At 72.2% G+C, this 51,798-nt stretch carries 23 protein-coding genes and 3 pseudogenes (1 of these 26 cut by a window edge); 18 read left to right on the top strand and 8 right to left on the bottom strand.

Annotated elements, in window-relative coordinates; genetic code table 11:
• Positions 1-2,314: WD40 repeat domain-containing protein (locus GXP76_RS00895; RefSeq protein WP_242569435.1), on the top strand; the 2,314-nt coding region annotated here is incomplete at its 5' end.
• A 145-nt stretch (positions 2,315-2,459) separates the two neighbouring features.
• The gene (locus GXP76_RS00890; RefSeq protein ID WP_242569434.1) at positions 2,460-3,383 is read left to right on the top strand and encodes an endo-beta-N-acetylglucosaminidase H; all 924 of its coding nucleotides are present in this window, start codon (positions 2,460-2,462) and stop codon (positions 3,381-3,383) included.
• Positions 3,384-3,450: 67 nt separating this feature from the next.
• On the opposite strand, the gene GXP76_RS00885 is transcribed toward GXP76_RS00890, so the two are convergent.
• Positions 3,451-4,962, bottom strand: a complete 1,512-nt coding sequence (locus GXP76_RS00885) for a triacylglycerol lipase (protein ID WP_242569433.1) — start codon at positions 4,960-4,962, stop codon at positions 3,451-3,453.
• A 324-nt stretch (positions 4,963-5,286) separates the two neighbouring features.
• Complete coding sequence (locus tag GXP76_RS00880) at positions 5,287-5,709, bottom strand: VOC family protein (protein WP_242569432.1); 423 nt, start codon at positions 5,707-5,709, stop codon at positions 5,287-5,289.
• Positions 5,710-5,864: 155 nt separating this feature from the next.
• On the opposite strand from GXP76_RS00880, the gene GXP76_RS00875 reads away from it, so the two are divergent.
• From GXP76_RS00875 to GXP76_RS00835, 9 genes are all read left to right on the top strand, one after another.
• Positions 5,865-6,863, top strand: a complete 999-nt coding sequence (locus GXP76_RS00875; protein WP_242569431.1) for a YafY family protein — start codon at positions 5,865-5,867, stop codon at positions 6,861-6,863.
• Positions 6,864-7,249: 386 nt separating this feature from the next.
• Complete coding sequence (locus tag GXP76_RS00870) at positions 7,250-7,738, top strand: PhzA/PhzB family protein (RefSeq protein ID WP_242569430.1); 489 nt, start codon at positions 7,250-7,252, stop codon at positions 7,736-7,738.
• A gap of 29 nt (positions 7,739-7,767) precedes the next feature.
• Entirely contained in the window at positions 7,768-8,991 is a 1,224-nt protein-coding gene (locus tag GXP76_RS00865) for a 3-deoxy-7-phosphoheptulonate synthase (RefSeq protein WP_242569429.1), read from the top strand.
• Positions 8,988-9,611, top strand: coding sequence for an isochorismatase family protein (locus tag GXP76_RS00860; RefSeq protein WP_242569428.1), 624 nt, complete (start codon positions 8,988-8,990; stop codon positions 9,609-9,611). The genes GXP76_RS00865 and GXP76_RS00860 overlap by 4 nt, the downstream gene beginning before the upstream one ends.
• Positions 9,612-9,696: 85 nt before the next feature.
• Positions 9,697-10,854 (top strand): PhzF family phenazine biosynthesis protein, encoded by a 1,158-nt coding sequence (locus GXP76_RS00855; RefSeq protein ID WP_277992844.1) that lies wholly within the window; start codon positions 9,697-9,699, stop codon positions 10,852-10,854.
• Positions 10,855-11,025: 171 nt separating this feature from the next.
• Positions 11,026-12,654, top strand: a complete 1,629-nt coding sequence (locus GXP76_RS00850) for an NAD(P)/FAD-dependent oxidoreductase (RefSeq protein WP_242569427.1) — start codon at positions 11,026-11,028, stop codon at positions 12,652-12,654.
• Positions 12,655-12,818: 164 nt separating this feature from the next.
• On the top strand, positions 12,819-14,009 hold the full coding sequence (locus GXP76_RS00845) for an FAD-dependent monooxygenase (protein ID WP_242569426.1): 1,191 nt from the start codon (positions 12,819-12,821) through the stop codon (positions 14,007-14,009).
• Between the two features lie 76 nt (positions 14,010-14,085).
• Positions 14,086-15,090: a UbiA family prenyltransferase gene (locus tag GXP76_RS00840; RefSeq protein ID WP_242569425.1), complete on the top strand. Its 1,005-nt coding sequence runs from the start codon at positions 14,086-14,088 to the stop codon at positions 15,088-15,090.
• Between the two features lie 7 nt (positions 15,091-15,097).
• A complete protein-coding gene (locus tag GXP76_RS00835) occupies positions 15,098-16,186 on the top strand; it encodes a polyprenyl synthetase family protein (RefSeq protein WP_242569424.1) in 1,089 nt (362 codons plus the stop codon).
• Between the two features lie 39 nt (positions 16,187-16,225).
• Here the strand turns inward: GXP76_RS00835 and GXP76_RS00830 are convergent, their stop codons facing one another.
• From GXP76_RS00830 to GXP76_RS00815, 4 genes and pseudogenes are all read right to left on the bottom strand, one after another.
• Complete coding sequence (locus GXP76_RS00830) at positions 16,226-17,530, bottom strand: hypothetical protein (protein WP_242569423.1); 1,305 nt, start codon at positions 17,528-17,530, stop codon at positions 16,226-16,228.
• Between the two features lie 186 nt (positions 17,531-17,716).
• Positions 17,717-18,262, bottom strand: coding sequence for a DUF488 family protein (locus tag GXP76_RS00825; protein WP_242569422.1), 546 nt, complete (start codon positions 18,260-18,262; stop codon positions 17,717-17,719).
• A 479-nt stretch (positions 18,263-18,741) separates the two neighbouring features.
• Positions 18,742-19,629, bottom strand: a complete 888-nt coding sequence (locus tag GXP76_RS00820) for an SDR family oxidoreductase (RefSeq protein WP_242569421.1) — start codon at positions 19,627-19,629, stop codon at positions 18,742-18,744.
• Positions 19,630-19,796: 167 nt separating this feature from the next.
• A pseudogene (locus GXP76_RS00815) lies at positions 19,797-19,994 on the bottom strand (ornithine decarboxylase); the annotation flags it as partial.
• 169 nt (positions 19,995-20,163) lie between these two features.
• Between GXP76_RS00815 and GXP76_RS00810 the strand changes: the two are divergent.
• The gene (locus GXP76_RS00810) at positions 20,164-21,705 is read left to right on the top strand and encodes an FAD-dependent oxidoreductase (protein ID WP_242569420.1); all 1,542 of its coding nucleotides are present in this window, start codon (positions 20,164-20,166) and stop codon (positions 21,703-21,705) included.
• A gap of 127 nt (positions 21,706-21,832) precedes the next feature.
• Here the strand turns inward: GXP76_RS00810 and GXP76_RS00805 are convergent.
• Positions 21,833-21,907, bottom strand: a pseudogene (locus GXP76_RS00805) (GNAT family N-acetyltransferase); the annotation flags it as partial.
• A gap of 305 nt (positions 21,908-22,212) precedes the next feature.
• Positions 22,213-22,377 (bottom strand): annotated as a pseudogene (locus GXP76_RS35960) (helix-turn-helix domain-containing protein); the annotation flags it as partial.
• Positions 22,378-22,684: 307 nt separating this feature from the next.
• On the opposite strand from GXP76_RS35960, the gene GXP76_RS00800 reads away from it, so the two are divergent.
• From GXP76_RS00800 to GXP76_RS00775, 6 genes are all read left to right on the top strand, one after another.
• Positions 22,685-23,197 (top strand): hypothetical protein, encoded by a 513-nt coding sequence (locus tag GXP76_RS00800; RefSeq protein ID WP_242569419.1) that lies wholly within the window; start codon positions 22,685-22,687, stop codon positions 23,195-23,197.
• Between the two features lie 162 nt (positions 23,198-23,359).
• Positions 23,360-25,162, top strand: coding sequence for a fatty acyl-AMP ligase (locus GXP76_RS00795; protein ID WP_242569418.1), 1,803 nt, complete (start codon positions 23,360-23,362; stop codon positions 25,160-25,162).
• Between the two features lie 58 nt (positions 25,163-25,220).
• Entirely contained in the window at positions 25,221-25,478 is a 258-nt protein-coding gene (locus tag GXP76_RS00790; RefSeq protein ID WP_242569417.1) for an acyl carrier protein, read from the top strand.
• A 129-nt stretch (positions 25,479-25,607) separates the two neighbouring features.
• Positions 25,608-44,474, top strand: a complete 18,867-nt coding sequence (locus GXP76_RS00785; RefSeq protein WP_242569416.1) for a non-ribosomal peptide synthetase — start codon at positions 25,608-25,610, stop codon at positions 44,472-44,474.
• Positions 44,471-50,857 (top strand): non-ribosomal peptide synthetase, encoded by a 6,387-nt coding sequence (locus GXP76_RS00780; protein ID WP_242569415.1) that lies wholly within the window; start codon positions 44,471-44,473, stop codon positions 50,855-50,857. Before GXP76_RS00785 ends, GXP76_RS00780 begins: the two co-directional genes overlap by 4 nt.
• Positions 50,857-51,798, top strand: the 5' portion of a protein-coding gene (locus GXP76_RS00775) for a non-ribosomal peptide synthetase (protein ID WP_242569414.1). It continues 14,892 nt past the right edge of the window; the window shows 942 of its 15,834 coding nt (coding positions 1-942); its start codon is at positions 50,857-50,859; the stop codon falls past the right edge of the window. Before GXP76_RS00780 ends, GXP76_RS00775 begins: the two co-directional genes overlap by 1 nt.

The raw sequence follows: 51,798 nt of genomic DNA, 5'->3' as shown, positions 1-51,798 counted from the left end.
GACGGTGCTCGCGTTGGTCGCCTCCGGGCTCTTCTTGTGGCGTAACGCGGAGCTGGACGGGCAACTGCGGCGGGCGGCGTCCGAGCAACTGGCGGTGCGGGCCGAGCAACTCGACGATGTGTCGATGGTGACGTCGGCGCTGCTCTCGGGGGCGGCGTACCGCACGGCCCGGGAACCGGAGGCCCGCACCGCGCTGATCAGGCAGTATCTGCGGCTGCGTCACGTGGAACGGGTGGTGTGGGACAACCACGCCCCGGTCCGTGATGTCGCGATGAGCGAGGACGGCGAGCGGATCAATGTGGGCATGACCTCCGGCGACGCTGTCGGTCTGACGCTCGGCGACGGCGACGGCGACGGCGACGGCGAGGGCGAGGGCGGCGGCAAGGGCGAGGTGCACGAGCGCGGCCTGCCGACGGGATCGAGGATCGTCGCGCTCTCGCCCGACGGGCGCATGTCCGCGCGGGCGTCGGTCAACGGCAAGGTGTCCCTGGGCATCGCCACGGAAGCCGGGGGCGACTGGCGCACGGTGGTCCTGCGGGACGGTGACGCCGTACGGGAGAACGCTCGCGCCGCCGTCGACCTCCGCTTCGACGGCACCGGGCGCCGGGTGCTCGCGTCACTGCCCGGCGAAGGGGTCCTGGCCTGGCAGTCCGGCAGCGGCCGCCGCGTGGGCAGGACGCTGGCCGCGCCGGAGGGCTGGGAGACGGCCGAGGCGTGGTTCGGCCCGGAGGCGACGGTGATCGGCCGGATCACCCAGGAGGGCGCGGCCGCAGGGGCCGAGGGCCGCCTGGTCCGCTGGAGCCTCGACAGCGGCCGACGCGACTCGGCGGCCTGGGGAACGGACCGGACCGGCGCCGTCACGGTGAGCGGCGACGGCCGGACGCTGGTGCGGTGCACTCCGGAAGGGCTCCTGCAGTCCTGGGACCTGACCGGCACGCCGACAATGCGCAAGGAGTACAGCACACGGCAACTGGGCCTGGTCTGCCCGCTGTACGTGCCACGGCTGGACCGGACCGGCCGCTATCTCATCAACCCGGTGCAGCGCTTCGGCAGCTCATTCGGCAGATTCCGGTTCCTGGTCCTGGACCTGGCCGAGGGGCGCCCCGGCACCTTCGATCTGCCCGCGCCCACACAGCAGGACGAGTCGTTCACCGGCAGCTCGCAGATGCCCGCCGTCGCACTCACCGGACCGCCCGGGAAGCTGCGGGCCGCGGTCGGCGTCGGGGCGACGGTGATGGTGGCGCGTGTCCCGGAGCCGTCCGCGTTCGACAGCGCGATGCTCACCGCCCGGATCAGGACGGTGGACGCCGACCGCGGGCGCGTCATCAGCGTCGACGCCGACGGCAACGGGCTGCGCCTGTGGGACCTGCGTACGCACGAAATGCTGGCGGCGGTACGGCCGTCCCGGCCGCTGGCCGGGCTGTACAGCACGTACAGCCCGGACGGCGGACGGGTCCTCACACCGGCGGCCGACGGGCGCACCGTCCTGGTCTGGGAGACGGACGGGAGCACGCTGAGGGAACTTGACCGGATCGATCTGCCACGACCGCCGGACATCGACCCCACAGGCCCCGATGCGCGATCCGGGCGCACACCGGCGTGGGTCAACATCACCTTCGACAGCCCCGACCACGTGGTGATCTCGGCACTGTCGTACGTCGTGCGATGGGACCTGACGCGGGGCCGGGAAGCGGGCACGGCCTACCGGCCCAGGGCCCAGGAGTCGGTCGAGGTCTCGTTCGCGGCGGCGGGCACCTGGGCGGCGGCGCGCCCGGGTCACGGGCAGGCGGCGGTGCGCACACCCGCCGGGAAGTACGACATCGTGATCTGGGACTTCGAAGAGGGCCAGGAGGTCGATTCGATCGACCTCAAGGGGTTCGGCGTGGTCAAGCAGTTGGGCTTCGACCCGACGGGACGACTCCTCGCGGTGCTGACCTACGACGGCGGCGTACGGGTGTGGGACATGGACAAGGAGAAGTGGCTCAAGCCGCTGGCGTACCGGGGTGTCCAATGGCTCGCCGCCTTCGCCTCGAAGTCCACCCTCAGCACCCAGAGCACGCTCAACGAGTACACCGCCTGGGACGTCCGTACCGGCACCGAGCGCTATCACTTCACACCGGGGTACGCCGCGACCGCCGATCTCACCGAGGACGGCAGATCCATGGGCCTGGTCGACGGGTCGGACGGCCACGTCCTCTCACTCGATCCGGAGAAATGGCTGGACGCACTGTGCTCGGTGGCGGGGCGCGACCTCTCGTCGGGGGAGAAGTCCCTGGCCCCGCCGGGCAGCAGGACGGACCAGGTCTGCGACTGAGCCGCCGTCGCGGTGGGACGTACGGGGAAGTCGTGAGAGTCCGTGCGAAGTTCTCGGGATCCGGTGACGGGAGCGGAACACTGGGAGGGCTCACTCGGCGCTTCGAACAGGTCGGGCGCCGACCCATGAGATGGGAGACCGATCCATGTTCACTCCGTTGATGAACAGAGTGCGGACGGCCGCGCTGGCGCTGGCCGCCGTCGCGGCCGTCACCTTGGGCACGACCGCGACGACCGGAGCGGCAGCGGCCCCCGCTCCCGCCCCCCTGAAACAGGGGCCGACCTCGGTGGCGTACGTCGAGGTGAACAACCACAGCATGCTCAACGTCGGCAAGTACACCCTCGCCGGCGGTGGCGGCAACGTCTTCGACGTCGCCATCATCTTCGCGGCGAACATCAACTACGACACGGGCACGAAGACGGCGTACCTGCACTTCAACGAGAACGTGCGGCGCGTCCTCGACAACGCCGCCACGGAGATACGGCCGTTGCAGCAGAAGGGCATCAAGGTCGTCCTCTCGGTGCTCGGCAACCACCAGGGCGCGGGCTTCGCCAACTTCCCGTCCCAGCAGGCGGCTTCGGCGTTCGCCGGACAACTCTCGGACGCCGTGGCCGAGTACGGCCTCGACGGCATCGACTTCGACGACGAGTACGCCGCGTACGGCACCAACGGCACCGGCCAGCCCAACGACAGCTCGTTCGTGCACCTGGTGACGGCCCTGCGCGCGAACATGCCGGACAAGATCATCAGCCTCTACAACATCGGCCCGGCCGCGTCGCGGCTCTCCTACGGCGGCGTCGACCTCTCGTCCAAGTTCGACTACGCCTGGAACCCGTACTACGGCAGCTGGCAGGTCCCGCGCATCGCACTGCCCAAGTCGAAGCTGTCCCCGGCCGCCGTCGAGATCGGCCGGACCTCACAGAACACGGCGGCCGACCTCGCCCGCCGCACCGTCAGCGAGGGGTACGGCGTCTATCTGACGTACAACCTCGACGGCGCCGATCGCAGCGCCGACGTCTCCGCGTTCACCAGGCAGCTCTACGGCAGCGACGCCATCTACACACGGTAGGACCGCGCCTCGCGCGGGCCGCGCCCTCGACAACGATGTCGAGGGCGCGGAGCGCCCGGCGGGCCCATCAGGCCCAGGGTGTGACGGTGAGCCGGATTCTCGACCGGTCACCGAGAATCGGCACGGCGGTGGAGGGCAGCGGGATGTGCGCGACCCACGTGTCGCTCTGTGGGTCCTCGTCGTTGAGGGGCACGCCGCCGGGTTCGTGGTGACTGATGGCGCCGGGGATGAGCGAGTTCCAGGTGGCCCAGATCCCGGGACCGCTGTCCGCAGTACCGATGTCGACGACCAGGATGTCGTCGAAGTCGGCGGTCCGCTCAAGATGGTCACCGAAGCTCAGGAACCCATTGTGTTCCCGTAGCGAGAGGACGCGCACGTGCAGCGCGTAGCGCATGGTCTCGGTGCCCGGCGGACGGGACAGGTCCCCGCACAGGAATGTCGTGGCCAGCGGGACGGACCCGTCAGGCGGGTCGTCGGCCTGCTGAGCCGAGAGCTGGATGGGGCACCAGTGGGAGGCCAGTTGCTCGTGCATCACGATCGGCAGGCCGCGCACCGACAGTTGCACCTCGGCCTGCCATGTGACGCCGTCTCCCGAAGCGAGCTGATGGTTGACCAGCGCGGCTTCGACCTTCCGGTCGCCGAAGAGGAAACGCCGTAGGTTCTGGTACCCCTCCTCGGAGTTGACCAGGCCGTACCGTCCGCTGTGGCTGCGGTGCACATAGGCGCGGTAGGCGCCTGGAACATAGGCGTTCTCGATCTGGACCAGCCCGTCGCTCCGGGCGCCGACGGCGGCCGAGGACAGGCCGAGCGCGACTTCGTAGTCCTTCGGATCGGTTCCCACCAGGCAGAAGACCCGGTTGCGAGGGAAGGCCCCGCCGCCCTCCGGCATGTCGCGAGGGCTCCAGGAGTCAGGACGGCCCTGAGGATCCACCTCGCTCTCAGGGGTCAGATACTCGTACATGCGCTGCGGCCCGAAGACATCTGCTCCGCTGATGCCGATGGCATCCCGTACTTTTTCCAGCAGTCCGAAGCCGATGTCGAAGGTGATACCTCCGTGCGGGGTCCCGTAAGTGAAGAGCTTCTCCACATAATCCGTCGGCTCGCGATTCAGATCGGGGAGGATCTTCTGCAGGAGGCATCGGCAGACGAGCCCGCCCATGGAGTGTGCGACGAGAATCACGCGCGGTGCCCCGGTCTTGGCCCGGAGCTTCTCAATCAGACGCAGCAGGTCGGCTGCGGCGTCCTCCAGCCGGAACTCCTGAGGGTTCCCGCCCCATGTGCTCGCGGACACGTCGTAGAAGCGGTGCACCCAGATGCTGTTGGGCGGAATGTCGTCGTGACCGTCGAGGTAGGCCTCCTGGTCGCCCTCGACGAGAATCCGGTAGCCGACGTCGAGATGTAGTCGCAGCAGAGGGCTTTCGAACTGGTAGTAGCTGGGGTGGTTGTCCGGGCCGACTCGTACATGGGTGGAACCCTCGTTGAATCCGTAGAAGGGATCCATGACAGCGGCGTTGATGCCCGACGTATCACCGGCGAAGCCTCTGACATAGACGATCGGGAACCTGACCACATCCGTCATGAGTTCTCCCTGGCGATTCGCTGAGAACCGGGTGGGCGGGAAAGAGAGCCCACAGTCCACCCGTACAGTGCCCCTCGGCTCTACGCACGCCCAGGACTTTCAGCGTCACCCGCATGGCCTAACGGCTGTCCCGTAATGAGGCGGTCGGGCTCCCCGAGTTCCGGCCCCTGTCCCGGGCGGGAGTGCCGGGCGCGCGTTCCCGGTGCCCGCGAGTGGCCGCGACTTCTCGGTCCGGCCTTCGCGCCCGTCGGGCCGGGCCCGACCTGCCCCGTGCGGCTGCGGCTGCCCGCACGGGGCCAGGTCGGGCAGGTCGAGTCGGTCTGCTCAGCCGTTGTACGGAGCGGTGACGTCCAGGACCCAGGTGACGCCGAAGCGGTCGGTGAGCATCCCGTACAGCGGTGCCCACTGCGCGGGCTCCAGCGGACGCACGATGGTCGAGCCCTCGGCGAGCCTGCCCCACAGGGCGCTGAGTTCCCCGGCGTCGTCGCCGCGTACGGAGACGAAGAACGGGTTCTCGCCCTGCTGCCAGGGCAGTTGCGAGGGCACGTCGTAGGCCATGACGTGGAAGCCGTTGTCGCCGACGACCTCTCCCCACATCACCCAGTCCGCCTCGCTCTCGTCCTGGACGGTGCCGGCGTCCTTGTAGGTGACCGCGACCGTACGTCCGCCGAAGACGGACCGGTAGAAGTCCAGCGCCTCGCGTGCGGCGCCCCGGAAGTTCAGATGGGTGGTGGTGGTGACGGACATGACCTGCTCCTTGCCTCGATGTGAATGGACCGCCGGCCGTCCAAGCTCCGCGGCGGCCGCCGTGACCAGGAGCGATGCGTCCCGGACGGCTCGTGGCCAACCCTGGCGGAGGTAGAGGACAGGGTGTGTCCTGTACCGCGAGGAGGATGGGTGTCATGCAGAAAACGTCCTCGCGGCTGCTCTCGTTGCTCTCGCTGCTACAAACGCGCCGTGACTGGTCCGGCGAGGATCTCGCCGGACGTCTCGACATCACCTCGCGCACCGTGCGCCGTGACATCGACCGCCTGCGCGGACTCGGCTACCCGATCACCACCGTCAAAGGACCGGCGGGCGGCTACCGGCTGGAGGCCGGCACTCATATGCCGCCCCTGCTGTTCGACGACGACCAGGTTGTCGCCCTGACCGTCGCCCTCCGGACCGCGGCCGCCGGCACCGCGGTCGCCGAGGACGCTTCCCGCGCCCTGGCCACCCTCCGCCAGGTCATGCCGCCCCGCCTGCGCCACCGCATCGACCTGCTGCGCGTCACCGCCGTCCCGCCGCCCGCGGCCGGTGACACCCTCCAGGTCGAGGCCCACGTACTGATGGAGCTGAGCCGCGCCGTCCACGCCCGCGAGGAACTGCGCTTCGACTACGCCCCGGGCCGGGGCGCCCCGGCCGGCAACCCCCGCCGAGTTCAGCCCCACCACCTGGTGACGTGGCGTCAGCGCTGGTACCTCGTCGCCTGGGACCTCCACCGGGAGGACTGGCGTACCTTCCGCGCCGAGCGCATCCGGCCCCGCATCCCCACCGGCCCCCGCTTCGCCCCTCGTGAACTGCCCGGCGGCAACATCTCCACCTTCATCACCAGCCGGTTCCGCGGCAACGACGGCACCACCACCGGCTGGCCCTGCCAGGGCGAGGTCATCCTCCACCTCCCGGCCGCCGACGTCGCGCCCTTCGCCCAGGACGGAGTCGTCGAGGAACTCGGCCCCCACCACTGCCGACTCGTCCTCGGCTCCTGGTCATGGACCGGACTCGCCACCGCGATCGGCCGCTTCGACACCGCCATCGATGTCATCGGCCCACCCCAACTGGCCACCGCCTTCGGGGATCTCGCCACCCGCTACACCCACGCCGCCCGCGCCACGAGACCCGGGACCGGCCCGACGCGGTGAGGACTACGGCCGGTCGCACCCGGCCCGATCCTCCGCACCCACGGGGAGAAACCGGACCGAAGAAGGGCGACATTCACAAAATCGTGTCACGCGCTCTGAAGAACTAGAGCCGTACTCGTAATTGAGTGGAGCGACGGAGTTGTTCGGCGACCGTCGGGAGTTCGGCTCAAACACCCTTTCACCTCGGTCGACGTGGGATGCCGCCCACGGCGGGGGCGTGAATAGGCGCCGGAATTCTGGATTCAACTTGAAAAAGTTTCGCCAGTCGCCGGGCGCGCGCATTTTCGTGAGGCAACCGATAATTGCAGCCGCTGAGTACGCATTGATATGGTCCCGGCGACGTCGAACAGGCGTTCATGCCGGATCAGCGTAGTAAGGCGGGGGAAATGCCGAATACAAGCACTGCCACGCAGGCCGAGGAAATCGTTCGGAATCGTGAACACAATCGACGGATCGTCGACCAGTACATGCACACGCTCGGACAGGACCGGCTGCGGCGCCATGAATTGTTCACCGAGGACGGCCAGGGCGGGCTCTGGACCACGGAGACGGGTGAGCCGATCGTCATCCGCGGCCGGGACCGGCTGGCCGAGCACGCGGTCTGGTCGCTCCAGTGCTTCCCCGACTGGGAGTGGACCGACATCGAGATTTTCGACACCCAGGACCCCGACCGGTTCTGGGTGGAGTGCAACGGTGCCGGCAGGATTCGCTTTCCGGGTTATCCGGAAGGGCGCTACGAGAATCACTTCATCCATAACTTCCTTTTCGAGAACGGGAAAATAAAGTTGCAGCGGGAATTCATGAACCCGTGCCAGCAGTTCCGTTCGCTCGGTATCGAGGTGCCGCATGTCGTGCGGGCCGGAATACCGACTTGAGCGATAGGCCGGGGGAGGGTTCGCACGTGATGCACACAGGCTTACAGGGGCAGTTGCCCGCCGCTCAGCAACCGAACTGGGACGACCCGCGTCAGCTCGCCCAGGTCCGCGCCGTCCTGTCGGCGGCCCAACCCCTCGTCAGCGCCGGCCAGATCGCCACGCTGCGGCGGTCGCTGGAACTGGTGGCCGGCGGGAAGGCGCTGATCCTCCAGGCCGGTGACTGCGCCGAAAACCCGGACGAATGCGCCGCGCCGCACATCGCGGCCAAGTCCCGTCTCGTACACGGCCTCGCCGACCTGCTGAGCGCCCGGTCCGGTCTGCCGGTCATTCGGGTCGGCCGGATCGCCGGGCAGTTCGCGAAACCGCGTTCGACGCCCTTCGAGGAGATCGACGGGACACCCTCCCTCCCCGCCTACCGGGGGCACATGGTCAACGCCCCCGAACCCGACATGCGCAGCCGCACGGCCGATCCGTCGCGCATGGCCATGTGCTTCATGACCGCCCGCGAGACGATGGGGCACCTCGGCTGGCGGACGGACGACAGCGCGGCCGGGCGCGACATCGAGGCCCCGATCTGGACGAGCCACGAGGCACTGCTGATGGACTACGAGCAGCCGCAGCTGCGCCGGCTCGACGACCTGCGGTGGATGCTCGGCTCGACCCACTGGCCGTGGATCGGCGAACGCACCCGGCAACTCGACGGCGCCCATGTGGCTCTGCTGTCCGAGGTCGTCAACCCGGTGAGCTGCAAGGTGGGTCCGAGTACGACCCCCGACGAGCTGCTCGACCTGTGCAAGCGGCTCGATCCGGGCCACGAGCCCGGCAGGCTGACGCTCATCGTGCGGATGGGCGCGGACGTCATCGCCGACCGGCTGCCCGCTCTCGTCCGCGCGGTCCGCGACGACGGCCGTCCGGTGCTCTGGCTCAGTGATCCCCTGCACGGCAACACGGTCAGGCGCGCGGACGGCACCAAGACCCGCGTCGTCTCCACGGTCGTCGACGAGGTGCGCGGATTCCTCTCCGTCCTCGACGAGGCGGGCGTACCGGCGCACGGGCTGCATCTGGAAGCCAGTCCGTACGCGGTCGCCGAATGCGTCGGGGGCGCCCGGAGCGCGCTGCCGACGGCCGTGGGCGCGCCGAGTCTGTGCGACCCGCGGCTCGATCCCGAGCAGGCCGCTGAGGTCGTGTCCGTCTGGCCGCGCGCCGGAACCCCACGGGCGGAGTCCGTACTCACGAGACAGAGGTCGTCATGAGCATGGGATTGCGGATCGATCCGTACGACGCGCCGACCCGGGAGGAGCTGCCGGCCAACATCGTCGACTGGCGGCTCCAACCGCACCGGGCGGTTCTCCTCGTCCACGACATGCAGAACTACTTCCTGTCCGCGTTCGACGAGGACATGCGCCTGCGGCTGGTCGAGAAGGTGTCGGCGCTGCGCGAACGCTTCGCCGGTCGGGGCGCTCGTATCGCCTACACCGCCCAGCCGGGCCGGATGACCCCCGAGGACCGCGGACTCCTGCGCGACTTCTGGGGGCCCGGGATGACCAGCTCCGCGTCGGACCGCGAGATCACCGCCGAACTGACGCCGGGGGACGACGACTGGACGTTCGTGAAGTGGCGCTACAGCGCGTTGTTCCGTACCGACCTGCTGGCGCGTATGCGCGCCGAGGGCCGCGACCAGCTCGTGGTGTGCGGTGTGTACGGCCACGTCGGCATCCTCACCACCGCGCTCGACGCCTACAGCAACGACCTGGAGGTCTTCCTGCCCGGCGACGCCATCGGCGACTTCTCCGCCGCGGACCACCGGCGGACGCTGGAGTACACCGCGCGTTGCTGCGCGCGGATCACGACCGCCGACGAGCTCCTGTCATGAACAGGGATCCGCTGGACCGTCGGCTCGCCGTTGACGGACCGCACATTCTCACCGATACGACCGAATGGGTGCTGGGGCAGTGAAGATGGAGATCGCCTGGTGGGACCTCGACGGCTCACCCGCCACTACGGAGGACCTGGCGCGGCAGCTGTGCGAGGACGGAGCCGTCGACGACTGGCGGGCCGTCATCGGCCTGCGCGAGAAGTTCTGGATCGCGGACCGGGACGGCAACCGGTGGGGCGCCGTCATGGTCTGGAACGACGAGCGGCCCTCCGAACTCCCGGAGAACCGGGCCGCCGAGCTGATAGGCCGCCCGGTGACGCACCGCGACCGGTTCGAGGTCCTGGCCGCTGTCCGGGGGACCGGCTCCGCCGGCGGCCCGAACGGATCCCATCCCTATGTCGTCATCGACGCCTTCGCCGACGAGCCCCTGCGCGGCAACCCGGTCGCCGTGTTCTTCGACGCTGACGACCTGACGGGTACTCAGATGCAGCGCATCGCACAGGAGATGAACCTGTCCGAGGTGACGTTCCTCCTCGCGCCCACCGGCGACGCGGACGTGCGGGTCAGGATCTTCACCCCGGTGAACGAACTCCCCTTCGCCGGACACCCGCTCCTCGGCACGGCTGTCGCGGTCGCGCTGGACCGCCGCGCCGACCGGCTGCGCTTCGAGACCGCGATGGGGGTCGTGCCGTTCGCCGTCGACCGCGCACCGGGCGACGGCCCCGGCGCGGGCAGGGCACACGCCTCCATGGAGCAGCCGATTCCCGTCTGGGGGCCGTACGAGCACACCGACGCCCTGCTGGCGGCGCTCGGCATCACCTCGTCCACCCTGCCCGTGGAGATCTACCGCAACGGCCCCCGGCACGTCTTCGTGGGACTCCCGGACACCGAGGCGCTGTCCGCCCTGCGGCCCGACCACCGGGCGCTCGCCGCCTTCCCCGACATGGCGGCCAACTGCTTCGCCCCGGACGGCGAGCGGTGGCGGGCACGGATGTTCTCGCCCGCCTACGGCGTCGTCGAGGACGCCGCCACCGGATCGGCCGCCGGTCCGCTGGCGATCCACCTCGCCCGGCACGGCGTCGTCGAGTACGGGAAGACCGTCGAGATCCACCAGGGCGTCGAACTCGGCAGGCACTCGGTCATGTTCGCCGAGGCGACCCTGGGCGAGACCGGCGAGATCGCGCGCGTCCAGGTGAGCGGCCACGGAGCCGTCGTCGCCGAAGGCACCATCCATGTCTGACGCGAGACACATGAGCAGCCGGTACGAGAGCCCGGCCGGCGCCGCCGGTTCGGCCCGCCCGACGACAACGGCGAGTGGACGGACGGCAGCCGGGCGCCGCCCGTAACCCGTGCCGCCCTCCCTCCCCGCCACTTCCTCCCCTTTTCCCTGCCGCTTGTTCGAAAGGCCGTCATGACCCAGAAGACAACGCACCTCGACGCACTCGTCATAGGCGCCGGATTCGCCGGCATCTACATGCTGCACAAGCTCCGCAATGAACTCGGCCTCACCGTAAGGGTCTTCGACAAGGCCGACGGTGTCGGAGGGACCTGGTACTGGAACCGCTATCCGGGGGCGGCCGCGGATGTCGACAGCATCGTCTACCGCTACTCCTTCGACGAGGAACTGCTCCGCGAGTGGAACTGGAAGACCCGCTACGCGCCCCAGCCGGAGATCCTCGCCTACCTGGAGCACGTCGTCGACCGCCACGACCTGCGCGAGGACATCCAACTGGGTTCGGCCGTCGAGTCGTTGGCGTTCGACGAGGAGAGCGGCCGGTGGACCGCGCGGACCGACGGCGGCGAGGAGTTCACCGCACGCTACGTGGTCGGCGCCCTCGGCCCCCTGTCGTCCGCGAACCTCCCCGACATCGAGGGCAGGGACACGTTCGCCGGCCCGCTGGTGCACACCGGATCCTGGCCCGAGGACCTCGACATCACGGGCAAGCGCGTCGGTGTCGTCGGCACGGGGTCGACCGGCAGCCAGTTCATCTGCGCCGCCGCACCGGCCGCCACGCACCTCACCGTGTTCCAGCGCTCCGCGCAGTACGTCGTTCCCTCCGGCGACGGCCCGCTCAGCGACGCGTACCTCGACGAGTACCGCGAGACCTGCGGCGAGGTATGGGACCAGGTCTTCAACTCGCGTGTGGGGTGCGGCTTCAAGGAGAGCGAGACACCCGCGACGAGTGTCTCCCCGGCGGAACGCGAGCGCGTCTTCCAGGAGAGCTGGGAGGCGGGCAACGGATTCCGCTTCATGTTCGGCACCTTCAGCGACATCGTCTTCAACCCGGTCGCGAACGACGCCGCCGCCTCGTTCATCAAGTCGAAGATCACGCAGATCGTGCGCGACCCGGAGACCGCACGCAAGCTCGTGCCCACCGACTACTACGCCAAGCGGCCGATCTGCAACAGCGGTTACTACGAGACGTTCAACCGCGACAACGTCTCACTGGTGTCGACCAAGGAGAACCCGATCGTCCGGATCACCCCGGCCGGCGTGATCACCGAGGACGGCACCGAGCACGAACTGGACGTGCTGGTCTTCGCGACCGGCTACGACGCCATGGAGGGCAGCTACAACCGGATCGCCGTACAGGGGCGTGAGGGGAAGACTCTTCGGGAGAGCTGGGGCGACACCCCCAGCAGCTTCCTCGGGCTCGCCACCCACGGATTCCCGAACCTGTTCATGGTGTTCGGCCCCAACAGCGTGTTCTGCAACCTGCCTCCCGGCATCGAGACCCAGGTCGAATGGATCTCGGAGATGATCGGCTCGGCCCAGCGGCGCGGCGTCACCCGTATCGAGGCCACCGCCGCCGCCGAGGACGAGTGGACCGGTATGTGCAGGGAGATGGCGGAGCAGAGCCTGTTCGCGCAGACCGACTCGTGGATCTTCGGAACGAACATCCCCGGCCGTAAACGGCGCACGCTGTTCTATTTCGGCGGGATCGGCAACTACCGGCAGAAGCTGCGCGAGGTCGCGGCCGCGGACTACGAGGGATTCACCCTGGACGGACAGCCCTCGCCCGCGCCCGCCCCGAGGTGAGGTCCGGCCGCCGGCGTCCTTCGCCACGGTCCTCCGACACCGTCCCTGCCGCGTCGCCGTGAACACCCGTGCCCGGCAGGGACGTTCGTCGAGGTACTCACCGCCCCCTGCCCCAACTCAGCGCTCACCCGTACAGAAACCCGTACAGAAAGGCGACGGTCTCCATGACCAGGACAGCCCCCGCGGACATCGTGATCGCCGGAGCCGGCATCGGGGGACTCACGACCGCGCTGGCCCTGCACGCGCGCGGACTGGACGCCACCGTGCTGGAGAGCGCGCCCGCCATCCGCCCGCTCGGCGTCGGGATCAACATCCAGCCCGTGGCGGTCGCCGAACTCATCGCCCTCGGTCTCGGAGACGCGATGGCCGCCACGGCCATCGCCACCCATGAGCACCGCTACCTCAACAGCAGGGGCGTCACGCTGTGGACCGAGGAGCGGGGCGTCGCCGCCGGGCACGGGGCTCCGCAGTACTCCATCCACCGGGGCGAGTTGCAGATGATGCTCCTCGAAGCGGTGCACGAGAGGCTCGGGGCGGACGCCGTCCGCACGGGTGTCGACGTACGGGCGTACGAGCACTCCGACGACGGGGTGCGGGTACTCGCGGGGCGCGGGGCCGAGACGGCGGCAGAGGCCGGCGTACTGATCGGCGCCGACGGCCTGCACTCCGCCGTACGGGCACAACTGCACCCGCACGAGCCGCCACTGCGCACCACACCCATACGGATGTGGCGTGGCCTGACGGAGCTGCCCGAGTTCATCGACGGGCGCACGATGATCATCGCGTCCGACGACCGCGGCAACCGGATCGTCGCCTACCCGTGTTCGCGGCGGCACGCCGAGCGCGGCACCGTACTGCTCAACTGGGTGGCCCTGGCCGCCGACGCGACCGGACGCGGCACGGCACCGGCCGGCCCGGGCCGTCTCGACGACCTGCTGCCCCACTTCGCGGACTGGGACTACGACTGGCTCGACATCCGCTCCACCCTGTCGACCAGCACCGGGATCCTGCACTACCCGATGGTCGACCGCGACCCGCTGCCCTCCTGGGGCGAGCACCGGGTCACCCTCCTCGGCGACGCGGCGCACCCGATGTATCCGATCGGTGCGCACGGCGCGTCCCAGGCCGTACTCGACGGTGTCGCGCTGGCGACCGAACTCGCCTCGGGCGGCGACCCGGTGGACGCGCTCCGCCGGTACGAGGAGGACCGTCGGCCGGCCACGGCCGCGATCGTGCACGCCAACCGGACCATGGACCGCTCCGAACGGTCCCTCGCCGGGCGCCTGGACGGCGACGTGTCCACCGAACTGAGGGCCATCACCCGCGACTACCGCGAGACCGTCGAGCGGCGATAGCCGACCGCGGCCTCAGGGGCGGCCGTTCGCCGCCCGCCCCGACATCCCGATCTCCGAAAGAGAAAGGCACAGACCCATGCCGAGCGCTGACACCGGAACACTCACCGAGAAACTCACCGCGCTGGTGACCGATCCCCAGGGCGCGCCCGGTGAACGTCCCTCGCTGGCCACCCGCGTGCGGTACGTGTGTGTGATCCGGCGATTCGAGTTCATGCCGGTCATCCTCACCGTCGCCCTCGCACCGGCCCTGCTCGGCGCCCACTCCTGGGGGGACTTCCTCTCGCTCAACATGGCTCTCGCCGTGCTCTACGCCGTGTCCGGCATGCAGATCGGGAACATGACGAACGCCCTGGCCGACCGGGAGCAGGACGCTCTGTACAAGTCCCGGCAGTCGGAGGCCATTTACGGGCTCGGGGTCTCACGCGTCGTCGTCCACATCGTCGTGTCGACGGTCGTCTGCTCCGCTCTGGCCACGTTCCTCGCCGTCCGGACCGGACACTGGGACCTTCTCCTGATCGCGCTCGTCGTGGGAATTCTCGGCTTCCAGTACTCGGTTCCGCCGCTGAAGCTGAAGAGCGCCGGGGCCTGGCAGCTGCCGACGCTGCAGCTCAGCCTCGTCTTCCTGCCGGGACTCTTCGTTCTCCGTTCCTACGAGGAGGAACTGGAATGGGGCAGCGTGGTGACCCTGGCGGGCTTCGCGATGGCCCTGGTGTCGTTGTTCGTCACCAGCCACGCCGAGGACTACCTGGAGGACGAGCAGTTCGGGATCCGCACCTACACGGTGGCCTGGGGACTCACCAAGACGATGTACATCCAGTCCACGATGCTGTTCGTGGGCGCGCTCCTGATGATCTCCTCGGTGTACGCCACCTTCGGCTTCACCTGGGCGCTCGTCCCCCTCGTCGTCGCCTGGCTGCTGAGCCAGCGGCTGCTGCTCACGGTGATACGGGACGTGCGCGGCGCCACGATGGAATCGGCGATCGCGGCCCTGCACAAGAAGTCGCTCATCGGCCCCTACCACGCCGCGCTGGTCGGCTGGACGACCGTGGTCCTGGCGGTCTTCGTCATGATCGGCCGGTGACCCGATCATGACCGTCACCTCCTCCGAGACCGCCGCGAGTGCGGTCGCCGTCGACACCGCTCTTAAGGGGTTCTTCGCCGAACGCCGGGCCGACGCCCTCGCGATCGGCCCCGGCTTCGCGGCCGCGGTCGCCGAACTGGAGGGCTATGTCCTGCGCGGCGGCAAGCGCGTGCGGCCGGCCTTCGCCCGGGCGGGCTGGATCGGCGCCGGCGGCGACGCGTCGGGCCCGGCCGCCGAAGCGGTACTGCACTGCTGTACGGCACTTGAGCTGCTGCACGCGTCGGCCCTGATCCACGACGACATCATCGACGCGTCCCTGACCCGCCGCGGCTTTCCCGCCGCGCATGTGACGTTCGCCGACCGGCACCGGGCACGGGGCTGGGCCGGTGATCCGGAGACCTTCGGCGCGGGCGCCGCCATCCTGGTCGGGGATCTGGCCCAGGCATGGGCCGACGACATGGTCCATATGTCCGGTCTCCCGGCGGACGCGAAGACGCGGGTCGCGCCGGTGTGGTCCGCGATACGCACAGAAGTCCTCGCCGGGCAGCTGCTCGACCTGACCGCCGAGGCCAGTGGCGACGAGGACATCGATTCGGCGCTGCGTGTCAACCGGTACAAGACGGCCTCGTACACGGTGGAACGCCCGCTGCACCTCGGCGCCGCGATCGCCGGCGCGGACCTCGGTCTCGTCGCCGCCTACCGGACGTTCGGCGTCAACATCGGCATCGCCTTCCAGCTGCGCGACGAGCTGCTGGGGGTCTTCGGCGACCCCGCCGTGACCGGCAAACCGTCGGGCGACGACCTGCGCGAAGGCAAGCGGACGGTGCTGTTCGCCACGGCGCTGCAACGCGCCGCCGCGAGCGATCCGGCAGGCGCCGAATTCCTCAGGGCGAAGATCGGGACCGACATCTCCGACGGTGAACTCGCCACGATGCGCGCCGTCATCGAGGCGACCGGCGCTGTCGACCACATCGAACGGGACATCGCCCGTCGCACCGACCGGGCGCTCACCGTGCTGCGGACGAGCAGCGCGACCGCACAGGCGAAGGACCAGCTCGCCGCGATGGCGATCAGCGCGACACAGCGCGTCTCGTGAGGCCATGAGCGGCGCCGGGGCCGTGGCGTTGTGCGGATCTCACGATGCCGAGTCGGTTCGCGCGGTACGCGGACGGTGCGGGAGATCCCGGACCAACTGCCCCGGCGCCGCCTTGTCCGCCGCCATCAGATGCAGCCGCCTGGTCATCGCCTCGATCCGCCGGTGCAGCTCCGCCGGATTGGTGCAGGCGTGGATGTCGGCGAGGATCGTCTTGTCCTCGGTGGTCACACCGCTGTGGCGTGAGGTGCGGTGGTAGGGCGTGGCCGTGTCGTACTCCTTGCGGCGCCGCTCCGCCTGCTCGCCGGCCGGCACGGAGTGCTGCTGCGGACAGAAGTAGTTGGAGAGTCCGGACAGCGCCGCCCAGATCTTGTTGAGGAGAACCAGTTCCGCGGTGGTGTCGTAGCGGCGCTCGTCCGCCACGGCGTGCAGCATGCTCCAGTTCTTCTGGCCGACGTGATGGCTGCCGTTGCGGGCGGGGCGCGCGTGGGTGAATGTCACCCTGCGCTGTCCGCACCAGCGCTGCAATACGTCGTCGGCCCCCGTGTCGTGGTTTCCGGAGTCGAGCCCGAGGATCGGGAACGGCAGCATCCGGGCGATCTCGTCGAGCGCGACGGTCATGCCGTCGATCATCCGCACCGTGCGGTTCTCGGTCCAACCGGTGGCGATGTCGGTGGCCGACACCGTGTGCAGGTGGTCGCCGCCCGGCGCACCGCCGTCGTGGCCGACCACCGTGATCTCCATGAACCCCGGCCTCGTGTTGTCCCACTCCGACCAGGTGACGAGCGGGACTTCGTTGCGCGTCAACGAACCGGCCCGTATGCGCGTCGCCCTGCGGGCGGGCCGCCGGTGGGGCGCCAGACGGCGGTCGATCGTCGCCGCGGACATCTCCATCAGCAGCTTCGCGGTCGCGTCGTCGATGTCCAGCTCCTTGTGGCGGCGGAGCACCGGCACCAGTTCCGGCAGCGCCGGTGCCAGCCGCTTGCCCGCGGGCTTGTCCAGCACCGTCCAGCAGAGCCGCAACGCGGCGACGACATCGGTGTCGTACTTCGCTTGCCCGCGCGGGGGGTCGGCCGGCCTCGGACGTGACGCCGTCAGGAGCGCTTTGCGGGCATGGCTGCGATGCCAGCCCGTCGCCGCGCACAGCCAGTCGAGGGTCTGCGTCTTCTCCCGCTTGCCGGCCTCGGCGTAACGGGCGGCGACCGCGACGACCAGCATCCGCCGCTCGGCGGGGGACGCGGGGGACGCATGGCCAGGAATCCCGGTGTCCGGGTCCGGCGGGGGAGGGGAGCCGTGCGCCGGCTCACCCGTCGTGACCCGAACTGCGGTGCCGACGGAACTGGTCAACGTTCCCCCCCATGTGACTCGGCGCCCGCGCGAGGCTGCTTGCCTCTACGCCGGACGAACGCCGGCCCGGACCGGCCAAGTTGGTTCTCGGCCATGCCTACGTCGCCGCCCTGGAGCGGCGCTGGACGCCGTGGACGGGCGTGCTGGAGGGGTGGTCCGGCAGCCTGGTACCGCGTGGTCCGTTGATCAGCCCTGCGCCGGATACGTCACTTGCCCGTCCGAGTCGACCGACACCGCAGCGCCCCACCTGCCGAGTTCGTGAACGCGGGGCTCCCCTTCACCAACGATGTGCCGTACGGTCCACCCGCGTGCGGTGAGTGTGTTTGCGATCAGGAGCCGGTGACAGCGCCATGGCATCGGCTCACCGCACATCACCGCGACACGGCTCCTCGTGGCGAGGTCGGCCAGACGGGTGATGGCGTGCTCGTAGGCCGGAAGCAGTGTGTAGTCCGCGTAGTTCTTGAAACTCGCGTTCTGCCACCCGGCGTTGACGGCCGGGTCGACGCGCTGCTTACGCCGTCGGCCGCCGAGTTCACCGCCCATGAACACGTAGTCGATTTCTGCCCGTTCGAGCCACTCACGCATGGCCTCCTGGGAGAACTGCGGGCTACTGCGCGAACCGGGATGGGCCCGGACGTCGACCAGCGCATCGATGCTCTGTGCATGGAGCATATCGGTGAACGTCCTTTCCGGATATGTCCAGTGTCCAATGGTCCAAAGTTCGCGCACCACGCCATTTTCCTCGAAGAGACGCCGCAAGAAAGGATCCCCGATTGCCGAACACCCTGACGCCGTGGCCACTGCGACCGCTCGGCTTGACCCGTCCAAGTGGCCGCGGGCCTTGCGGCCCTGTCTCATGAATGGGTGAAGTCTGAAGACAGGGGTACTCAGAGGGGCTGGAACAGCACTGGGTGGTGTGGAGGAGAAATGAGCAAGGCAGGGAACGTCTTCCGGGCAGGTGTCCGCCGATTGGCGGGCATGAGGAAGAAGTCCGACGGGATTGCCCTCGGCGACGAGAAACTGAAGAAGGAGGGTGAACGCGAGCAGGAATCGGCTCGCCAAGCCTGGAACCGGTCCCGGCCGCCCGGCCGCCCGGCCGGCCGAAGCGATGAGCGGAACGCTGCTCGTTCCCTGACCTCGTCGCACGGACGCGGGCGCGGGCGTGGGTCGGGCTCTGGCTCCGAGAGCACGCCCCCGGATCGGTCAGCGGCTCACGGGAGGGGCGTGCCGCCGGTGGCGTTGACGATCTCGGCGGTGATGTAGCTCGCCTGGGACGAGGCGAGGAAGACATAGGCGGGCGCCATCTCCGCGGGCTGGGCGGGCCGACCGAGAGGGGACTGCTTGCCGAACTCGACGGTGTCGGGCATTGTCGCCGGGATCAGCGGGGTCCAGACCGGGCCGGGAGCCACCGCGTTCACACGGATGCCGTCCTGCGCCACCATCTGCGCGAGTCCCTGCGTGAAGGTGACGATGGCGCCCTTGGTCATGGCGTAGTCGAGCAGGTGCGGGCTGGGTTTGTACGCCTGGACGGAGGAGGAGTTGATGATGCTTCCGCCCTTCGGCATGGACGGCAGGGCCATTTTGCAGAGCCAGAACATGGCGTAGAGGTTGGTGCGGACGACCCGGTCGAACTGCTCGGTGGAGATGCTGCCGATGCCGTCGGGCTGGGACATCTGGTAGGCGGCGTTGTTGACGAGGATGTCGATGCGCCCGAACTCCGTGACGGCCCGGCCGACGAGTTCCCGGCACTGCGCCTCCTCGCGGAGGTCGCATGCGACGGCGACCGCCGTGCGCCCGGCTTCCTCGACCAGCCGCACGGTCTCCCGCGCGTCCTCCTCCTCCGCCGCCAGGTAGCTGAACACGACGTCCGCGCCCTCGCGTGCGTAGGCCAGCGCGACGGCCCGTCCGATGCCGGAATCGCCGCCCGTGACAAGCGACTTGCGGTCCGTGAGCAGACCGTGGCCCTCGTACGACTCCTCACCGTGGTCCGGCGGCGGGTCCATCGGCCCGCTCCAGCCCGGATGCGACTGGCCTTGCTGGGGAAATTCCGGCTGCGGGTGCTTGCTCACCGGGTCCGTGGGCTCCTGCGTGTCGCTCATCGCGCGTCTCCTGACGGGTGGAAAACGGGGCACTCATCTGTTCCCGCGACGGCGCGGACGAATCAGGTGAGGCGGCGGAGTTCTGCCGAGTCGTCCCCATCGGCCGACCCCGGACGTGGTTCAGGACCTGAGCCGACTTCCGCCCACCCGGGGGCGGCGCTCAGCCCTCAGCCCTCGACGGCGACGCGCACGCTGCGCACCGTCCCGTCGACCGCGTCGGGGACCACCGTGCCGGCGTCGACCCCGGTCCGCAGGTACTCCAGAAGGCCGGCGGTCAGCCGGTCGCCCGGCAGAGCCGCGGGGGTGCCCGGCGGGTACGGGCTGAGCATCTCCGCGCTGACACGTCCGACCGCCTGCCGCCAAGGTCCCGGGCCGCCACGACCCCACGTTACGGACATTCGTACTACCGAGTCCTAGGGTGTGTCAGGGCTTGGGACGGGTACGGGGAGAAGCCCTCCGCTGCCTCGTATTCGCGCGTCACGGCGCCTGGCCGAGGCGGTTCCCCGGCATGACCGACCGTCCTGAGAGGCCGACATGACTGACACGCAGCCCTTGCCCGGACAGTACGAATCCTTCTGGATGGCGACCGCCGGTGCCACCGACCACCCCGCGCTGACCGAGGACGTCACCGTGGACGTGGTCGTGGTGGGTGGCGGTGTCGCGGGGCTGAGCACGGCATGGGAACTGGTCACCGCCGGCAGGACGGTCGCCGTGCTGGAGGCCGACCGGATCGCGGCCGGGGTCACCGGATACACGACCGCGAAGGTCTCGTCCCTGCACACCCTGGTCTACGACCGGCTGCGCCGGACACGTGACCGGGATGCCGCGCGGCTGTACGCGCGCTCGCAGCAGGGCGCGGTGGAACGGGTGGCCGAGATCGTCGCCACACTCGGCATCTCCTGCGACCTGGAACGCGCGCCCGCCTACACCTACGCCACCGGGCCCGCGGCCGTTCCCGAACTGCGGGCCGAGGCCGAGGCGGCCGCGGCGGCCGGGCTCGCGGCCTCGTACGTGGACCACACCGATCTGCCGTACGAGGTGAGCGGCGCCGTCCGGGTGGACGCACAGGCGCAGTTCCACCCCCGTAAGTATCTGCTCGCCCTCGCCGCGGACCTCCGGGCCAAGGACGGTCTGATCTTCGAGCGCTCGCGCGCCACCGGCCTCACGGAAGGGTCACCCTGCCGCGTCACGGTCGAGTCCGGTCACACCGTCACGGCGCGCGACGTGGTGGTCGCCACGCACTTCCCCGTGTTCGACAGGGCCCTGACCTTCGCGCGGCTCTCCCCGCGCAGGGAGCTGGTGGTCGCCGCCCCGATCGCCGCCGCGATCGCGCCGGCCGGCATGTACATCACCCAGGAGGACGGCAAGCGGTCGGTGCGCACCGCACCGCTCGACGACGAACGCCGGCTGCTCATCGTCACCGGCGAGAGTTTCACTCCCGGCACGGGCGACCCCCGCGAAGGTTTCCGGCGTCTGGACGCCTGGATGCGCGCCAGGTTCCCCGTCGGTGCCACCGCCTACCGCTGGGCCGCCCAGGACAACGACACCACCGACACCGTCCCCCTCGTCGGCCCCTTCCACGCCGGCTCCCGCCACACGTACGTGGCCACCGGTTTCGGCGGCTGGGGCATGAGCGGCGGCGTCATGGCCGGCCGGCTTCTGACCGGCCTCATCCTGGGCGAAGAGCCCGAGTGGGCCGCCCTGTACGACCCGCGCAGGCTGGCGAGCACCCTGCGCGAAGCGCCCGCCCTGCTCAAGCAACAGGCCGACGTCGCAAGGCACTTCGTCGGTGACCGGCTGCGCACCACCCACGTGGACTCGGTCGCGCAGGTCCCGCCGGGCACCGGAGCGGTGGTCCGTGTCAACGGACAGCGCTGCGCGGTCTACCGGGACGCGGACGGGGTGGCCCGCGCCGTATCCGCGCGGTGTACGCACCTGGGGTGCCTGGTGGCCTTCAACGACGCCGAGACCGCGTGGGAGTGCCCGTGCCACGGTTCGCGTTTCGGCATCGACGGCTCCGTCCTCCAGGGACCGGCCGTCCACCCGCTGGAGAAGCGGGACGTATCGAGCGGCTGACCGCTCGCGTGACCGGCGCGCACGACACAGGTCGTGAGAATCGGCCGCCGGGGTGGTGGCGTCCGGGTTCTCCTCCGCGAGGTGCAACCCGGCCGGTGCGCGCGGAGTTGGTCGAACAGCGGTACGCCTATGGCGCGACAAGGAGCGCCTCCGCGCCGACTGGCCGGAATCCGGCGGCCTGGAAGGCGCGCACGCTGCGCGCGCCGAGCGTTTCAGCGCCGTCGAGAAGCCGGTCGAGCGTGGCCCAGTCAGTCTCAGCGCGCCGGTCCGGAAGGAGGGCATCGCCCCGCTGAAGCTGTTCGTCGTCACACCGACGGCGGCGAGGAGGAACCTCATGCCCCGGGGAACCCGCCTCGTTGGCAGAACATCGGTAGCGACCCTGACGGGCTCTTTGGCGAAGGAGGTGCTGACGACGGGAGACGAGTTGAGATCCACCGCTGCGGACGCTGAACCGTCCTCTCGCCCCTGCCCTGTCGCGGCCCTCCTGCACCGTAGGAGTCTGTTGAGTTCGTCCGCATCAGCTCCGCACTCCCTGGCGATACGGGCAACGAGGTCGTAGTCCCCCGGCGTCCCCTTGCCGTCGCAGTACCTGTGAAGGGCAAAACTGCTCGTGAATACCCGCCGCCCCAGTTCCTGGTAGCTGAGTCCACTGCGCTCCCTCAGCCCTGCCAGAACGCCGCCAACTCCTCTGATCCCTCTGGCCCGCCCAAGACTTCACCCCCGTGACGTCTGTCCCCGACTCCCGTCCCACCTCTCCACGCGCGTCCCAATCCGTCCGCACCACTCCAGGTGAACGGCGCGTCGCGCGTCCCACGCCGTCTTGGAACGCGAAATCACTGGCCCTCGGTCGGGGCGGACCAGCACAGTTGCTCTCGCCGACATGACGCGTCGGCATCACACCGTCCGCACCCTGCTGGATTCACCTGCTGCATCGGGCGTATCACGGGGTGCGCCCGCTACACACATCGGGGGACTGAGAATGAGGCTTTGCCTGCCCATGCTCACGGCGGGCGTGGTGGCGTCCGTCATGGTGATGTCCGCCTGCTCGTCGCCATCCGGGAAGGATGACGCGAAGGACAGCAGGCCGAAGGCCGTTCAGCAGGAGGCCAGGGCCGCAGGGACCGGTGGCCTGACGTCCATGGCCGCCGTGTCGTCAACGACGTGCCCGTACAACTCCTACTCGGCCTTCGGCGTCGGCGAGATCGTCAGCTACCAGGGCAAGGACACCGACAAGTACAACGACGGCATGACCAAGAAGAGCGACCGGGTCCTCAAGCTGATGACCGGGAAGTTGCCCGACCGCTCGGCCGGGCGGCTGGAGAAGACCAAGATGAGTGACAGGGGCTGGGTCAACATCAGCCACGACAAGGGCAAGACCTGGAAGTCCTGCGGCTTCAAGACCTCGGATAAAGACGGGGACACCATCACCAGCAAGCGGTACATACACAGCAGCGACACGGTGACGAACCGCTACATGCGGGACAGCCCTTAGCACGGATTCCTGCAGCCACATGTGGGTCATCTGACCGTCACACATTCCCGCCCATGGTCGTTAGGTTGTGCCGTGCCGGAGTCGCGGGTCGTTCCTCGTACCAGGGGAAGGCCGTGGAATTCGGTCGGTGAGAAGCCACGGACCACGGAGGAGGTTCGCCCCATGGCCCCCCACAGATCCGCCCGCCCCGACCTCGTGGACGCCGTGCGCCGTACGGCTGAAATGGCGCCGCAACGCAAGGCGGTCGGTCTGGTCAGTGATCCCGACAACGAGCACGAGGGATCGCTCACCAGCTATTCGCAGATCGACGAGGACGCCCGGAGAGTCGCCGCGGTCCTTCAGGAACTCGGTATTCCGGCCGGCTCGCGAGTGCTCCTCCTCTTTCCGTCCTCCGTGGCGTTCGTGGCCGGTTTTCTGGGCACTCTCTATGCCGGAATGATCGCGGTGCCGGCGCCGCTCCCGACCGCGACCTCGTCCGCCCGGCGGCGGGTCGGTCTCCTCGCGCGGGACTGCGGGGCCGCCGCGGTGGTCACGGTCACCGCCACCCGCGCCGAGGTCCAGGAGTGGGCGGGGGAGAACGGTTTCGCGGACACCCCGGTGCTCGATGTGGAGGCATTGCCCCCCGGCGTAGGAGCCGACGCCTGGACCGAGGTCCCGCGGACGCCCGAGACCGTGGCCCTGCTCCAGTACACCTCGGGTTCGACCGGTCACCCCAAGGGGGTGATGGTCACCCACCGCAATATCACCGAGAACGCGGAGCTGCTGTGCAGGCATCTCGGCCTCCCGGAGGGCGCGCGCTTCGGCGGCTGGGCGCCGATGCACCACGACATGGGGCTCTTCGGCCTGCTCACCCCGGCGCTGCTGACCGGCAGTCGCTGCCTGATGATGGACAGCTTCACATTCCTGCGGCGGCCCTACCTGTGGCTGCGCATGATCGAGCGGTACGGGATCACGTTCTCCCCGGGGCCCAACTTCGCGTACGACCACTGCGTGCGGCGGGTCAGCGGCGAGGAGATTGCCAGGCTCGACCTCTCGGGCTGGCTGCGCGCGTGCAACGGCTCCGAACCCATCCAGGCCGGGACGCTCAGGCGTTTCACGGAGGCCTTCGCCCCTACCGGGTTCCGGCCCGAGTCCATGACGGCCTGTTACGGACTGGCCGAGCACACGGTGTTCGTCAGCTCGCGGCTCGGCGGGACGAAGGTGCTGAACGCCGACGCGGAACTGCTGGAGCGGCACGTGCACGCGCCCGCCCAGCAGGGGCGGCCGTCCCGTGAGCTGGTCTCGTGCGGACCGGTGGCGGCCGGCGAGGTGCTGATAGCGGCCCCGGACACCGGGCTGCCCGTGGGACCCGGCCGGATCGGGGAGATCCGGCTGCGGGGCGGGAGCGTCGCCCACGGCTACTGGGAGAAGCCCGAGGCCACCGCTCGGACCTTCCTGCCCGCTCCCGCGGGGGACAGTCCGGGGGACGGCCCCGGCGTCACTCTGCGCACCGGCGACCTGGGGATGGTCCACGACGGTGAGCTGTACATCACCGGGCGGATCAAGGAACTGCTCATCGTGCACGGGCGCAACCTTCACCCGCACGACATCGAGCACGAGTTGCGGGAGCGGCACGCCGGTCTCGGCGCCGTGGGCGCGGTGTTCACCGTCCCCGAGGGGCCCGACGGCGCCGAGACCGTCGTGGTGAGCCACGAGATCGAGGGGCGCCCCTCCGAAGAAGCGGCCGCGGAACTCGTGAAGGAGCTGCGCGGGACCCTCGCGCGGGAATTCGGAATCCACGCGGGAGGAGTTGTCCTCGTGGGCCGGGGCCGGATTTCCAGGACCACGAGCGGAAAGGTGGAACGGAACGCCGTTCGGGCGTCTTTCCTGGACGGTTCCCTCGTCACCCGGTACGCGGACCGGGGTGCCAGAAGGCTGGCCGGATCACGTGTTCCGCAAGGGCCGGTACAGGTCGTCCCCGGCTGAATCCGGAATCCGCTCGGACCGTCCACGAGAAGCGAAAAGGAAGGCCACGCAACCCGCCATGTCTGAGACGCAGTCACCGGACGCGGACGCGATGCACAGATGGCTGCTCGACCGGGCCGCCGAGTTTCTTCAAGTTCCCCGGGGTGACATCTCCGCGGAAACACCACTGACCGATCACGGGCTCACGTCCGTGACCGCGGTCGCCTTCTCTTCCGCGATCGAGGAAGAGTACCGGGTGCCCTTCGGGCTCGACGATCTGTGGGCCGCGGACACCATCGAGGGAATCGTCGCCCGGCTGATGACGGAAACGGAATAGGCACCGGTCCCGTATCTCCGATTCCCGGAATTCCCGGACCCCGCACGCGGTCGTGGCCGGCACGTGCGCGGGGGCGGCCCGTCCCGGCCGCCGTGCGCAGGTGTACACGAGCAACGAGGCAGGAGAAGCATGTCGGACACCGAGGCGATTCGCCTCCCCGTCACCGCCGCGCAGAGCGGGATCTGGCTCGCCCAGAGGCTGCGGTCCGACGACCGGCTCTACCAGTGTTGCGTCTACGCCGAGTTGACCGACGTGGACGCCGGGGCCCTGGCCCGTGCCGTCCGCCGCGCCGTACGCGAGACCGAGGCGCTGCGCGTCGGCTTCGACGAGGAGGACGGCGTGCTCGGCCAGCGCCTGTACCCGGAGGTGGAAGCGGGCCTGGACGTCAGCGACTTCAGTGGCCGGCCCGATCCGCGCGCGGCGGCGCTCGGCCGCATGAGGACCGAGCAGCTGCTGACCGCCGACCTCGCGCAGGCCCCCACCTTCCGGCTCAGCCTGCTCCGCCTCGACGAGCGGCGTGCCTTCCTGCACTTCCGGTACCAGCACATCACCCTCGACGGCTACGGGGCGGCGCTCTTCCTGCGCCGCGTGGCCGAACACCACCGGGCATCGGCCGCCGGGATCCGACCTGCCCCCTCCGGCTTCGGCCGCCTGCGGGACCTGCTGGCCGAGGACGCCGCGTACCGCGGCTCGCCCGCCCACGAGCGGGACGCCGCCCACTGGCGGGACCTGCTGACCACCCCGGTCGGGGCAGCCTCCGGTCAGGGCCGTCCCGAGGATTCGCCGCCCGCCGACCCCGTACGCGTCACGTGGAGCATCCCGGACGCGGACCTGCGGGCCATCCGGACCGGGCTGTCGTCGAGCGGCACGGCCTGGCCCGTGCTCGTCACGGCCGCCGCGACGCTCTTGCAGAGCCGAATACACGGTGCCGCGGAGGTGACGACGGGGCTGCCGCTGACCGCGCGCACCAGCCTCGTGGCCCTGCGCACCCCGGCCATGCTCGCCAACGTCCTGCCCGTCACGGTGCGTGTCGACGAGAAGGAGCCGTTCCGCGCCCTGGCGGAGCGCACGGCCACCGCGCTGAGCGGCGCCGCCCGGCATCAGCGCTACCGGGTAGAGGATCTGCGGCGCACCGGTGGTGTGCCCGCTGCGGTGGCGGCGCCCGAGACCGTCGTCAACGTCATGTCGTTCGTGCCGGAACTGGACTTCGGTGTCTGCCGCGCCAGGATCAGGGAACTGGCCACCGGTCCGGTGGACGGCCTGGCCGTCAACGTACACGGTGCACCCGGCGCCGCCGGTGGGGTCGACCTCACCGTCACCGCGAACCCGCGGCTGTACACCGAGGCCGACGTCGTCGACAGGCTCGGCCGACTCGTTGACCTGCTCGTACGGACAGCCGGCGCTCCGGACCGCCTCGTGGCCCACCTGCCGGTCCTCGGCCCCGGCGAACACGAGGAAGCGCTCGCAGCGGGCGCCGGCCCGCTGCGCGACACCCCGCCCGACACTCTCGTCGCGCTCTTCGAACACCAGGTGGCCCGTACGCCGGACGTCACCGCTGTGGAGGACGCGGAGTCGAGCCTGACCTACGCGCGCCTCGACGCGCTCGCCGAGCGGGTCGCCCGCCGCCTCACCGCTCGCGGCGTCGGCCCGGGGGACCTGGTGGCGCTGGCCCTGCCGCGCACGGCCGGCGCCATCGCCGCTCTGCTCGGTGTGCAGAAGGCAGGAGCGGCCTACCTGCCGGTGGACCCGGAGTACCCGCCGGAGCGCGTCGACCACATGCTCCAGGACGCCCGGCCCGCGCTGCTCGTCACCGCGGACGGCACAGCGCTCGGCACCGACCCCCACTGCCCTCGCGCCGGACTCGGCCGGCTGCTGGCGGACGACCCCGCGCCCGAACAGCCGCCGACCGCCCCGCGTCCCGCGGACCCCGCGTACGTCATCTACACCTCCGGCTCCTCCGGCCGGCCCAAGGGCGTCGTGGTGACCCACCTGGGGATCGCCGCCCTCGCCGCCGACCAGGCCGCGCGGTGCCACATCGGGCCCGGATCACGCGTCCTGCAGTTCGCGTCGCTGAGCTTCGACGCCTCCGTGTACGAGCTGTCCACCGCGCTGCCGTCGGGTGGCACGCTGGTGATCCCCCCGCACGGTCTGGCGGGTGACGAACTCGGGGAGTTCCTCCACGCCCGGCGGATCACGATGGCGTGTCTCCCGCCCGCCGTGCTGGCGACCGTGCCCGTGCGGGACCTGCCGAAGCTGCACAGCCTGGTGGTCGCCGGAGAGGCGGTCCCACCGGCACTCGTGGACGACTGGGCCCCCGGCCGGGAGATGACCAACGCGTACGGTCCCACCGAGGCCACCGTCGAGATCTCCGCGGGCCCCCTCGTCGCCGGCGCCGACGGCGACGCGGCGCGCAACATCGGCCGCCCGGCGGCCAGTCACACCGCCTGGGTGCTCGACGCCGCGCTCCGGCCCGTACCGGTCGGCGGCGTGGGTGAGCTGTACGTCAGCGGCATCGGCGTGGCCCTCGGCTACCTGCGCCGCCCGGGGCTGACCGGGGAGCGGTTCGTCGCCGCCCCGTACGGGCCCCCCGGCGCCCGCATGTACCGCACCGGCGACCGCGTCCGGCGGCTCGCCGACGGCGATCTCTCCTTTGTCGGCCGGGCCGACGGGCAGGTGAAGATCCGGGGCTTCAGGGTCGAGCCGGGAGAGGTCGAGGCCGCCCTCGGCGGGCTGGACGGCGTTTCCGGCGCCGCCGTCACCGTCCGCCGCGGCCCCGCCGGCGACCTGCGGCTCGTCGGATACGCGGTCACAGCCGACGCCGGGCGCGGGCCGGGCGCCTCCGGCGGCCTTCGGGAACGGCTCGCCGCGGTCCTGCCCGCCCACCTGGTGCCGGTAGCCGTGGTCGAATTGGACCGGCTGCCACTCACTCCCAACGGCAAGACCGACCACGCCGCGCTGCCCGCTCCCGCGGAGGTTTCCGGCGCGGGACGCCGGCCCCGTGGTCCGCGCGAGGAGATCGTGTGCGGCCTCTTCGACTCCGTACTGGGCACCGAAGGCACCGACGCAGACGCCGACTTCTTCGCGCTCGGCGGCGATTCGCTGCTCGCCGCCCGGCTGGTGGACCGGCTCAGGACCGTCCTCGGGACGGAGATCTCCCTGCGCCAGGTCTTCGACCTCCCGACGCCCGCCGCACTCGCCGCACTGGCGGACACCGCCACGGAGGGTCCGGCCGCGCCGGCGCGTGTCCCGCTGCGCCCGGCGGCGGCACGCGACGCGACGGAGTCGTCCGGTCCGGATCCCCTGTCGGCCGCGCAGCGCCGGCTATGGGTCATCGACCGGACCGGGGGAGCGGGATCCGCGTACAACGTCCCGACGGCCGTGCGGCTGCGCGGCCGGCTGGCCCCGGAGGCGCTGCACGCCGCGCTGCACGACGTGGTCCGCCGCCACGCGCCCCTGCGGACGCGCTTCGCCGAGGACCCGGACGGCATGCCCACCGCGCTCGTGACGGACCCCGGCGACGTGTCCCTGGACATGCCGGTGGTCGATGTCGCCGCCGACGCGTTGCCCACGGCGCTGCGCCGCGTCGCCGGGCGGGAGTTCGACCTGGCGGTGGACCTGCCGCTGCGGGTGGCGCTGTTCCGTACGCAGCCGGACCGGCACGTCCTCCTGCTCAGCATCCACCACATCGCGGCCGACGGCGCCTCCGTGGAACCGTTGCTGGCCGACCTCGCAGCCGCGTACACGGCCCGCCTGGCCGGCGAGGACCCGGACATGGGAGAGCCGGACCTGCGCTACGCCGACTTCGCCCGGTGGGAGCGGGACAGCCTCCTGGCCGGGGGCGCCCTCGCGCCGCGACTCGCCCACTGGCGCGAGAAACTGGCCGGCCTGCCCGTCGAGCTGTCGCTGCCCTACGACCGGCCCCGCCCGCAGGTGCCCACCCACCGGGGCGGTGTGATCCCCTTCGACGTCCCGGCCGAGGCGGTCGCGAGGCTGCGGGAACTGGCGGTCGCGGAGGGCGCCACGCCGTTCATGGTCGTGCAGGCGGCGGTCGCCGTGCTGCTGTCGAGGCTCGGCGCGGGCGACGACATCCCGCTCGGCACTCCGGTGGCCGGCCGCTCGGACGAGGCGCTCGCCGGGCTCGTCGGCTGCTTCGTCAACACCCTCGTGCTCCGCAACGACCTGTCCGGCTCCCCGTCCTTCCGCGAGCTGCTGGTGCGCGTACGCGACGCGGACCTCGACGCCTTCGCCCACCAGGACGCGCCGTTCGACCAGGTGCTGGACGCCGTCGACCCGGTACGCTCCCCGGCCGCCCATCCGCTGTTCCAGACCATGCTCGTCTTCGACGGGATCGGGCAGGACGCCCTCGGCCGCTTCCCCGGCCTGGAGGTGGAGGCCGAGGGGGTGCACACCGGCCGGGTCAAGTTCGACCTCTCCTGGCACTTCGCCTCCGCCGGTGCGGGTACGGGCGGCAGAACGGGCACCCGGGCCGACACCGCGTGGTCCGGGGCCCTCGCCTACAGCCTCGACCTGTTCGACGAGGAGAGCGCGCGCCGGCTCACCGGCCGGCTGCTCCAGGTCCTGAGCCGTGCCCTGGCCGACCCGGACACGCGGGTCGGTGCCATCGACCCACTGCTGCCCGGTGAACACGACCGCCTGGTCCGCGACGGCCGCGGCGCCCCGTTGCCCGCCGGGCCGGACATGCCGCTGAACGCGCTCGTCGCCCGGCAGGCCGCCACGACGCCGGAGGCCGTCGCGGTCGAGGACCCGGGCGGCACGCTCACCTACGCCCAGCTCGACGAGCGGGCCAACCGGATCGCGCGTGCGCTCGCCGCCCGGGGCATCGGAGCCGAGGATCTGGTCGCCGTCCTTCTGCCCCGCGGCCGTGACCTCCTCGCCGCGCTCCTCGGCGTGCTCCGCGCCGGCGCGGCCTATCTGCCGCTCGACACCGCCCACCCCGCCGGGCGCATCCGCGACCTGCTCGCGGAGGCCACCCCGGTGCTGCTGCTCACCTCACCGGATGTGGGGGCGGAGTTCGGCGCGGCGCCCGCGCGGGCGGCGGCCGGAAGCCTCGTGCTCGGCGACCCCGGAACCGAAAGGGAACTCGCCGGATACGCCGGTACCGCACCGGCGGACGACGACCGGGCCCGCCCTTGCGGGCCGCACAACGCCGCGTACGTCATCCACACCTCCGGTTCCACCGGCCGGCCCAAGGGTGTGCTCGTCGAACGCCGCTCCCTCGAAGCCTTCCTCCAGCGGTCGCTGCACACGTACCCGGACGCGGCCGGGACCGCCGTGCTGCACTCGTCGCCCGCCTTCGACATGACCGTCGCCACGCTGTTCGTCCCGCTGGCGGCCGGCGGCCGGATCCGAGCCGCCGATCTCGACGAGGCGGAGATCGCCTCCTGGGCCGAAGACCGCCCTTCGTTCCTCAAGGCCACCCCCTCCCATCTCGACCTCCTCGACGCCTTCGCCCCGGACGGCGCGCTGCCCGCCACCGTGGTGCTCGCGGGCGAGCAACTGTCCGGAGCCCGGCTCGCCCGATGGCGCGGCAGACACCCCGGCGTCACCGTCTTCAACAGCTACGGCCCGACCGAGACCACGGTGAACTGCCTGGAGTTCCGGCCGGCGCCCCGGTCCGGCCTCGTCTCGGGTCCCGTCCCCGTCGGGCGCCCCGTGCCCGGCGCCGTGATCCGCGTGCTGGACGCCGGCCTGCGGCCCGTACCGCCCGGCGTGACGGGGGAGCTGTACGTGGCGGGACCCGGTGTGGCCCGCGGCTACCTCGGCCGCCCCGGCCTCACGGCCGAACGGTTCGTGCCCTGCCCCTTCGCCGGGCCGGGGGAGCGGATGTACCGCACCGGGGACCTGGTCAGGTGGCTGCCCGGTGGTGACGTGGAGTTCGTGGGGCGCGCGGACGAGCAGGTGAAGCTTCGCGGCTTCCGCGTCGAGCCCGGCGAGATCGAGGCCGCCCTCCTGGACGTCGAGGGTGTCGGCGCGGCGACGGTCGTGCCGCGCCACGACAGCGCCGCCGGAACACGCCTGGTGGGCTACACCGTGCCGGACGCCGGCCCGCTGGACACGACGGCGCTCCTGGAGGATCTGCGCGGCCGGCTGCCGGATCACATGGTGCCCGCGGCACTCATCGAGCTGGACGCGCTGCCGCTCACCCCCAACGGCAAGGTGGACCGGGCGGCGCTGCCCGCCCCGGACTTCTCGCGCCGGCCCCGTTCGCGGGCCCCGCGGGGGCCGCGGGAAGAAATACTGTGCGCGCTGTACGCCGAGGTACTGGACCTCGTCGATGTCGGCATCGACGACGGATTCTTCACCCTCGGCGGCGACAGCGTGCTCGCGATCCAGCTCGTCAGCCGGGCGCGGCGCGCGGGCCTCCGGTTCACGGTGCGCGACGTCTTCGAACACCCGGACGTGGCCGGGCTCGCCGGCGCCGCCACCACGACGGCCGACGGCGCGGCGCCGGCCGCGCCGACGGCCGATCCGAGCGGCACGCTGCCGCTCACCCCCTCCGTGAGCCGACTGCTCGACCGTACCGGCGGGATCACCGCGCGCGGCGCCGACGGCTTCAACCAGTCGCTGGTGCTGGCCACCCCCGCGGGCCTCACGACCGGGGCTCTGCACCACCTGCTCCAGACCCTGCTGGACCACCACGGCTCCCTGCGGCTGCGTACCGTCGCCGGGTCGGCCCACGACGCGGGGGATCCCGTGCTCGTCGTCGGCGAGCCCGGCTCCGTGTCCGCGGAGGCGTGCCTGACCCGGTGCGACGCCACCGGTCTCACCGGTGAGGCCCTGGACGAGGCCGTACGGGAGCAGGCGCGGCTCGCTCAGGGGCGGCTCAACCCCTCCCGGGGCGCCGTACTGCGCGCGGCCTGGCTCGACCGCGGCCCCGGTGAGTCCGGCCGGCTGGCGCTCGTGGCGCACCACGTGGCCGTCGACGGCGTGTCGTGGCGCATCCTCCTCGCCGACCTCGAAGAGCTCTGGGAGGGCGTCGCCGCCGGCCGGGAGGTGCGACTGCCGGACGGCGACGGCACCTCGCTGCGTGACTGGGCCCACCGCCTCGCAGCGCTGGCCGAGGAGGCGCCGCCGGTCGAGCAGGCGCCGTACTGGACGGCCGTCCTCGACGGCCGGGACACCGTCGCGCTCCCCGGCCGGCCCGATCCCGGCCGGGACACCCACGGCACGGCACGACAGATGACGTTCACCCTGCCCGAGCAGCTGTCGGTGCGGCTGGCCGAATCCGTGACGGCCACCTTTCGCGTGGGGTTGCAGGAGGTCCTGCTGGCCGCCTACGGGCTGGCCGCGGTGCGATGGCGCGGGGCGGGCGGCTCCGTCGTGGTGGACGTGGAGAGCCACGGCAGGCAGCACGACCTGCTGCCCGGCGCCGACCTCACCCGTACCCTCGGCTGGTTCACCACCGTGCGGCCCGTGCGGCTGACCCCGGGCAGCGGGCCCGCGGACGCGGGGCGCACGCTGCGGAGCACCAAGGAACTGCTGCATGCCGAACCCTCCGCGGGGCTCGGCTACGAACTGCTGCGGCGCTGGGAAGCGGACTGCGCGCGGACGTTCGCGCGGCTGCCCCGGCCGCAGTTCGGCTTCAACTACCTCGGCAGGCTCCGTACCGGCGACGGCGGGGCCGGGACCGGCTGGGAAGTCGTCGGGCACAGTGTCGCCCCGCAGAGCCACGACCTGCCGCTCGCGCACGCGGTGGAGCTCCAGGCAGTGCTCACGGGCGACGCCCGCGCGCCACGCCTCACCACCACCCTGACCTGGGCCGGCACCGTGGTGGACGACGAGGCGATGGAGACGTTCGCCGAACTGTGGCGGGCCGCCCTGGGCGAGCTGGCCGACAGCGCCGACGCCCCGGGGGCGGACGGACTGACCCCCTCCGAGGTCGGCGCCACCGGCCTCACCCAGGCGGACATCGAGGAGTGCGAGGCGGCCGCGGCCGCCGCCGGTTTCGCCGTCGAGGACGTCCTCGGCCTGTCCGGGGGCCAGGAGGGGCTGCTCTTCCACAGCCTGTTCGACGAGCGGGCCGACGACATGTACGTGGCACAGCTGTCCATGGACCTGATCGGGGCGCTCGACCCGGCCGGACTGCGGGCCGCGGCCAACGGCCTCGTCGCCCGGCACACCGGCCTGCGCGCCGCCTTCGTCCAGCGCCGCGGCGGTGACTGGGCGCAGCTCGTGGCCCGGCACGTCCAGGTGCCCTGGGCGGAGTACGACCTGCGCGCCCTGCCGGGGCCCGAGCGCGCCCGGCGGACGCGGGAGCTGCTGGACCGGGAGCGTTCGCGCCGGTTCGACCTCGCCCGCCCGCCGCTCCTGCGGTTCCTCCTGATACGCCTCGCCGAGGACCGCCACCACTTCGCCGTGACGAACCACCACACGGTGCTCGACGGCTGGTCCCTGCCCATCATGCTGCGCGAGCTGCTGACGTTCTACCGAGGCACGGAAGCCGGCCTGCCCGCCGTCCGGCGGTACCGGGACTTCCTGGCCTGGCTGGACAGCCGGGACCACGAGGCGACGGAGGCGGCCTGGAGCCGCGAACTGGCCGGTGCGGAGCCGTGTCTGGTCGCGCCGGACGCGCCGCGCGCCCCCGGCCCCGCGGCGGAGCTGACGCGGCCGATGCCCGAGGACACCGCGCGGCGGCTGACGGCGTGGGCCCGGCGGAGCGGTCTCACCCTGAACTCCGCTCTCCAGGCGGCCTGGGCCGTCGTTCTCGGCAGGATCACCGGCCGCGAGGACGTCACCTTCGGGATCGCCGTCGCCGGCCGGCCCTCGGAGCTGACCGGCGTGGCGGACATGGCCGGGCTGTTCATGAACACGGTCCCGGTACGTGTACGCACCCGGGCCGACGAGACGCTGGCGGACCTCGCCCGGCGGGTGCAGCGCGAGCAGGCCCGCCTGCTGGACCACCAGCACGCCGGACTCGCCGACGTGCAGCGCTGGGCGGGCGCCGGCGAACTGTTCGACACCACCCTCGTGTTCGAGAACTATCCGCTGGACCCGGCCACCGACGTGCTCGGCGACGACACCGGCCCGCGGGTCGAGAATGTCGCCGGCCGGGACAGCAACCACTACCCGCTCGGCGTCACCGTCGGGCACGCGCCGGATTTCCGGCTCCGTCTCACCCACCGGCCCGACCTCTTCGACGAGGAGTGGACGGCCGCCCTCGCCGACCGGTTCGCCCATGTGCTCGCCGTCATGACGGAGCACCCCGACACCCCGGTCGGACAGCTCGGCGTCCTGCTGCCCGAGGAACGGACACGGCTGCTCGGTACCTGGGCCCGGGGCGCGGCCGCCTCCGGGAGCGACTGCGTGGTCCGGATGTTCGAGGAGCAGACGGCCAGGACGCCGGACGCCGTCGCGGTCGCCGACGGCACGCGCAGCCTCACCTACGCGCAGTTCGACGCCCTCGCCAACCGCGCGGCACGGCTGCTCATCGCCCGCGGGATCGGCGCGGAAGACCTCGTCGGACTGGTCTTCCCCCGCAGCACCGAACTGCTCGCGACGCTCTGGGGCGCGCTCAAGGCCGGCGCCGCGTATCTGCCGGTGGACGTCGACTATCCGCGCGAGCGGATCGGCCTGCTCCTCGGTGACTCCGACCCCGCGCTCGTCCTCACCACCCAGGAGCACGCGGGGCTCGTACCGGAGGGCTCCGCCCGGGAGGTGATCTGTCTGGACGCCCCCGGCGTCGCCGCCGAACTGGCGGTACTTCCCGACGGCCCCATCGGCGCCGCGGAGCGGGTACGGCCCGTCACCGACGACACCCTCGCCTACGTCCTCTACACCTCCGGCTCGACCGGCCGACCCAAGGGCGTGGCGGTCGGCCGGGCCTCGCTGGCCGCGCACGCCGTCCGCTCCCGCGACCGCTACCCGGACGCGGCGGGCGTATCGCTGCTGCACTCGCCGGTGGCCTTCGACCTCACCGTCACCGCGCTGTTCACCACCCTCGTGTCCGGCGGCACGCTGCTGCTGGCGGAGTTGGGCGAGGACGCGCAGGACAGGGGCGTCACCTACGTCAAGGGCACGCCCTCGCACATGGCACTTCTCGACGAGCTCCCCGGGTTGCTGGCCGGCCCGGAGCCCGCCACGTTGGTCCTCGGCGGCGAACCGCTCACCGGCGAGATGCTCGGCGACTGGCGCCGCCGCCACCCGGACGCCGTCGTGTTCAACGACTACGGGCCCTCCGAGACCAGCGTCAACTGCTCGGACCTCGTCCTGCGTCCCGGCGACGAGACACCCCCCGGGGTCCTCCCGGTGGGCCGCCCGTTGCCGGGCAACCACATGTACGTACTGGACCTCTGGCTGCAACCCGTCCCCGTCGGGGTGACGGGCGAGATATACGTGTCCGGCGTCGGCGTCGCCCGGGGCTACTGGAGGCGGCCGGGACTGACGGCGGAGCGATTCGTGCCGAGCCCCTTCGACGGGCCGGGGGCACGTATGTACCGCACCGGTGACCTCGGCAGGTGGCGCCCCGACGGGATCATCGAATGCCTCGGCCGGACCGACGACCAGGTCAAGGTGCGCGGCTTCCGGGTGGAACTGGGCGAGATCGAGACCGCGCTCGCGCTCCAGGAACAGGTCGCCCGGGCCGCCGTGATCGTGCGCGAGGACGTGCCCGGCGACAAGCGGCTCACCGCCTACGCCGTACCGGCGGGACCCGGGTTCGACCCCGGCGCCGCGCTCGCCGCGCTCGCCGCCGGACTCCCCGCGTACATGGTCCCGGCGGCCGTCGTCCCGCTGGACGCGCTGCCCCGTACGGAGAACGGAAAACTCGACAAGAACGCCCTCCCCGCGCCCGACCGCGCCGGCGTACGGGCCGGACGCGCCCCGCGCGACGCCCGCGAGGTACGGCTGTGCGGGCTGTTCGCCGACGTGCTCGGCGTTCCCGCGATCGGCGTCGACGACGACTTCTTCACGCTCGGCGGCCACTCGCTGCTGGCCGTACGCCTGGTCGGTCGCATCCGCGCCGAACTCGGCGTCGAGCTGGGCATCCGTGCCCTCTTCGACCGGCCCACCGTCGCCGGACTCGCCGGACTCGTCGGCGAAGCCCCGGCCGGTCGTCCCGCCCTGACGGCAGGGCCCCGCCCGGAGCGGCTGCCGCTGTCCTTCGCCCAGCGCCGCCTGTGGTTCCTCAACCGCTACGACAGCCAGGGCAGCGCGTACCACATCAGCGTCGCGCTGCGGCTGACCGGCGACCTCGACGCCGGCGCGCTCCAGGCGGCCCTCGGCGACGTCGTCGACCGGCACGAGACCTTGCGCACGGTCTTCACCGAGGACGAGACCGGCTCCTGCCAGAGAGTGCTGTCCACGGGCACGGCCCCCGCCCTGCGGACCCGGTCCGCGACCGGCGGCACCCTCACCGAGCTGCTCCGCGAGGAGACCGGGACCGTCTTCGACCTGTCCCGGGAACTCCCGCTGCGCGCCACCCTCTTCCGGCTCGCCGCCGACACCCATGTCCTGTCGCTGGTCGTCCACCACATCGCCGCCGACGGCTGGTCCATGGGGCCGCTCGCCCGCGATCTCGTGACCGCCTACACGGCACGCCACGGCGGCACCGCACCGTGCCAGGAGCCGCTGCCCGTCCAGTACGCCGACCACGCTCTGTGGCAGCACGACGTACTCGGCAGCGAGGACGACCCCGGCAGCGTCGTCGCGCGGCAGCTCGCCCACTGGACGCGGGAGCTGCGAGGGCTCCCGGAGGAGCTGGCGCTGCCCTACGACAGGCCCAGGCCCGCCGACGCGCCCCGGCACGGCGAACAGGTGCTGTTCCGTGTCGGCTCCGCCCTGCACGAGCGCGTCGTGGGGCTGGCCCGGCAGCACCACGCCACCCCGTTCATGGTGGTGCACGCCGCCCTCGCGGCCCTTCTGACCCGGCTCGGAGCGGGCACCGACATCGTCCTGGGCTCGCCTTCGGCGGGCCGCTCCGAGCAGCTGACGGCCGACCTCGTCGGATTCTTCGTCAACACCCTTGTGCTGCGCACCGACACCTCGGGCGACCCGTCCTTCGGCGACCTGCTGGACCGGGTGCGCGACGCCGACCTGGCCGCGTACGCGCACCAGGACCTCCCCTTCGAACGCCTCGTGGAGGCTGTCAACCCGGCCCGCTCCCCGTCCCGGCACCCCCTCGTGCAGACGATGCTCACCTTCGACAACGCGGGCCGCCAGGACGCTCTGGCGGCCGTGGCCGCCCTGCCGGGCCTGGACGTCGCGGTCGAGCGCACGGACGACGGCACCGCCCACGTCGACCTGAGCCTCACCTTCACGGAACCCACGGCCCAGGATCCGGAACGCGGTGGCCTGGACTGCTCCGTCACGTACCGGCCCGACCTCTTCGACGAGACCACCGTCCGGGCCATGACCGAACGGCTCACGCTGCTCCTCGACGCCGTCACCCGCGATCCGGACCAACCCCTCGGCCGCGCCGATCTGCTCGCCGCGCACGAGCGGGAGCGGCTGAGCGACGCCCGGGAGGCCGCGGAACGCGCGGCCGCCCCCACCGGTGACGGACCCGCCGACCTCGCCGCACTGTTCGACGCGGCGGCGGCGGCCCGACCGCACGCCGTCGCCCTCACGGACTGCGGCAGCCGGCTCCGCTACGCCGAGCTCGACGACCGCGCCAACCGCCTCGCCCGGTGCCTCGTGGCCGCCGGCGCGGGGCCGGAGACCTTCGTCGCCGTGGCTCTGCCCCGCTCCGCAGACCTTGTCGTGGCGCTGTTGGCCGTCGTGAAGTCCGGCGCCGCGTACGTACCCGTCGACCCCGACTACCCGGCCGAGCGGATGGCGTTCATCCTGCGCGACGCGGCACCCGCCGTCGTCCTCGGCACCACCGCCGTGCGGGCGCGGCTGGACGGTGACACCGAGGCATCCTGGTTGCTGCTCGACGATCCCGGCACCGTCGGCGCGCTCGCCGGTCTGCCGGGCACCCCACTGACGGACGCCGACCGCCACGCTCCGCTGCGGCCCGAGCACCCCGCCTACGTCATCCACACCTCCGGCTCCACCGGACAGCCCAAGGGCGTCGTGGTCACCCACGCCAACGTCGTCCGGCTGCTGAGCACGTGCCGCCACGCCCTGCCCGTCGGCCACGACGACGTGTGGACGCTCTTCCACTCGTACGCCTTCGACTTCTCCGTGTGGGAGCTGTGGGGCGCGCTGGCACACGGCGGCCGGCTCGTCGTCGTGCCCCACCCGGTGACGCGGTCGCCCGGCGAGTTCCTGACCCTGCTCGAACAGGAGCGGGTGACCGTGCTCAGCCAGACCCCGTCGGCCTTCTACCAGCTGGCGCAGGCGGAGGCCGAGCGCATGGCCCGGGCGGCCTCGTGCGGCGGGGACGAGCCGCTTCCCACGCGATCGCTGCGCCATGTCGTCTTCGGCGGCGAGGCGCTGGACACCTCCCGGCTGACCGGCTGGCGGGGGCGGGACGTCGCACTGGTCAACATGTACGGGATCACCGAGACGACCGTGCACGTCACCCACCTGACGCTGGACGACGAGGCGCTCCACCGGGGCGGCAGCCCGGTCGGCAGGCCGCTGGCCGACCTGCGGGTGGAGGTGCTCGACGACCGGCTGCGGCCCGTACCGTCCGGCGTCACGGGCGAGTTGTACGTGGCGGGCCCCGGGCTCGCCCGCGGGTACTGGCGGCGTGCCGGTCTCACCGCCCACCGCTTCGTGGCCGACCCGTTCGGGCCTGCGGGCGGCAGGATGTACCGCACCGGCGACCTCGCGCGGCGCGATCACGAAGGCGAACTGCACTACGTGGGGCGGGCCGACGCACAGGTGAAGGTGCGCGGGTTCCGGATCGAACCGGGCGAGATCGAGTCGGCCGCCGTCACGCACCCGCGGATCGGCCAGGCGGCGGCGGTGCTGCGCGAGGACCGGCCCGGCGACCAGCGCCTGGTCTGCTACGCGGTCCCGGCTCCCACGCCCGCGGCCCCGCGGTCGGTCGACGACGGCGTGCGGGCCGCCCCCACTCCCGCAGAGGTCCGCCGGCACCTCGCCGCGCTGCTGCCCCGGCACATGGTCCCCGCCACGGTCGTGCTGCTGCCCCGGCTGCCGCTCACCGGCAACGGCAAGCTGGACCGCGCCGCGCTCCCCGAGCCCGGCGCCGGCCGGTCCGAGACCGCGTACGCCGCCCCGCTCGGCCCGCGGGAGGAAGCGCTGTGCGAGATCTACGGGCGCATCCTCGGCACTGAACGCGTCGGCAGGCACGACGACTTCTTCGTTCTCGGCGGGCACTCCCTCCTGGCCACCCGCCTCGTCAGCCGCGTCCGGTCCACCCTCGGCGCCGAACTGACCATCCGCGACCTCTTCGAGGCACCGACCCCCGCGGAACTCGTCCAGCGCCTCGGCGGAGCCGGGGGTGACGCGGGCCGGCCCGCGCTCACCCCGCACCCGCGCCCGGAGACCGTCCCCCTGTCCTCCGCCCAGCAGCGCCTGTGGTTCCTCGGTGAGCTGGAGGGCCCGAGCGCCACGTACAACATCCCGCTGGCCCTGCGGCTCGACGGGCCGGTGGACACCACCGCGCTCGCACGCGCCCTCGCAGATGTGACGGGCCGCCACGAAGCGCTGCGCACCGTCTTCCCCGCGCGCAACGGCACGCCCCGGCAAGAGGTACGGGCCCCGGACCCGGCGGTGCCCGCGCTGCCCGTGGTGGAGGTTGACGAGGCAGGCCTGCCCGCGGCGCTGGCCGAAGCCGCCGGACACCCCTTCACGCTGACCACCGACACCCCGCTGCGGTGCGTGCTGTTCAGGACGGGCGCCGACCGGCACGTGCTGTCCCTGGTGCTGCACCACGTCGCCGGCGACGGCTGGTCCCTCGCCCCGCTGGCCCGCGACCTGGCGACCGCGTACACGGCCCGTCACTCGGGGCGGGCGCCGGTGTGGGAACCGCTGCCGGTGCAGTACGCCGACTACACACTCTGGAAGGAACGTGTCCTCGGAGCGGAGGACGACCCCGGCAGCCTGTACGCGCGGCAGCTGGAGTTCTGGCGCGGGACACTCGACGGCGCCCCCGAGCAGATCGCGCTGCCCACCGACCGGCCCCGGCCGGCGGCGGAGAGCCACCGCGGGGGGATCGTCCGCTTCACGCTCCCGGCCGAGCTGCGTGAGCGCCTCACCGACCTCGCCCACCGGCGCCGCTCGACCCTCTTCATGGTCCTGCAGACCGGGCTCGCCGCGCTGTTGACCCGGCTCGGCGCAGGCCGCGACCTGGTCATCGGCACCCCCGTCGCGGGCAGGACCGACGACGCGCTGGAGGACGTGGTCGGCTTCTTCGTCAATACGCTGCCGCTGCGTACCGACACCTCCGGCGACCCCACCTTCGAGGAACTGCTCGCCCGGGTACGGGAGACGGACCTGGCCGCGTACGCCCACCAGGACCTGCCGTTCGAACGGCTCGTCGACTCGCTCAACCCCACCAGGTCCCTGGCCCGCCACCCCGTCTTCCAGGTGATGCTGGCGCTCCAGAACAACGCGCGCGCCGCCGTGCCGATGCCCGGCATCGAGGTCACGGTCGTGCCGCCCGTCCGGTCCCCCGCGAAGTTCGACCTCTTCGTCAACCTCGCCGAAGCCGAAGCCGGGGACGGTGCCGAAGCGGAGGGCGGCGAGGCGGCCGGAGGCATCACCGGCGTGATCGAGTACGCGGCCGACCTCTTCGACGCCGAGACGGTGGAACTGATCGCCCGGCGGTACACGACGCTGCTCACCGCGATGGCCGAGGAGCCGGACCGAAAGATCGGCGCGCCGGACCTGCTCACCGACGACGAACAGCGGCAACTGCGCGCCGAGCGCCGTGCGGTGGCGTCCCCCGGCGCGCCCCCGGGCGTCGTGCGGCAACTGCGCGACCGCGCGGAACGTACACCCGGGGCCGTGGCGCTCCGCTGCGGCGACGGCGTCCTGACCTGTCAGGCGCTCACCGCCCGGGTGAGTGAACTGGCGGCGGTGCTCGCCGCGCACGGTGTCGGCCCGGAGACGCGGGTGGCGGTCTGCCTGCCCAGGTCGGCCGACCTCGTCGCCACGCTGCTGGCCGTGCTGGAGACGGGCGGTGCCTACGTACCGCTCGACTCCGAGCACCCGGACGAACGGATCGCGGGTGTCCTGACGGACGCCGCCCCCACCGTGCTGCTGACCGACGCCGGCTGCCGCGAGGCCGTCGTGGCGGCGGCCGAGGCCGCCGGAGCCTTCACCATCCGCACCGGACAGGTGCCCATGGCGGGCCTCCCGTCGTGGCAGGGTCCCGTTGCCGTCCACCCCGGCCAGCCTGCGTACGTCCTGCACACCTCGGGCTCCACCGGGCGGCCGAAGGGTGTGGTGGTCACCCACTCCAACCTGGACAACCTGCTGGCCGCCATGCGCGACCGTCTGCGCCCGGGCCCCGACGACCGGCTGGTGGCGGTCACCACCGTGAGCTTCGACATCGCGCAGCTGGAGCTGTTCCTGCCCCTGATCAGCGGCGCGGAACTGATCATCGCGGACCGTGCGACCGTACGCGACCCGGAGGCCCTGGGCGCCCTGCTCACCGCCCGCGGCGCGACGCTCCTGCAGGCCACCCCCACCACATGGCGGCTGCTCGCCGACACCGCGCCGGACGCCCTGCGCGGACTGCGCAAGCTGGTCGGCGGCGAAGCCCTCCCCGGCGATCTCGCGCGCGCCCTTCTCGATCTCGGCGGCGAACTCACCAACGTCTACGGCCCCACCGAGACCACCATCTGGTCCACTGCGGCCACCCTGGACGATTCCTCCGGTGCCGCCCCGCCCATCGGCGGACCGCTGCGCAACACCCGGGTTCACGTGCTCGACGAGTGGCTGAACCACATGGCCCCGGGAGTCCCCGGCGAGCTGTACATCGCGGGCGACGGAGTCACCCGCGGCTACCTCGGCCGCCCGGCCCTCACCGCGGAGCGGTTCACCGCCGACCCGTACGGACCGCCCGGCGGCCGGATGTACCGGACCGGCGACGTGGTGCGACGGCTGCCCGGCGGCCGGCTCGACTACCTGGGCCGCACCGACCACCAGGTGAAGGTGCGCGGTTTCCGCATCGAGCTGGGCGATGTCGAGACCGCGCTGACCGCGCACGACGACGTCCGCGCCGCTGTGGCCGTCGCCCGCCGCCAGGAGGACGGGACCAACCGGCTCGTCGCGTACGTCCTCCCCACCGGTGCCGGCACCGGCACCGGCACCGGCACCCGCCGCGACGGAGGCGGTCGCGGCGACCGCGCGGACGCGTTCGAGACCCAGCAGGTAGGGGAGTGGGAGGCCGCGTACGACACGCTTTACGCCGACACCGCCGGACCGCCGCTCGGTGAGGACTTCGGGATCTGGCGCAGCAGCTACACCGGCCTGCCCATCCCGCTCACGGAGATGCGCGAATGGCGGGCGGCCACCGTGTCCCGCATCCGGGACCTGGCCCCGGACCGGGTGCTGGAGATCGGCGTCGGCACGGGACTGCTGCTCGCCGAGATCGCCCCGCGCTGCACCGCCTACCACGGGACGGACCTCTCGGCGCGTGCGATCGACACCCTCCGGGAGCAGGTGGCGCACGATCCCGCGCTCGCGGACCGCGTGGAGCTGTCCACCCGGCCCGCGCACGACCTCACGGGTCTGCGCCCGGGGTTCTACGACACCATCGTGCTCAACTCCGTGGTCCAGTACTTCCCCGGCGCGGATTACCTGCGCCGGGTCCTGCGCGACGCGTACGCGCTGCTGGCACCGGGCGGCAGTCTCTTCGTCGGGGATGTGCGCGGCAAGCGGCTGCTGCGCTGCCTGCGCGCGTCGATCGAAGTGGGGGCGGCCACCGGCGACGCCGACCCCGCCGCCGTCCTCACCGCCACGCGACGGCGCGTCGCCGCGGAGAAGGAACTCGTAGCCGACCCGGGGTTCTTCGCCTCGGTGCTCGGCGACCTGGCACACGACGGGGAGCACACACCCGTCCTGGACGTGCGGCTCCGGGACGGTGTCCACCACAACGAACTCACCCGCTACCGCTACGACGTCGTGCTCGCCAAGCGTCCCGCCGCGCACGCCGCGCACGCCGCGCACGCCGCGCACGCGACGCCCGTACTGGCCTGGGGCCGTGACGTGCACGACCTCGACGGCGTCGCCAAGGCCGCCGCCGTACACGCGCCGGCCATCCTTGTCACCGGCGTGCCCAATGCCCGGGTGGTCCGCGAAGTACGGGCACTGCGCGCCCTGGAGGCGGGCGCCGGCCTCACTGAGGTCCGCGGGCTCCTCGCCGGACCGCCCGACGGCATCGACCCCGCGGAGCTCACCGCGGCCCTCGGTGACCTCGGGCGCACCGTGTCGCTCCGCTGGGCCGAGGACGGTGAAGAGGACACCATGGACGTCCTGGTCACCGACCCCGCTTCGGCCGACGCGGTGCGCGCCGCGACCGGCCCTTCCCCGGCGGACGCGCCACCGGAGGAACTCACCAACGATCCCGGGGCACCGCTGCGGGACCGGGCTCTGGCCGCCGACCTGCGCACGCACCTCGGCCGACGGCTGCCCGACCACATGGTGCCGAGTGCCATCGTGCCGCTCGACAGCTTCCCCCTCACCGCCAACGGCAAGATCGACAGAGCCGCGCTGCCCGCTCCCGGCACGGACGCCGCCGCGGGCGCGGGCAACCGGCCGCCGCGCACACCCGAGGAGCAGGTCCTGTGCACGCTCATCGCCCAATTGCTGGGCCTGACCGGGGTCGGAGCGCAGGACAGCTTCTTCGCGCTCGGGGGCGACAGCGTGCTGTCCGTACGCCTCGTCACCCGGGCGCGGCAGCAAGGGCTCGCCCTCACCACCCGCGACGTCTTCGAGCATCGGACGATCGCCGCCCTGGCGGCCCACGCCGCCGCCCGTGAGGACCGCGCCCGCGACGACAGCTCCGATGAGCCGAGCGGCGCCGCCGCCGTACCGGCGCCGTCCCTCAGCCCGGAAGAACTGGCCGAGATCGAGGACGACCTCGGCTCCGAGTGGGAAGAAGGGAAAGCCTCGTGAGCCGCCCACAGCGCTTTGTCGAGGACGTCCTGCCGGTGACACCGTTGCAGGAGGGCCTGCTCTTCCACAGCGTCTTCGACGAGCGGGAGCGGGACGCCTACATCAACCAGATCGCCCTGGAGCTCGGCGGCCGACTCGACGGCGCCCGGCTGCGGGCCGCCGTGGAAGCCCTCGTGGCCCGGCACACCGCGCTGCGCGCCGGATTCCGGCGGCGGCGGTCCGGCGAGTGGTTCCAACTGGTCGCCGGCCAGGTCGCGCTGCCCTGGCAGGAGCGCGACCTGCGCGCCATGGCGCCGCACGCCGCGGCGAAGGAACTGGACGGCCTGCTGGCCGAGGAGCGGTCCCGCCGCTTCCAGCTCGGTCGACCGCCGCTGCTCCGCTTCCTGCTGGCCCGGCTGCCGGAAGGCCGCCACCTGCTCGCCGTCACCCATCACCACGTCGTGCTCGACGGCTGGTCCGCGCCGATCCTGCTGCGGGAACTGCTCACGCTGTACGGCACGGGCGGCGACCCGTCGGCACTGCCTCCGGCACGCCCGTACCGGGACTACCTCGACTGGCTCGCCCGCCGCGCCCCGGAGGCCGGTGAACGCGCGTGGAGCGAGGCGCTGGCGGGCCTTGAGGCGCCGACCTTGGTCGCGCCGGGGGCGGCACGCGCCGGCGCGGAGCCCGGGTCCGTGGAGTGCCGCCTCGATCCCGGCGAGACCGCGGCTCTGACCCGCTGGGCACGCGCCCGCGGCACCACGGTCAACTCCGCGGTTCAGGCCGCGTGGGCGCTGACGCTGAGCGGGTACACCGGCGTCAGGGATGTCGTCTTCGGCGTCACCGTCGCGGGACGGCCGCCGGAGATCGACGGCGTGGAGGACATGGTCGGCCTCTTCGTGAACACCGTGCCGCTGCGGGTACGGCTGCGGCACGCCGAACCGATCGGCGACCTCGTACTCCGCGTCCACCGTGAACAGGCCCCGCTCCTGGACCACCAGCACGTGCGCCTGTCCGACGTGCAGCGCCGGGCGGGCCTGACGGAACTCTTCGACACCTCCATGGCCTTCGAGAACTTCCCGGTGGACGACCTGGGCACCCTCGCGCGGTCCGACCACGCCGGACTGCGGGCCGAGGGCGGGCACGGCACGAGCACCACCCACTACCCGCTCCACCTCTGCGCTCTGCCCGGCACCGCCCTGCGCCTGCGGCTCGACCACCGGAGCGACGCGATCGACGGGGCGACGGCGGCCCGGCTCGCCGGGCGGCTGCGGAACATCCTCGCCACGGTCGCCGAGGCACCGGAACGCCCCACCGCGAGAGTGACCGGCATCCCGGAGGACGAGCGGCGCGAGCTTGCCGCGCGCGGCGACGGGGGGCCGCTCGCCGAACCCGTCACGACGATGGTGGCCGCTTTCGAGGACCAGGTCCGCCGCGACCCCGGGGCACCCGCTGTCCGGTGCGGTACGCGATCGCTGACGTACGGCGAGCTCGACGCCGGCGCCAACCGGCTCGCGCGGCTGCTGCGCGACCGGGGTGTCGGCGCCGAGAGCCGGGTGGCCGTCTCCGTCTCCCGCTCGCACTGGCTCCCTGTCGCGCTGCTCGGCACGCTCAAGGCCGGCGGCTGCTACGTTCCCGTCGACGCCCACCACCCGCCGGACCGGGTGGCGTTCCTGCTCGCCGACACCGCGGCCCACTGCGTCCTCACCGACCGGCCGGACGAGGTGTCCTGGTCCCCGGACGAGCCGATTGGTGCCGAGCGGATCGTCCTCGACGAGGAGACGCTCGCCGACCACTCCCCGCTGTCCCTGACGGACGCCGAGCGGTCCGCACCACTGCTGCCCGGCCACGCCGCGTACCTCATCCATACCTCCGGCTCCACCGGCCGGCCCAAGGGCGTGGTCGTCGAGCACGCCCAGGTGGCGGCGCTGCTGTCCTGGGCGCGTACCGGATTCGGCGCGGAACGTCTGCGCTCGGCCGTGGCCGCCACCTCGGAGAGCTTCGACGTCTCGGTGTTCGACACGCTGGTGCCGTTGCTGTCCGGTGGCCGGATCGACATCGCCGACGACTTGCTGGCCGTCGGCGAAGGAGGCCCCGGCGCGAGTGGCGACCTGCTGTGCGCGGTGCCGTCCGCCCTCGCCGCGCTCCTGGAACGTGGTGCGACACCGGACGTCGGCACGATCGTCCTGGCGGGGGAGGCGGCCCCGGCCTCGCTGGTGCGGGAGCTGCGCGCGCGATACCCGGACGCCGGCCTCGTCAACGCGTACGGGCCGACCGAGAGCACCGTTTATGCCACGGCCCGGTTCCTGGACGGCGGCGAGGACCCGGTGCCGATGGGCAGGCCGCTGCCCGGCACCCGCGCCTACGTACTGGACGGCGGGCTGCAACCCGTACCGGACGGCACCGTCGGCGAACTGCACCTCGCCGGGGCCCAGCTCACCCGCGGCTACTGGCGGCAACCGGGCCTCACCGCCCAGCGGTACGTCGCCTGCCCCTTCGGCGAGCCGGGCGCGCGGATGTACCGCACGGGCGACCTGGTGCGGCGGCTGCCGGACGGGGACCTCCAGTTCCTGGGCCGCGCGGACGACCAGGTGAAACTGCGCGGGTTCCGGATCGAACCGGGCGAGATCGAGGCCGCCCTCGCGGCCCACCCCCAGGTCACGGATGCCGTCGTGACCGTACGGGACGACGGTGCCGCCGGTCCGCGCCTCGTCGGCTACATCGTGCCCGCGCGCGGGGCGGCTCCCGACGCCGCCGCCGTGCTGGGTCACCTGCGCGAACGGCTGCCCGGCCATATGGTGCCCTCGGCCCTCGTCGTCCTCGACGAGCTGCCGAGCACGGCCAGCGGCAAGCGCGACCGGGCGGCGCTGCCCGCCCCGCAGACCGGTACGAGCGCCACCCCGCGTGCCCCTCGTACCCCGCAGGAAGAGATCCTGTGCGGGCTGTTCCGCGAAGTCCTCGGAGTACCCGAGGTGGGCGCCGACGACGACTTCTTCGCCCTCGGCGGGCATTCGTTGCTCGCCATGCGGCTGGTGAGCCGCGTCCGGGGCACCCTGGAGACGGAGATCAGCGTCCGCGAGATGTTCGGGGCGCCCACCCCCTCCGGCCTGGCCCGCCTGCTCACCCGGGCGGGACCCGGCCGCCCTCCCGTGACACGCAAGCGCCTCCGCCCGGCACGCGTCCCCCTGTCCTTCGCCCAGCGTCGCCTCTGGTTCCTGCACAAGCTCCAGGGCGGGAACGCCGGCTACCACGTGCCGCTCGCGGTGCGGCTGAAGGGCGAACTGGACGTACCGGCGCTGCACCGGGCCCTCACCGACGTCGTGGTCCGGCACGAGGCACTGCGTACGGTCATCGCCGAGGACGAGCGGGGACCGCATCAGGTCGTCCTCCCCCCGGACACGGCCGCCGGACTGCTCCCGCGGGCTCTCGGGTCCGGCGCCGGCGGGGACCTGGACGCGGCGCTCGCGCGGGCGGTGGCCCTGCCGTTCGACCTCGGACACGACCTGCCGATCCGGTACGGCCTGTACCGGGCGGGCGCGGGCACCGACGAGCGTGACCATGTGCTGATCCTGGTCCTCCACCACATCGCCGCGGACGGCTGGTCGCTCCGTCCCCTCGCACGCGACCTCGCGGCCCGCTACGCCGCTCACACGGCGGACGGCGCCGATGCCTCACCGCCGCTCTCCCCGCCCCCGACCGTCCAGTACGCCGACCACACGCTGTGGCAGCACGAAGTCCTGGGTGACCCCGACGGCGCGCCCGGCGCCCCGGCCGGGGTGATCGCCGACCAGGTCGCCCACTGGAAGGAGCGGCTGGCCGGTCTGCCGGAGGAGCTGGCGCTGCCCGTGGACCGGCCGCGCCCCGCCGAGCCCTCCCATCGCGGCGGCGCCGCCCGGTTCGAGATCCCCGCCGCCGACCACCAGCGGCTGCGGGACCTGGCCGGGAACACCGGCACCACCCCCTTCATGGTGCTCCAGGCGGCCGTCGCCGTGCTGCTGTTCCGGCTGGGCGCGGGCGACGACATCCCGCTCGGCACCCCCGTCGCGGGCCGCACGGACACCGCGGTCGAGGACGTGGTCGGGCTGTTCGTGAACACGCTGGTGCTCCGCAACGACCTGTCGGGCGACCCCACGTTTCATCGGTTGCTGGAGCGGGTCCGGCAGACCGACCTCGACGCCTACGCCCACCAGGATGTGCCCTTCGAGCGGCTGGTCGAGGAGTTGAGCCCCGCCCGCTCGCTGTCCCGGCACCCGCTCTTCCAGGTCTCGCTCGCCTTCCAGGACTTCGAGGGCCTCACGCCACCCGCCGGGCTCGACACGCTTCCCGGGATCGAGGTCTCCGCGTACCCGGTGGAGACCGGGAGCGTGAAGTTCGATCTGTCTCTCGTCATCTCGCCCGCGGACACCGGTACGGGCGCGCTGGGCGGCGTGCTCCAGTACAGCCGTGACCTCTTCGACCAGGACACCGCCGACGCCCTCGCGCACCGGCTGCTCCGTGTGCTGGAGCAGGTGCTCGGCAAGCCGGGCACTCCCGTCGGCGAGGTGGACGTGCTGTTGCCGGGTGAGCGGGACCGGCTCCTGGACCAGGCCGGCGGACCGCCTCTGTCCCGGACGCCGGCTCCGCTCACCGACGCCGTCGCGGCACGGGCCGCGCGCGACCCCGGGCGCACCGCCGTGCGCTGGACCGGCGGCGAACTGACCTACGCGCAACTCGACGCCGCCGCCGGCCGGGTGGCCCGGCTGCTGGCGGACCGCGGCATCGGCGCCGATGACACCGTCGGCGTGGTGGCCACGCGCCGCCCCGAGGTACTGGCCGCGCTGCTGGGCGCGTTCAAGGCGGGTGCGGCGTACGTACCGCTGGACCGGGCGTGGCCGCGCGAGCGGCTGAGCGCCGTGCTCGCCGAGGCGGCCCCGCGGCTGGTGCTCGTCCCCGGTGGCACGGACGCCGCGGACCTGGGCGGCCTCGACGGGGTGCCCGTACTCGGAGCCGGGGACTGGGCCGACGACCTCACGCGCCCGGCGACCGGCGCGGAGTTCCGGCCGGTGCGGCCCGTCCACGGTGCCCATGCCGCCTACGTCCTGTTCACCTCGGGCTCCACCGGGCGGCCGAAGGGCGTGGTGGTCTCGCGGGACGCGCTGTCCGGCTACGTCGACGGCGCCGGTGAGCGGTATCCCGACGCGGCCGGCACCGCCCTGCTGCACTCCCCGCTCACCTTCGACCTGACCGTCACGACGATGTTCACCCCGCTCGCGGCCGGCGGTTGCGCGGTCCTCGGCGAACTCGACGGCGCGGCCGGGCTGCGGGCCTCGTTCACCAAGGCCACTCCCTCCCACCTGCCGCTGCTGGAGGCGCTGCCCGACGCGCTGGCCGACGACGGGACGCTGGTTCTCGGTGGTGAGGCGCTGACCGGCCGGGCCCTGCGGGTCTGGCGGGACGCCCATCCCGGCGCCCATGTCGTCAACGCGTACGGACCCACCGAACTCACGGTCAACTGTGCCGAGCACCGGATTCCGCCCGGCGCCGACGTGCCCGAGGGGCCGGTGCCCTTCGGGCGGCCCCACCCGGGCGTGCGGATGCTCGTGCTGGACGGCCGGCTCGCCCTGGTCCCGGCCGGCGTGGTGGGGGAGTTGTACGTCTCGGGCCCCGGGACGGCGCGCGGCTACCTGGGGCGGCCGGGGCACACCGGGGAACGCTTCGTCGCCGACCCGTACAGCGGGCCGGGTACGCGGATGTACCGCACCGGCGACCTCGTGCGCCGCCTCCCCGACGGCGCTCTGGTATTCGTCGGCCGCGCCGACGGACAGGTCAAGGTGCGGGGCTTCCGTGTCGAGCTGGGTGAGATCGAAGCGGCCCTCACCGCTCACCCGGCCGTCGCCCGCGCCGCCGCGGCCGTCCGCGAGGACGAGCCCGGCGACCAGCGGATCACCGCGTACGCCGTGCCCGTACCGGCCGCCGAGGCGCCCGACCCCGCCGGCCTCCTGCGGCACATCGCCGCGCGGCTGCCCGCCTACACGACGCCGACGGCCGTCGTCCTGCTCGACGACCTCCCGCTGACGGCGCACGGCAAGCTCGACCGCCGTGCCCTGCCGGCCCCGCCGAAATCGGGCCGCGGTCCTGGGCGGGCACCCCGCGACGGCCGCGAGGAGGCGTTGTGCGCGATCTTCGCCGAGATCCTGGGCGTGGCCGAGGTGACCGTCGACGACGACTTCTTCTCCCTGGGCGGGCACTCCCTGCTCGCCACCCGCCTGACCAACAGGATCAGGTCGGAGCTGGCCGTCGAACTCGACGTGCGCGCCGTGTTCGAGACCCGCACGGTCGCCGGACTGGCCGGCCGGCTGGCAGCCGCCCCCGTACGAACAGCCCGCCCCGCGTTGCGACGGATGTCGCGGTCGGAGAATCCCTGATGCTTCCCTTGTCCTTCGCCCAGCGACGCCTCTGGTTCCTCTTCCAGCTCGACGGGCCCGACGCCACGTACAACATCCCCATGGCGCTCCGGCTGTCCGGCGACCTCGACCGGGCCGCGCTGCGGGAGGCACTGGCGGACGTGGTGGACCGCCACGAGGTGCTGCGCACGATCTTCCCGGCCGCCGACGGCGAAGTGGCCGGGCAGCACGTCCTGGACCCCAAGGAGGTGCCGCTGCGCCTCCCCGTGACGCCGGTCCGTGAGGAGGAACTGCCCGGTGCTCTGATCGAGGAGTCGGGCCACGGCTTCGACCTGACCTCCGAGATACCGGTGCGGGCGCGGCTGTTCCGGCTCGGCGAACAGGAGCACGTGCTCTCCCTCGTCGTTCACCACATCGCCAGCGACGGATGGTCGCGCGGGCCGCTGGCCCGGGATCTGACCACCGCCTACGGGGCCCGGAGGTCGGGCAGGACGCCGTCCTGGGAGCCGCTGCCGGTGCAGTACGCGGACTACACGCTGTGGCAGCGGGAGCTGCTGGGCGCCGAGGACGACCCCGACAGCGTCATCAGCCGGCAGACCCGGTACTGGACCGACGCGCTGGACGGCGCACCCCAAGCCCTCGAACTGCCCTACGACCGGCAGCGCCCCGCGGTCTCCAGCCACCGCGGCGACACCGTCGACTTCCGGCTCTCCCCGGACGTCCAGCGGGAGATCACCCGGCTCGCGCACGCGCACGGGGCCAGCCCGTTCATGGTCCTCCAGGCGGGGCTCGCGGCACTGCTCTCCCGGCTGGGCGCGGGCGACGACATCCCGCTCGGCACCCTCGTCGCGGGCCGTACGGACGTGGCATTGGAAGCCCTGGTCGGCTTCTTCGTGAACACGCTCGTCCTGCGTACCGACACCTCCGGCAACCCCGCCTTCGCCGACCTCCTCGACCGGGTC

It is taken from the genome of Streptomyces sp. NP-1717, assembly GCF_022695985.1.
Classification (GTDB): domain Bacteria; phylum Actinomycetota; class Actinomycetes; order Streptomycetales; family Streptomycetaceae; genus Streptomyces.
Note: the sequence above shows the minus strand (reverse complement) of the source record. Positions and strands in the feature narration are given on the sequence as shown.

What these genes read in the sequence shown, in the direction of transcription:
- GXP76_RS00855 (WP_277992844.1), top strand. Translation starts at nt 9,697, where the DNA reads ATGGAGATCGCCTGGTGGGACCTCGACGGCTCACCCGCCACTACGGAG.
- GXP76_RS00835 (WP_242569424.1), top strand. Translation starts at nt 15,098, where the DNA reads ATGACCGTCACCTCCTCCGAGACCGCCGCGAGTGCGGTCGCCGTCGAC.
- GXP76_RS00875 (WP_242569431.1), top strand. Translation starts at nt 5,865, where the DNA reads ATGCAGAAAACGTCCTCGCGGCTGCTCTCGTTGCTCTCGCTGCTACAA.
- GXP76_RS00820 (WP_242569421.1), bottom strand. Translation starts at nt 19,629, where the DNA reads ATGAGCGACACGCAGGAGCCCACGGACCCGGTGAGCAAGCACCCGCAG.
- GXP76_RS00850 (WP_242569427.1), top strand. Translation starts at nt 11,026, where the DNA reads ATGACCCAGAAGACAACGCACCTCGACGCACTCGTCATAGGCGCCGGA.
- GXP76_RS00870 (WP_242569430.1), top strand. Translation starts at nt 7,250, where the DNA reads ATGCCGAATACAAGCACTGCCACGCAGGCCGAGGAAATCGTTCGGAAT.
- GXP76_RS00790 (WP_242569417.1), top strand. Translation starts at nt 25,221, where the DNA reads ATGTCTGAGACGCAGTCACCGGACGCGGACGCGATGCACAGATGGCTG.
- GXP76_RS00840 (WP_242569425.1), top strand. Translation starts at nt 14,086, where the DNA reads ATGCCGAGCGCTGACACCGGAACACTCACCGAGAAACTCACCGCGCTG.
- GXP76_RS00865 (WP_242569429.1), top strand. Translation starts at nt 7,768, where the DNA reads ATGCACACAGGCTTACAGGGGCAGTTGCCCGCCGCTCAGCAACCGAAC.
- GXP76_RS00845 (WP_242569426.1), top strand. Translation starts at nt 12,819, where the DNA reads ATGACCAGGACAGCCCCCGCGGACATCGTGATCGCCGGAGCCGGCATC.
- GXP76_RS00860 (WP_242569428.1), top strand. Translation starts at nt 8,988, where the DNA reads ATGAGCATGGGATTGCGGATCGATCCGTACGACGCGCCGACCCGGGAG.
- GXP76_RS00885 (WP_242569433.1), bottom strand. Translation starts at nt 4,962, where the DNA reads ATGACGGATGTGGTCAGGTTCCCGATCGTCTATGTCAGAGGCTTCGCC.
- GXP76_RS00795 (WP_242569418.1), top strand. Translation starts at nt 23,360, where the DNA reads ATGGCCCCCCACAGATCCGCCCGCCCCGACCTCGTGGACGCCGTGCGC.
- GXP76_RS00890 (WP_242569434.1), top strand. Translation starts at nt 2,460, where the DNA reads ATGTTCACTCCGTTGATGAACAGAGTGCGGACGGCCGCGCTGGCGCTG.
- GXP76_RS00810 (WP_242569420.1), top strand. Translation starts at nt 20,164, where the DNA reads ATGACTGACACGCAGCCCTTGCCCGGACAGTACGAATCCTTCTGGATG.
- GXP76_RS00785 (WP_242569416.1), top strand. Translation starts at nt 25,608, where the DNA reads ATGTCGGACACCGAGGCGATTCGCCTCCCCGTCACCGCCGCGCAGAGC.
- GXP76_RS00880 (WP_242569432.1), bottom strand. Translation starts at nt 5,709, where the DNA reads ATGTCCGTCACCACCACCACCCATCTGAACTTCCGGGGCGCCGCACGC.
- GXP76_RS00800 (WP_242569419.1), top strand. Translation starts at nt 22,685, where the DNA reads ATGAGGCTTTGCCTGCCCATGCTCACGGCGGGCGTGGTGGCGTCCGTC.